This is a genomic window from Citrobacter sp. wls613, from assembly GCF_005281195.1.
GTDB lineage: Bacteria > Pseudomonadota > Gammaproteobacteria > Enterobacterales > Enterobacteriaceae > Citrobacter > Citrobacter gillenii.
The window spans coordinates 1-56,541 of the sequence record NZ_SZXN01000065.1; the positions used below are offsets into that span (position 1 = coordinate 1).

Genomic DNA, 56,541 nt, shown 5'->3' on the forward strand with positions numbered 1-56,541 from the left:
TACACTAAATCAGTAAGTTGGCAGCATCACCCGTGCCCGGTTATCAGCGTCGGACAGGGAAAGGAGGTGATTAAAAGTATTTTTAATGAACTGAGTATTATGCTGCCACGAAGCAAAAATAACCCGACCTCGACGGCTTACGCAGCTTTCGCCTATGCGTTAACCGTGCTGTATTATGAAAATTTCAAAAATGCGTACCGTTCGGAGCAGGGATATATTAAAAAAGATATCTTAATTAAAGATGTGCTGGTGTATTTAAATAACAACTTTCGGGAAAAAATTACACTTGAACAGTTGTCAAAAAAATTTCGCGCCAGCGTTAGTTACATTTGTCATGAATTTACTAAAGAGTATCGGATCTCACCGATTAATTATGTTATTCAGCGGCGAATGACGGAGGCTAAATTTTCTCTGACCAATACCGAATCATCACTGGCAGAAATTTCGTGGCGAGTGGGATATGAAAATGTCGATCACTTTGCCAAACTCTTTCAGCGCCACGTAGGCTGCTCGCCCAGCGAGTATCGCAAGCAATTTAAAAACAATCTGCTTGAGCAGGAATGCCTGATGCCGGAGATCTAATTAGCGGTTTTCTGCGTGCCCGGTAAGTTTGACGCCTACCGGGCCATTAACGCTTACTTGTTCTGGTAATCTTTCAGGATCTGACGGCCCGCAACGTAAATCATGATTTCATCCGTGCCGCCGCCAATGCGCTCACAGCGTACGTCGCGCCAGAAGCGGGACACGCGAGCCTCATCGGTATACCCCAGTCCTCCCATAATTTGAATCGCGTCGTCAATCACTTCCATCGCCGTACGCGCGCAGTACAGTTTTGCCAGCGCAGCGCTGGTCCTCAGTGATTGCTTCTGATCGGCCTGCCAGGCGACCTTCAACACCATATTGCGCATGTTTTCGATTTTAACCGCCATTAACGCCAGTTTTTCCTGGATCATCTGGTTGTGGCCGATCGGCTTGCCGAAGGCAATTCGTTGATTAGCATAACGCGCGGCATCTTCGAAGGCACACTCGGCAAAGCCGGTACTGCGTGCGGCGTTGATCAGCCGCTCCATTTCGAAGTTGTACATTACGTTGAGGAAGCCCATGCCTTCTTCACCAACCCTATCGCTTTCGTCAACTTCAACGTCGTCGAGGTAGACTTCGCAGGTGCTTAACATGTGCCAGCCGATCTTGTGCAACGGGTTCACCTTAATACCCGGTTTACTGGAATCGACCCACCACAGCGTAAAGGCTTTCTTCGGATCTTTTGGCTCCGGGTCGCGGGCCAGTACCAGCATGTACGGGTACTCTTTAGCACCGGTAATGAACGTTTTTTGCCCGTTGAGATACACTTTGCCGTTTTTTCGCGTGTAGCTGGTGGTGGCACTGTTGTTGTCAGATCCGGCACCCGGTTCGGTTAACGCCAGCGCATATGCGGGATCACCGGTTTCCATGGTGCTTTCCGCCGTTTTGCGTAACTGCTCGGCGGAACCAAAACGGAGCATGCTGTGAATACACTGCCCGTTAGTGATTAAAAATGCCGGAGCGCCGCATTTTGACACTTCCATCAGCGCCAGCATCTGGGTGACATAATCTGCCGGTATGCCGCCGAACTCTTCCGGCACGCCCAGCATCGAAATACCGTTATCCGCAAGGGCGCGCATAAACTCTTTTGGGTAGGTGGCGGTCTGATCGCAAGTGCGGAAATATTCTTCCGGAAAATGGCTGGTGATCAGTTCGCGAATGCTGGCAAGCAGCAGCTCTTGTTCTTCAGTTAACGAAAAGTCCATTAGGGTACTCCTTTTAATTGGCTGCGTCGGGCAAGACAAAACCCATGGGGGTATTGATAAATAATCTTTCGTCCATCAGTTTTAACTCAGGAGAAATAACCGGGGCGAAATCCATTTTGTCCAGAATATCGTCTTGCAAAGAAACACCAGGGGCAATTTCTACCAAATGGAGACCATCCTCTTTTAAGGTAAAGACGGCACGTTCGGTGATGTAACGCACCTCTAATCCGCGTTCGAGAGCAATTTTTCCACTGAAGGTTATTTCAGGTAATTCACTGACGAATTTTTTCACCCGACCTTCCTGGACAATATTCAGCTTGCCGTCGGCGACGTCTGTTTTCAGACTTCCGGCAGTGAGTGTGCCGCAGAAAATAATTTTCTTGGAAGTGGCGCTAATATCGATAAATCCACCGGTGCCCATAATCTTGCCATTGAATTTATGTACGCCGACGTTGCCGTGGCTGTCCACTTCAGCAAAACTCAAATAGCACACATCCAGACCGCCGCCGTGGTAGAAATCGAACTGGGTGGTCATATCCATAATGGCACGGGTGTTAACGTTGGCACCGAAGGCAATGCCTTGCGAGGTTATCCCTCCCACTGGGCCGGTTTCGACCGTCAGAATAAAGTCGTCGGCGCAGCCTTCTTCACGAGCAACCAGACCAATACCGTCAGCGATACCGACCCCAACGTTACCCACCGCGCCTTTGCGCATTTCGAACAGGGCGCGCCTGGCCACCAGTTTGCGCTGGTTGAGTGGCAGGGCGATTTGCTGGCTGTCATCAAGGACAAAGTCGCCGGAAATAAAACGGTTAACCGGCGCCCCGCCGTACAGTTGGGTCTGATCAGGGTCAACTACCACGATGTCCACCAGATAGCCCGGGATCCGCACCGCTTTGGGGTGTAAGGTGGCTTTCTTGACCATTTTTTGTACCTGCATCATGACGATGCCGCCGTGGTTATGCACGGCCTGGGCAATCACCAGCGCATCGAGGTACATCACCTCATCCTCAAAAGTGGCGTAGCCTTCGCTGTCACAGGTGGTAGCGCGAATGAAGGCGATGGTGGGCGCGATGGCCTTGTAGTAGAGGTACTCCTTGTTGTCTATCTCCACCAGTTTGATCAGATCGTCGGTGGTTACGTCATTGAGCTTGCCGCCCTGCTGGCGGGGGTCAACAAACGTGCCGATCCCAATATCACTCAGAATACCCGGCTGGTGGGCTGCGGCTGCACGCAGCGTTTGCGTCAATACGCCCTGAGGATAGTTATAGGCGGCGATTTTATTTTGTTCAGCTAAATCGGAAATGCGCGGTGATTGCCCCCAATGTCCGCATAGCGCCCATTTGACCAATCCTTCTTGTGCCAACGGGCTAATACCCCGGTCGGCGCGATCGCCCAATCCCGTCGGACTAATTAGCGATAAATTACGCGGAGTTTGGCAGGTTTTATATTTTTCGGCCAGTGCGCTAATTAATGTGGTGGCCTCCAGAATACCGCCGCCGGCGCCTAATACGCAGAGCGTGGCTTCATCAGGAATATAATCAACTGCATCCGCTGCCGATAATACCGGCACCCGACCGTTAATACGTTCAGGTCTGTTAAGTTTCATATAAACTCCAGGTTACAGGCGTGAGGCTGCCTATCGTTTTATTCGATAAAAGAAATTTATTTATTTTAAAAATAACTAACCGTCTGCCCGATATTCAAAATAATATGAATAACAGGGCAGGGGGGTATTTAAAACAGTACAGAAATATTCTGTTATTAAGCCTGATGTAAAATGGTCAGTACGCTGCGCAAATCGGAAACCGAGATCTGCCCGGGCGCTGAGGCTTTTTTCACCGCACCAAAGGTCGCCGCAGAACCAAAAACTTCACCCGCCAGTCGCGAAATTACGCCGGTTTTGGCCATCGACATAGTAATGATTGGGCGGTCGGCGTAGTGCTCCTGCATCTCAAGCGTAGCGCTAAGCAGCGTCAGGACATCCGTCTTGTTTTGTGGCATCAGCGCAATTTTCGGGATATCTGCGCCCAGTTCCTGCATTTTACGCAGCCGCTGGATAATCTCTTCTGCAGCCGGTGTTTTGTGGAAATCATGATTCGACATAATCACCAAGACCTGCTTCGCGTGCGCATGCTCGACGGTGGCTTTGACCTGTTCATCGCCGGTGAACAGCTCCAGATCGATCATATCCACCAGCCCGCTATCCACCGCCGCACGGTTAAGCGCAATATAGTCTGCAACAGACAGCGCCTGTTCACCGCCTTCTTTGGCGCTGCGGAAGGTGAAAAGTAGCGGCTTATCGCTCATCACGTCGCGGATCGTGCGGGCTGCTTCCAGCACCGCGTCAATGGAAGAGACATCGGCAAAATGGTCAACACGCCATTCCAGGATGTCGAAGTCCGCGTCGCGGTAGGCCAGCGCTTCGGTTTTTACCGTGGCGATGTCTTTACCCATTAACGAAACAATGATCTTCGGCGCACCCTCGCCAATCACGAGGTTTCTTACGGTTACGGTTTTCATTGATTACCCTTTAAAAATTCACAGATTGTTGCCCGTCAGGCGGCAAACCCCATAACCTGCTTAACGTATTCCAGCGGAAAATCTTTCCCGGTCCACAATTTGAACTGCTCAGCACCTTGCCATAACAACATGCCGTAACCATCAATGGTTTTGCAACCGGCACGCTGCGCCTGCTGCAGTAACTTGGTCATATGCGGATTGTAGACGCATTCGGTTACCAGCAGATCCGGGCGTAGGAGCGATTCATCGCTAACAATGGATTCGTTTTCCAGTGGTTTCATGCCGACTTTTGTGCCGTTGGTCAAAATGTCTGCACTGGCCAGAGCCTCGGCGAACGCCTGTTGGTCGGCCAGAACGATAACGGTCACCACACAGTCGGTGTTTTCATTCACGCGTTTGGCGAACTCAAGCGCCTTGCTAAAGAAATCATCCTGACGGTTAAACAGTTTAATCTCTTTAATGCCCTCAATGGCGGCCTGTGCGCCGATCGCGGTCGATGCACCGCCCGCGCCCAACAGTACCATGGTTTTGCCTTTTATATCGAAGCCGCTTTCCTTAATGGCGCGAATATGGCCGGTGCCGTCGGTGTTGTAGCCACGAAGATAGCCATTGTCATTGACGATGGTATTGATGGCACCGACCAGTTTAGCGGCTGGGGTTAATTCATCGACATATTCGCACGCCAGCTGTTTATTGGGCATCGAGACGCCGGTACCGCGCATCTTTAACGCTTTCAACCCTTCAATGGCACCCGCAAAGGTTGTGTTATCGACTTCAAATGCCATATAGGTAAACGGCAGTCCGGCTTTTTCCAGCGCCTTATTTTGCATTTCTGGCGACAGGCTGTGTCTGATGGGGTAGGCCATCAGGCCAATCAGTTCATATTTTGCAGTAACATCCATTTTTAACTCCTTGTGAACTCTTTATTGAAAATAACGTTCGCCCAACCGCACATCGTTTTTGGGTATATCAAATACGCGGTAGTAACGGATAAAGACGATAATGGCCGTGATAAATGCCAGCAGGGCAAAGACCAGATCGAGCAAAATAATGTATTGCAGGCCGATGTTAGACAGGTATCCGGTGATCAGCGGGATAATGAAGTTAGCAACGCCGCCCATCATCATATAAACGCTGGTGACTTTGGCTTTGCTCTTCGGGAAGAACTCCGACATCACCGAGACGCCCAGTTGTAAAATACCGCCAGCGGCAGAGAACCCGATGAGAAATGAGCCTGCGTTACAAACCAGCGGCGAGGGGTACAAATAGATAACCGCTGCTGTAATCGTTGCCAGCCCGGCGTTAAAGACGTTGGCCCAGATCGGACGGACTAATTTCTTCAGCAGTGCAGCAAAAATAAACACGCAGACCAGGGAACCCATACTGTAGTAAGAGATGGTTTTCAGCGCGTCGGCTTCGGCCATCCCGGCAAAAGCCATGGCGTATTTCGGCATCCACACCACAATGACGTAAAAGGTTGAAAATGCGGCCACGCCGAACATCACTGATGCCACACCTTCCAGCCACACCAGCGGCTTACTGTTCATCTGCGGCAGATCTTTCGCCACGCCTGCGTCCACCACTTGGCTGGGGAAGCGACTCTTGAGCAGCATTAAGGTAATCACCACGAACAGGATGCCCGGGACAATGACGGCATAGCCGTACCAGATATGATTCAATAACATGGTGCTGACAACGAGCGGGTAGATCATCTGCCCAAAAGACACCATCGCCTTCACCAGAATAACCGCCGAACCGGACGCTTTGGGGAAGCACTCCATTAACGCCGGATAGCCACCGGTATCCAGCGCGGAGTTGGCGACGCCCACACAAACCGCCAGAATAAAAGCAATCATCAGATTTGGGCTGGCGGGAATACCGAAGAAGAACAGCATATAAAGAATGACGCCTAACAGGATAATGGCCCGACGACCAAATTTATCGGAGAGTACGCCAAAGAATAAAATACTGACCAGACGGCCCAATCCGATATCGGAAATTAAATAGGCAATCCCCGCATTGTCGGTGGAAAACTTCTCTGCCAGGGAAGTCATGTTTTGTGCCAGCGTAATGACACTAATGCCATGCAGGAAATAACTGAGATAAATACAGGTTATTGCCAGAAGAAATGGCGTATTAAAAGCCTTGCTCTGAGACATTTCGCATAACTCCTTGCAGGTTTTAATAGGGTTCGTTTTCATCGTAATAATATTGATTGCGATGATGATGTCATTACTATACCGAGTGACGGATGCTGTACCTACATAGCATGACGCTTAAGTGACCAGGTATATTGCATAGCAAAGTGTGAAATTAATTCTTCCTGTTGCCGTTTTGCTGTTGTTTTAAATAGTCCGCAAATTATTTTGCAGACGGGGGGAACAATATTGCATCCGTGCTATTCGGCGAGTGGCGCCATTTTTAATGGATACTTTGTCGCCATGCGGCTGCGATAACCAATGAACAGTGCCAGCAAGAAGCCGATGGCAGCCATGCCGGTATCAAACCACATGATATGGGCAATGCTGGATTGTGAGAGTTTTGCCGTAATCAAGGGAATGGTGAAAGTGGCAATACTGCCCGCACTGTAATAGATCCCGGTGGCTTTACCCTTGGCATGCGGGAAGCGCGCCGCCATCAGCGTTAGCCCGATTTGCACCACGCCGCCAGCAGATGAAAAACCGATGACAAAAGCAAACGCGATCACCACCGTTGGTGTAGGGTGCAGGCAGACCGCCAGCAGAGCAATAAACGAGATGAAGGTGTAAAGCATTAACAGCGTCGGTGCGCGTTCGGCCTTCCTCGCCAGCGGGGCGGTGATCAGCACGCACAGTAGCGAACCGCACGTGTAAACGCTCAACAGCTTGATGGATAACGTATAGGACATGCCAGCGACAAACTGACCGTACTGAGCCAGCCACTGGCTCACCAGGTAAAAGGTGGCCATTGAGATGTAGCCGTACAGGGTGTAGCTGCCAAGATCGATCAGGGAACAACGATGCGTAGCCATCGTTGTTTCGGGTGCTTCCTTGACGGTGGGTTGGCGTCCCGGATGCGCAGGAAATCGGCAGCGAAATAAAAATATGCCGTTGGAAATCATGATGCCTGCCGCCAGCAGGAAGGACCAGCCAAACCAACATTCACCCCACACCAACAGACTGATGAACATCGGCAACAGGAACTGGCCGCTGGAGACAAAGGCTTTAATCAGAATATTCGCGGTGCTGGGTGTGCGGGGAAATGCCTCCATCAGGCTGGGGTATGTTCCCGCATCGAGAAAACTGTTCGCCATCCCGGCTAAAAAACCAAACGCGTAGGCAATGTAAATATTGTGCGTATTGATAATACCCACGAAGAAACAGAGATAGCAGGTCATGCCGAGCAGGATAAACGGCCTGCGCCCATAGCGATCGGAGAGTAAACCCGCCAGTAATAAGACGCTTAATCGACCAATGCCGAGAGAAGAAATAACAATCGACACGCCTGCCGCATTGGTTTGCCACTGTTGTTCCAGTGAGGACATATTGAGGCTCATCAAAATGACCCCCATACCATGTACCAGATAATTAAGGTACAGCCCTATCGCAGTGGAGAAATAGGTATTTTTCATAATGTGTTACTCAGCGAAGAGGCTAAAGGGTGTGGCGTCGCGGTTTCTTAGCATAAACGCTCGAGATCGTGAGCATAGAGTTCAACAGCCGTCGATTGATAAATTTTCCAGTCGAGGAAATTATCGTTGTGATACACCGCCTGAAAAGACATCAGGTCGGGGAAAAAACGCATCGTATTATTACCAATACGATTGTTGATTTTTTCGATGATGGCATTAATTCGCAATTTGCGCTTTGCTTTCATTTCTGCACAGCGCTGCACAATGATCTCTGGTATATCACGATCACCATTTTCCCATTGTTGCCAGGCGGTAACATTGCCATCACCTGCAATATAAATCGCACTTTCTTCAATCGATAGCGCAAAAAGGTGGCGGAATGCCTGCAATTCGAATGCATTCATCATATCATCACTTAATAAAAACGGTGGAGTAGTAATAACATTACTGTGGATATTTCAACTTGAAGAGAGTCACACTATCTTGTGCAATATTATTTGTTATTGATCTGTAAATACGATGGGGATTGGCCTTTCAGGTCGCGAGTAAATCACCCCTTGCGGCCGATCACATTAACTAAATAACATAATTCCACTGGCTATTTCCGCAATTGTTCACATTGTCGCGCCTCTCGATACTTGTCAGAGCAATGGTTGATGGAGAGAGGGGAGTTACAATGATGAGTATTTACAAGGATGCAAAACGGTCGGTGCACGAACGCGTGGCTGATTTGCTGGCGCGCATGACACCTGAAGAGAAGTTCGCGCAAATGCATGCTTACTGGTTGGTGCTATCTGAAAAGGGCGACCACCGGGAACGCAGCGACATGAGTGACGAGTTTGCCGGTGTGAGCGGTCAGGCGGCACTCACCGAGCGACTGAGAATGGGTGTTGGACAGATTACGCGCCCGCTGGGTACCCATATCGTTGAGGCAAAAACGGGCGTGCGGGCGGCGAATCGTTTACAAAAGATGTTAGTGGAAGAGACGCGACTGGGCATTCCCGCGCTGTTTCATGAGGAGTGCCTGGTGGGGTTGTTATGTAAAGATGCCACCCTGTTTCCCTCGTCGCTGAACTACGGTTCAACCTGGGATCCTGAACTGGTCAAGCGTGCCGCCAGGCAGATTGGCCTGGAGGCGCGTTCAACCGGATGCCGCCAGGGGCTGGCACCGGTGCTGGATGTCTCACGCGATGTCCGCTGGGGTAGGACGGAAGAAACCTTTGGTGAAGATCCATGGCTAGTGGGGGTAATGGCCTGTGCCTATGTGCAGGACTTACAGGGCGAAAAACGCGATGTGCTAGCGACGCTGAAGCATTATGTCGGGCATTCGTTCAGCGAAGGTGCGCGCAACCATGCGCCCGTGCATCTGGGATTCTGTGAGCTTAACGATACCTTCCTGCTGCCGTTCGAGATGGCGGTTAAATTGGCCAATGCCGGATCGGTAATGCCTGCCTATCATGATATTGATAACCAGCCGGGGCACAGTGACAATTATCTGTTAACCACCGTTTTGCGCGAGCAATGGGGATTTGATGGGATTATTGTGGCGGATTACGGTGGTGTGAGTTTGCTGCATCAGCATCATGGCGTGTCGCATGATGCTGCGCAATCTGCAGCGCTGGCCTTTAATGCCGGGTTGGACGTTGAGTTGCCGAAAGACGACTGCGCCCACCATTTAGCTACGGCGGTTGAGCGTCGACTGATAACCATGACCAAAGTCGATGAGATTGTCTCCCGCATCCTGACGGAGAAATTCCGTCTTGGCCTGTTCGAACAGCCGTATACCGATGTGTCCGCGATTGACCTACAGTCCGATGAGGCACGCAAGGCAGCGCGTGATGTTGCCACGTGCTCGATAACGCTACTGGAAAATAACGGTATTTTGCCGCTGCAGGGCAGACCGCGCGTTGCGGTGATCGGCCCCACAGCGGACGATCCGCTGGCGCTGCTCAGTGGTTACAGCTTCCCGGTGCATCTGATCATCAGCGATATGGCCGACAGCGCCGTGCAGGTGACGACCCCGCTGTCCGCGCTGCGCCACTATTTGGGCGATGACCATATCGACTATGCGAAGGGCTGTCATATCATAGAGAAACGGTTGGCGGGCGCACCGGTGTTTCCCGGTGACAGCAGTGGCAAACCGATGCAGTCCTCCCCGGTTTCCACTGACCAACGTTTGATTCCTGAAGCGGTTGCCGTCGCCCGTCGCAACGATGTGGTGGTGGTCTGTGTCGGCGATCTGGCCGGACTTTTCCAGTGCGGCACGGTGGGAGAAGGATCGGATACCGACAGCCTCACTCTGCCGGGCGTGCAGCAACAACTACTGGAGGCTCTGGTGGCGACGGGTAAACCGGTGGTGGTGGTGATGACAGGCGGCAGGCCATACAACCTGCAGGGGCTGGAGGACAATGTCGCCGGGCTGTTAATGGCCTGGGCACCAGGTCAGGAAGGAGGCTGGGCTATTGCCGATGTGCTGACCGGACGGGCTGAGCCGCTGGGCAGGCTGGTGGTTAGCGTGCCGAAAAGCGCAGGTGCTATGCCCTATTACTACAATCACAAACTGAAAAGCGGCGGAACGCCGTTTGCGTTCCACTTTGGATCTCGCTATCCCTTCGGCTACGGCAAAGGCTGGACCGAGTTTGCCTGTGAGGAGGTAGCACCGCTGGCGAAGGATGTCCCGGTGGAAGGCGAGATTGCTTTGCAGGTAAGGTTAAGTAACCGTGGCGAGCGCAGGGGAAGTGAAGTGGTGCAGGTGTATGTCCACGATAAAGTGGCTTCGATGGTACGCCCCGTTAAAGAGCTGAAAGCGTTTCTGCGCCTCACGCTGGAGCCCGGTGCACGCGCGACGCTGACCTTTTATGTGCCGGTGGATATGCTTAACTTCACCCGCCGGGATGGCAAACGGGTGGTTGAACCTGGCGAGTTCGACCTGATGGTCGGGAATTCATCTGCGAACATCTGGGCGAGCACGACGGTCAATGTGGTTGGTACGCTACAGATTATGCCGAAGAATTGGCAGATGATGAGCCGCTGCGTGGTGAGCTGCGAGTAAATGTTAAAAAAAAGCCCATCGTGGGAGATGGGCAAAGACTACACACAGCAATTCGTTGTTTCACTCAGGGGATTTCCATGCTTATAAATCAATGTGTTGATCTAAAGCCTTGAGACAATAGTAGGCATGTCGATTTTTCACGTCGATCAGATTCATCTCAATAGTTTAAAAACTGTAAAGAAATTGCGACACAAATGAAGGTTTTAAGGCAGGAGGCGTGGGATTGGGGCAATGAGTGCTGAAGCATCAATAAGCAGCGTTAAACAATCAGGCGGCGATGCCGCCTGATGTCAGGGTTATTTGTTGTTTTCGATTTCAGCGATTTCTTCGAGGATTTCGTCCGGATCGTTACCTGGCGCCGGGGCTTCGTTCACCCAAGCGGAGAACAGACGCCAGGATACCGCCAGGACCACTGGGCCGATAAACAAGCCAATCATGCCGAAGGCAATTAACCCGCCGATGACACCCGACAGGATGAGGATCAGCGGTAAATCGGCGCCCATACGAATCAGCATCGGGCGGATTACGTTATCCAGCGTGCCGACCACGGCACTCCAGACCAGCAGCACCGTGCCCCAGGTGGAGTCCCCCGTCCAGTACAGCCAGATAATGGCCGGGATCAGCACCGGTAGAGGACCCAACTGCACCAGGCAGGACAGGATCATCAACACCGCCAGCAGCGTGGCGTACGGCACACCCGTTACCGCCAGACCAATACCCCCGAGGACGGCCTGTACAAGTGCGGTGACGACCACACCCAATGCCACCGCGCGGATCGCTTGTGCCGCCAGCAAAATAGCAGCATCACCACGCTTAGAAGCCAGGCGACAGGCGAAGTGCCGAATCCCTAATGCCACCTGCTCGCCGCGCCAGTAGAGCAGGGCGCTGAACAGCAGCATCAGGCCACAGTGCATCATAAAGCGACCAATGTGCGCGGCCTGACCAACAAACCAGGTCGTTGTGGAACCGATATAAGGACGCACTTTGGCCATAATTGCCGCGCCGCCCATATCCAGCAGGCTGTGCCATGCGCCATAAATTTTGGCGCCCACTAATGGAATACTGTTCAGCCACTCCAGGTCCGGCAACGTCATATCGCCCGCGGTTACGGCATGGATCAACGGTCCGCTGCCATCAACAATACTGTTGACCAATAGCGCGATGGGAATGATAAACAAAAGGACCAGCAGCAGGGTCATTACCAGCACGGCCAGAGAACGGCGTCCCCATAACAATTTCTGTATGCGTAGCAAGATAGGCCAGGTCGCAATGACCACGGTTCCAGCCCACGCAAAACCAAGGATAAAGGGCTGCACTATCCACAAACAGGCCACAATCAGGATGGCTAAAAACAGCACCGAGAGCAGCACTTGTGCGATATCCCTGGGCTGACGGAAATTTACCATAAATACTTTTTCACCTTTTCTGTACGTCAGGACGTTGACGCGACGTGAACGCTATAACCCCACCCTATAATGATGAGCAATTTCAGCGGTTTTTAACAGGTAGATTCTGCCTTTAAATCTGCCGGGCGTATTAGAAAAAAATGTGATACAACAAACAAAGCAACACGCAAACGATTAAATTCACAACACAGACCGCAGGAAAGGGTCACTATAATGATTCCACAAATTTCTCAGGCACCTGGTGTCGTTCAACTGGTGCTTAATTTTTTGCAGGCGCTGGAGCAGCAAGGGTTTACGGGCGACACGGCAACGAGCTATGCCGATCGCCTGACAATGTCGACAGATAACAGCATTTATCAGCTTCTTCCTGATGCCGTGGTTTTTCCCCGTTCAACGGCGGATGTGGCGCTGATCGCCCGTCTGGCGGCAGAACCTCTCTTTTCCTCGTTGATTTTTACCCCGCGCGGCGGCGGCACGGGTACCAATGGTCAGGCGCTGAATCAGGGCATTATCGTGGATATGTCCCGTTATATGAGCCGCATTATTGAAATCAATCCGCAGGAGGGTTGGGTACGGGTCGAGGCCGGGGTGATCAAAGACCAGCTTAACCAGTATCTAAAGCCGTACGGCTATTTCTTCGCACCAGAATTGTCGACCAGTAACCGGGCAACGCTTGGCGGGATGATCAACACCGATGCGTCCGGACAGGGCTCGCTGGTATACGGTAAAACCTCCGACCACGTACTGGGCGTACGTGCGGTACTGATGGGCGGCGATATCCTTGATACGCAGCCGATGCCGGTGGAACTGGCTGAAATGCTCGGTAACACCAATACCACCATCGGGCGCATCTATAAGACCGTTTACCAGCGCTGCCGCGAAAATCGTCAGCTGATCGTGGATAAGTTTCCGAAGCTGAATCGGTTTTTAACCGGCTACGATCTGCGGCACGTCTTTAACGATGAGATGACCGAGTTTGATTTAACCCGCATCCTCACCGGTTCCGAGGGCACGCTGGCATTTATTACCGAGGCTCGCCTCGATATCACGCCATTGCCGAAAGTGCGGCGGCTGGTCAACGTCAAATATGACTCATTTGATTCCGCTTTGCGCAATGCCCCGGTAATGGTTGACGCGCGCGCGCTGTCGGTAGAAACCGTGGACTCCAGGGTGCTGAATCTGGCACGCGAAGACATTGTCTGGCATTCGGTTAGCGAACTGATTACCGATGTACCGAATAAAGAGATGTTGGGACTGAATATCGTCGAGTTTGCCGGTGACGACGAAGCATTGATTGATGAGCAGGTCAGCGCGTTGTGTGAACGCCTGGACGGTTTAATTGCCCGTCAGGAAGCTGGCGTTATTGGCTGGCAGCTGTGTACTGAGCTGGCGGGCGTGGAGCGTATCTACGCGATGCGCAAAAAAGCCGTCGGTCTGCTGGGTAATACAAAAGGGGCCGCCAAGCCGATTCCGTTCGCGGAGGATACCTGCGTACCGCCTGAGCATCTGGCGGATTATATCGCGGAGTTCCGCGCGCTGCTTGACGGCCACGGCCTGAGCTATGGCATGTTTGGTCACGTGGATGCCGGGGTGTTACACGTCAGGCCTGCGCTGGACATGTGCGATCCGCAGCAGGAAGTGCTGATGAAACGCATTTCTGATGACGTGGTGGCATTGACGGCAAAATACGGCGGCCTGCTGTGGGGCGAACACGGCAAAGGATTCCGCGCGGAGTACAGTCCGGCTTTCTTTGGCGATGAATTGTACAGTGAACTGCGCAAGGTGAAGTCGGCGTTTGATCCGCAAAACCGACTGAATCCTGGCAAAATATGCCCACCGGAAGGCGTCGATGCGCCGATGATGAAGGTCGATGCGGTTAAACGCGGTACCTACGATCGCCAGATCCCACTGGCCGTAAGGCAGGAGTGGCGTGGGGCGCTGGAGTGTAACGGCAACGGGTTATGTTTTAACTTCGATGCCAACAGCCCCATGTGCCCGTCGATGAAAATCAGCATGAACCGAATTCACTCCCCCAAAGGACGCGCAACGCTGGTACGGGAATGGTTACGCCTGCTGGCTGACCGCGGCATTGATCCGGTTCGTCTGGAAAAAGAGTTACCGGAAAAAGGTGCCAGCTTGCGCACGTTAATTGCCCGCACGCGTAACAGCTGGCATGCGCGCAAGGGGGAGTACGATTTCTCGCACGAAGTCAAAGAGGCGATGTCCGGCTGTCTGGCGTGTAAAGCGTGTTCCACGCAGTGCCCGATCAAAATTGACGTCCCGGAGTTCCGCTCTCGCTTCCTGCAACTGTACCACACGCGTTATTTACGCCCGCTGCGCGATCACATGGTGGCAACCGTCGAAAGCTATGCGCCGCTAATGGCGCGTGCGCCAAAAACATTCAACTTCTTCATTAACCAGCCGCTGGTGCGTACGCTGGCCAAAAAGCATATTGGCATGGTGGATTTGCCGCTACTGTCCGCGCCGTCGTTACAACGTCAGCTGGTCGGGCACCGCTCCGCCAATATGACGCTGGAACAGCTCGAGCTATTGAGTCAGGAACAGAAAGCCCGCACTGTGCTGGTGGTCCAGGATCCGTTCACCAGCTATTACGATGCGCAGGTGGTAGCTGATTTTATCCGCCTGGTGGAAAAACTCGGTTTACAGCCGGTCCTGCTACCGTTCTCGCCTAATGGCAAGGCGCAGCACATTAAGGGCTTCTTAAACCGTTTTGCCAAAACGGCGAAAAAGACCTCTGAATTTCTCAATCGGGTGGCGACGTTGAACATCCCAATGGTCGGCGTCGATCCGGCGCTGGTATTGTGCTATCGCGATGAATACAAGCTGGCGCTTGGCGATCAGCGTGGAGACTTCCATGTACTGTTGGTGAACGAGTGGCTGTCAACTGTCCTGGCCTCTCAGCAGCCTGCCGCTGTTGCGGGTGAGCCGTGGTATTTCTTTGGACACTGCACCGAAGTAACGGCCCTGCCGGGTGCGCCAGCGCAGTGGGCGGCCATTTTTGCCAAATTTGGCGCGCAGCTGGAAAACGTCAGTGTCGGGTGCTGCGGCATGGCGGGCACGTACGGTCATGAAGTGAAGAATCACCAGAACTCGCTGGGCATCTATGAGCTATCATGGCATCAGGCGATGCAGAGACTACCGCGCAATCGCTGTCTGGCTGCGGGATATTCTTGTCGCAGCCAGGTGAAACGCATGGAAGGCACGGGCGTTCGCCACCCATTACAGGCACTGCTGGAGATTATTGGATGATCTGGAAACGTGAAGTTTCACTCGAGGCGCTCAATGCCATGGGTGAGGGAAATATGGTTGGTCTGCTTGATATTCGGTTTGAGCACATTGGTGACGATACGCTGGAAGCCACAATGCCGGTGGATCACCGGACCAAACAGCCTTTTGGCCTGTTACACGGTGGCGCGTCGGTGGTGCTGGCCGAAAGCATTGGCTCGGTGGCCGGGTATTTATGCACTCAAGGTGATCAAAAAGTGGTGGGTCTTGAGGTCAATGCCAACCATATCCGCTCCGCGCGGGAAGGGCGAGTGAGAGGGGTGTGCAGCGCGCTGCATACCGGTTCTCGTCATCAGGTCTGGCAAATCGAAATCTTCGATGAGCAGGGACGGTTGTGTTGCACATCGCGTCTGACGACCGCTATTTTGTGACGCATGTTGCGTTTGGTCATTATCTGCGCAGGGAAAGGTGCTATACTGTGCAGGTTTTGAACACAAGCGAGGATGATATGTCTACCCAATTAGACCCGACCCAACTGGCAATAGAATTTATACGTCGTGATAACAGCGATCTTTCACCGGCTCAGTACCTGAAAAGACTGAAACAATTAGAGCTGGAGTTTGCTGATTTACTGGCGCTTTCTTCGACTGAACTCAAAGAAGAAATCTATTTTGCCTGGCGGCACGGCGTTCATTGATTCCAGTATGCTTATCGTGATGAAAACCCCGACACCTGTTCGGGGTTATTTTTTGCCTTAAATCGGGTTTACCATTTCATCTCTCCGGTATTGACCTTCGCACTCAGCTCCAGCGAGCTTTCGTCCGCAAGCCCTGGCCATGCCGCCTTCATCGTTTTAATCACATATGCAGACCCTTTTTTTGCGCCCAGCGCCTGCTCAAAAGCGTGCAAGTAATCACCGGTGAAGCGGATCGCTTGATCGCCTGCCGGGCGTTCGCCGATGTAGTGACCAGGGATCACCTCGGTTGGGCGTAAGGTTTGCATTTCGCTCAGCACGTTACGCCATGCGCGACGCTGTTCAGGAGATTGTGTGTCCGCTGTCCAGACATGAATACCGGAAGCCACGCCGGTGCCGCCGAGGATCGCCCGGTTAGCCGGGATCCAGACATAGGCCGCGTAATCATTTGAGCGGCGCAGTTCCAGCGTTTCACCATCAATGGTAAAGCGTGTCTGCGTCGTGACCTGCGGCACGATGAGCGTCGTTGGTGCGCCGTCTTTCATCTGCGGGCCCCAAAACTGCAGTTTGGCATCTTTGGTAGCACGAATGTGCTCCACGACGTGCGGTGTTGCCAAAATCTTTACCTCGGGAAAGGCGTTAACAATCGGCTGCAGACCAAAATAAAAATCCGGATCGCCAGAGGTGATCACGATGGCCTGCAGTTTTTTGCCGCTGTTGCGAATCATCTGCGCCAGCTTTTCACCGTCTTTGGTGCTGAATTGCGCATCAAATAAAATGGCCTCTTTCGGGCCGGACACCAGCGTTGAGGATACCGGGAAAATAGCTTTTTCCTGGGGATTGTAGACGTCAAGCTGGAGTGGTGCGGCGAATACCGGCGAGGCAAACAGAGGTAACAGCAGGGCCAGGGCGTTTACTTTCATGGGGGATTACCTTTTGCAGATGAAATGTCTTTTTCTTGTTCTTTATTTTACGGATATTTATATCTGTTAGAATTCCTCTATCAGGACATGCTGAGTTTCATAAAACGATCGGATGGGATGCAATGGACAGAGTCATGGCGGCAACGGTGTTTAACCACATCTGCGATTTGGGCAGCCTGAGCGCCGCGGCGCGCGCGCTGGGGCTTTCCCGTCCGATGGTCAGTCGCTACCTCGACGAGATGGAAAAATGGGCGGGTGCAAGGTTAATCCACCGTTCATCGCGTCGGCTGACTATTACGCCCGCGGGGGAAGAGGCGTTAGTGAAGACGCGCTCGCTGGCGCAGCTGTCGCTGGATATCAGCGCCGCCAGCGCAGCAGAGATTCCTTCCGGCACGCTACGTGTGGCTTGCGCGCATTTTACTGCGATGCATATTTTGGCGCCGGTACTGCCCGTTTTTCTGGCGCGTTTCCCTGAACTGCGCATTGAGGTTGAGATTAACAATCAACCGGTGAGCCTGGTCGGTGAACGTATTGATGCGGCGATCCGCATTACGGATAATCCTGAACCGGGTACTATCGCCCGTCGTCTGGGTGACTGTGAGTCGGTGTTATGCGCCTCTGCGGACTACCTGCGCCAGCATGGCATTCCGCAAACCCTGGACTGTCTCGCCCAGCATAATTGCCTTTACTACAGCGGGTTTGCCGGAAAATCATGGCACTTTGATGATGAGCAGGGCAACGCTGTATCGGTGGCGATAAAGGGAAATCTCAGCGCGGGGATCTCTGCGCTATTATGTGAGTCGGCGCTGGCTGGTATGGGTATTGCGCTGGTGCCGGAACAAGAGGCGCGTGAAGGGCTGGCACGCGGCCAGTTGATCCGGCTTTTGCCCCAACTCAAGCCGCGACGTCTGCCAATTTACGGCTTATACCTGTCTCGTGAGCATCAACCGGCAGGGCTGCGTCTGCTATTGGATGCCCTGCATGAGATTCTGGTCTGAATATGTGAGCTGCGTCTGCCTGTAAATCAGACAAACCGCAGTTTGTGTTAAAAACACGGCGTCAGGTCGTGAGACTATTCTTATCGCCCCTTCAAGAGCTAAGCCATCGTGAGTGCCGGAGATAAGCGCCGGATGGGGTCGGAACCCTTAAGCCTGCTAATAGAGCAGCCTTAAGGGTTTTTTATTGTCTGTCTGCGCCGTTTTGCACGCGGTTACCTCTATTTCTCCGTCTTTCCCCTATCTCTTAAATAGACATTTTCTATACATCTTTTTGCGTTTTACCTTGCTGAACGATTAACGGTTTGTAACCCATTATTTATCAAAGCATTGAACAAAATAATCGCTCTCTGTAAACCCTCGCCGCAGGGTCTATGCTTAATAAAAGTAACCAAAAAGGGCGGTTAACCCGAATGCCCCTGCTGATCAGGGGTTGAAGTGATAATCATTATCACTAACATGGTGTTGTAGCGTGCAGGTTAATGACTCGAGGTAACCCTATGGAATTGCATTCAGGAACATTTAATCCGAACGATTTTGCATGGCGTGGGTTGACGTTAACGTCAGCCGCAGCGGCGCATATTCGTGAGCTGGTGGCGAAACAGCCCGATATGCTGGGCGTGCGGTTAGGCGTGAAGCAAACAGGATGTGCGGGGTTTGGCTATGTGCTGGATACCGTCAGCCAACCGGAAAAAGACGATCTGGTGTTCGAAACCGATGGCGCCAGGCTGTATGTGCCGTTACAGGCGATGCCGTTTATTGACGGAACCGAAGTCGATTTTGTTCGTGAAGGATTAAATCAGTTATTTAAATTTCATAACCCGAAAGCCCAGAACGAATGCGGCTGTGGCGAAAGTTTTGGGGTATAGGCGGTACTATGTCGCGTAACACTGAAGCAACTGACGATGTCAACACCTGGGCTGGCGGACACCTCAATTATAAAGAGGGATTCTTCACCCAACTAAAAACTGATGAACTGGCGAAGGGCATCAATGAAGAGGTCGTGCGGGCGATTTCCGCGAAACGCAACGAACCGGACTGGATGCTGGCATTTCGCCTGGATGCGTTTAAGGCGTGGCTGACGATGGAGGAGCCGCACTGGTTAAAAGCGCATTACGATAAGCTGAATTATCAGGATTACAGCTATTACTCCGCACCTTCCTGCGGTAACTGCGATGAGACCTGCGCCTCCGAGCCGGGAGCGGTACAGCAAACGGGCGCGAATGCGTTTTTAAGTAAAGAGGTTGAGGACGCTTTCGAACAACTTGGCGTGCCGGTACGTGAAGGGCGAGAAGTGGCGGTCGATGCCATTTTTGACTCGGTATCGGTGGCGACCACCTATCGTGAAAAGCTGGCTGAGCAAGGCATTATTTTCTGCTCGTTCGGTGAGGCCATTCATGATCACCCGGAACTGGTGAAAAAATATCTCGGCACGGTGGTGCCGGGCAACGACAATTTCTTTGCCGCGCTGAATGCGGCGGTTGCCTCAGACGGTACGTTTATCTATGTGCCGAAAGGCGTACGCTGCCCAATGGAGCTTTCCACCTATTTTCGTATTAATGCGGAAAAAACCGGGCAATTTGAACGCACTATCCTGGTGGCGGACGAAGGCAGCTACGTCAGCTACATTGAAGGATGTTCTGCTCCGGTGCGCGACAGCTATCAGCTGCACGCGGCGGTGGTGGAAGTGATCATCCACAAAGATGCTGAAGTGAAATACTCGACGGTGCAAAACTGGTTCCCTGGCGATGGCAACACCGGCGGCATTCTGAACTTCGTGACCAAACGTGCACTGTGTGAAGGCGAAAACAGCAAAATGTCGTGGACCCAGTCGGAAACTGGCTCGGCCATCACCTGGAAATACCCCAGCTGTATTTTGCGCGGCGATAACTCCATCGGCGAATTCTACTCCGTTGCGTTGACCAGCGGTCATCAGCAGGCCGATACCGGCACCAAGATGATCCACATCGGCAAGAACACCAAATCGACCATTATCTCGAAAGGGATCTCCGCCGGGCACAGCCAGAACAGCTATCGCGGCCTGGTAAAAATCATGCCGACGGCCACCAACGCCCGTAACTATACCCAGTGTGACTCGATGCTGATTGGTGCGGACTGCGGGGCGCACACCTTCCCGTACGTAGAGTGTCGCAACAACAGCGCCCAGCTTGAACACGAAGCCACCACCTCACGTATTGGTGAAGACCAGCTGTTCTACTGTCTGCAGCGCGGTATCAGCGAAGAAGACGCCATCTCGATGATCGTCAACGGGTTCTGTAAAGACGTGTTCTCTGAACTGCCGCTGGAGTTCGCTGTTGAAGCGCAAAAACTTCTCGCCATCAGCCTTGAACACAGCGTCGGTTAAAATTTAAGGAAAGCACATGTTAAGCATTAAAGATTTACAGGTCAGCGTCGAAGAGAAGGCGATCCTGCGCGGGCTGAGCCTGGAGGTCCGCCCGGGTGAAGTTCACGCCATTATGGGACCGAACGGTTCAGGAAAAAGCACGCTGTCGGCAACATTGGCCGGGCGTGATGATTATGCCGTCACCGGGGGAACGGTGGAATTTAACGGTAAAGATTTACTGGAACTGTCGCCGGAAGACCGGGCCGGTGAAGGCATCTTTATGGCGTTTCAATACCCAGTGGAAATTCCCGGCGTCAGCAATCAGTTTTTCCTGCAAACCGCGCTTAATGCAGTGCGCGGTTACCGTGGCGAAGACGCGCTGGATCGATTCGACTTCCAGGATTTGATGGAGGAGAAAATCGCGCTGTTGAAAATGCCGGAGGATTTGCTCACCCGCTCGGTAAACGTCGGTTTCTCCGGCGGTGAGAAAAAACGCAATGATATTTTGCAGATGGCGGTGCTGGAGCCTCAGCTGTGCATTCTCGACGAGTCTGATTCGGGGTTGGATATTGATGCACTAAAAATTGTCGCTGATGGCGTCAATTCGCTGCGCGACGGCAAGCGTTCATTCATTATTGTCACCCACTATCAGCGCATCCTCGACTATATCAAACCCGATTACGTCCATGTTTTGTATCAGGGACGCATTGTTAAGTCCGGCGATTTCACGCTGGTTAAACAGCTGGAGGAGCAAGGATATGGCTGGCTTAGTGAACAGCAGTAATGTGCTGCAGCAGTGGCATCACTTGTTTGAGTCACAGGGCGAAACCCGCTCGCAGCACGCGCAGCAGCACTTACAGCAGATGCTGCGTCTTGGGCTGCCTACGCGTAAGCATGAAGACTGGAAATACACGCCGCTGGAAGGATTAACCAGTAGCCAGTTTGTTAGTCATCTTGCCGCGATAACCCCGGCGCAGTGCGAGGCGTTAGCCACTGGCATTGATGCTGTGCGTCTGGTGTTTGTCGACGGGCAATTCTGCGAAGCGCTTAGCGACAGCACGGACGGTAGCGGCTTTGACATTACTGTTGACGATGCGCACCTGTCGCTACCGGCACCGATTCAGCCAGAGGTTTTTCTGCATCTGACGGAAAGCCTGTCGCGCAGTGTGACGCATATCAAGGTGAAGCGTAATCAGCGCCCGGCGAAACCGCTACTGTTGATGCACATCACCCAGGGAGTGGCGGGCGATGACGTCAATACCGCGCATTATCGCCACCACCTTGAACTGGCGGAGGGCGCAGAAGCCACCCTCATCGAACATTTTGTCAGCCTCAATGCGCTGAAGCACTTTACCGGCGCGCGCGTTACGATGAACGTGGCGGCCAATGCCCACTTGCAGCATATCAAGCTGGCGTTTGAGAACCCGAACAGCCATCACTTCGCCCATAACGACATTCAGTTGGGCGCAGATGCTACGGCGGTAAGCCACAGCTTTTTGCTCGGCGACGCGGTGTTGCGCCATAACACCAGCACCCAACTGAACGGCGAAAACACCACGCTGCGGATTAACAGTCTGGCGATGCCGGTGAAAAACGAAGTCTGCGATACCCGCACCTGGCTTGAGCATAACAAAGGCTATTGCAACAGCCGCCAACTGCATAAAACCATCGTCAGCGATAAAGGTCGGGCGGTGTTCAATGGTCTGATCAACGTGGCGCAGCACGCGATTAAAACCGACGGACAGATGACGAACAATAATTTGCTGCTCGGTAAGCTGTCGGAAGTGGACACCAAACCGCAACTGGAAATCTATGCCGATGACGTGAAATGCAGCCACGGCGCGACGGTAGGGCGGATCGACGATGAGCAGATGTTCTATCTGCGCTCGCGTGGGATCGGCCAGCAGGATGCTCAACAGATGATTCTCTATGCGTTTGCCGCTGAGCTGACGGAAGCCCTGAGCGATGAAACGCTTAAACAACAGGTTCTGGCGCGTATAGCCCAACGTCTGCCGGGAGGCGTAGCATGACATTTCCGATTGAAAAAGTGCGGGCCGACTTTCCGGTCCTGACCCGTGAAGTGAACGGCCTGCCGCTGGCGTATCTGGACAGCGCTGCCAGCGCGCAAAAGCCGAATCAGGTGATTGATGCCGAAGCTGAGTTTTACCGCCATGGCTATGCGGCGGTTCACCGTGGTATTCATACCCTAAGCGCCCAGGCGACGGAAAAAATGGAGAATGTGCGTAAGCTGGCGTCGCTGTTTATTAATGCCCGCTCCGCTGAAGAACTGGTATTTGTGCGTGGCACGACCGAGGGCATTAATCTGGTAGCCAACAGTTGGGGCACCAGCAATGTGCGGGCGGGGGATAACATCATCATCAGTGAGATGGAACACCACGCCAACATCGTGCCATGGCAGATGCTGTGTGCCCGCGTGGGTGCTGAGCTGCGTGTCATCCCCCTGAATGCTGATGGCACCTTGCAGTTGGATACTCTGCCAACTCTGTTCGACGAACGCACCCAACTGCTGGCGATTACCCATGTATCCAACGTGCTGGGTACCGAAAACCCGTTAGCAGAGATGATTGCGCTGGCGCATCAGCACGGGGCAAAAGTGCTGGTCGATGGCGCGCAGGCGGTGATGCACCATAAAGTAGACATGCAGGCGCTGGATTGCGATTTTTATGTCTTCTCCGCCCATAAGCTGTATGGACCCACCGGCATTGGCGTGCTGTATGCCCGTGAGTCGCTGTTGCAGGAGATGCCGCCCTGGGAAGGCGGGGGCTCAATGATAGCAACGGTTAGCCTGAGCCAGGGAACCACCTGGACGAAAGCGCCGTGGCGTTTTGAAGCGGGAACGCCCAATACCGGCGGTATTATCGGCCTGGGCGCTGCCATTGAATATGTGAGTGCGCTGGGTCTGGATAACATCAGCGAGTACGAGCAGTTCATGATGTGCTACGCGCTAGAACAGCTGGCCAGTGTGCCGGATCTGACGTTGTACGGTCCGCAGGCGCGTCTGGGCGTCATCGCGTTTAACCTCGGTAAACACCACGCCTACGACGTGGGTAGTTTTCTTGATAACTACGGTATTGCCGTACGCACCGGGCACCACTGCGCCATGCCGTTGATGGCATATTATAACGTCCCTGCGATGTGCCGGTCTTCGATTGCCATGTACAACACTCAGGAAGAGGTGGATCGACTGGTAACGGGACTTAAACGTATTCATCACTTATTGGGATAACAGGGAGGGGGTATGGCTGCGCTACCGGATAAAGAAAAGTTGTTGCGTAATTTTCTGCGCTGCGCGAACTGGGAAGAGAAGTATCTGTATATCATTGAATTAGGTCAGCGTTTACCAGAATTAAATGCTGATGATCGCTGTGAGAAAAATAGTATTCAGGGCTGTCAGAGTCAGGTATGGATAACAATGCGTCAGAATGCTGACGGAATTATTGAATTACAGGGCGACAGTGATGCGGCAATTGTGAAAGGACTGATTGCTGTGGTATTCATTTTATATGATCGAATGACTGCCGAAGATATTGTGCGTTTTGATGTGCGTCCGTGGTTCGAGAAAATGGCACTGACGCAACATCTCACGCCATCGCGTTCACAGGGGCTGGAAGCGATGATTCGCGCTATTCGTACGCAAGCGGCAACTCTTAGCTAAACTGATAAAACACGTTATCCGGCAAACCTTGCAAGATAACGCTGAGCAGATTTATGCAATGACTCGTCGGCCGGATACCGCAGCAGCCGTTATCCGGCAATAACGCCAGGGGGGTGAGTGAGTATGAAACGCGCGTCTATTATTACTCTAATGCTAATTGGCGCTTACAGCGCTATACAGGCCGCCTGGGCGGTCGATTATCCTTTGCCTGCGGCGAACAGTCGTCTTGTCGGGCAGAATCAAACCTACACCGTGCAGGAAGGCGATAAAAACTTGCAGGCAATAGCCCGCCGGTTTGATACCGCCGCGATGCTGATCCTCGAAGCGAATAATACGATCGCCCCGGTACCCAGCCCCGGCACCCTGATTACGATTCCTTCGCAACTGCTGTTACCGGATGCGCCGCGCGAAGGTATTATTGTTAATCTGGCAGAATTGCGTCTGTATTATTTCCCGCCGGGAGAGAATATTGTTCAGGTATTCCCGATTGGCATTGGTTTACAGGGACTGGAGACCCCGGTGATGGAAACTCGGGTGGGACAGAAAATCCCTAACCCTACATGGACCCCAACACCAGGCATCCGTAAGCGTTCTCTGGAGCGCGGCATTACGCTACCCCCTGTAGTGCCCGCCGGGCCCAATAACCCGTTAGGACGCTTTGCGCTGCGTCTGGCGCATGGAAACGGTGAATACCTCATCCACGGCACTAGCGCACCCGACAGTGTAGGCCTGCGCGTCAGCTCTGGCTGTATCCGCATGAACGCGCCGGACATCAAAGCCCTGTTTGTTCAGGTCAGAACCGGCACGCCGGTCAGAGTGATTAATGAGCCGATAAAGTACGCCATCGAGCCTAACGGCATGCGTTATGTTGAAGTGCACCGACCATTGTCGCCAGAGGAAGAACAAAACGTACAGACCATGCCGTATGTACTGCCTGCCGGTTTTACCCAGTTTAAAGACAGTAAAGCCGTAGACCTGGGGCTGGTGGATCGGGCGCTGTATCGTCGGGCAGGTTATCCGGTTACCGTTACGGCCGGGCAGGCACCGATTGTGGCCAACGGGCCAGAGGTGAAGTCGGCACAGAATGGATTGCCAGAAGCAGGGGACGTGCGGACGATGCAGTAACAGGGAAGGAGGAATGAGGGGCAAAAAAATGGCGCACAATGTGCGCCATTTCTATTACACAGATACTATTACTTACGGTATTTAGTAGCTGCGTTGTCCAGACGCTGGTTAGCGCGTGCTGCGTCATCTTTAGCAGCCTGAACGTCGGAACGCATTGCGTTCACGTCGTTGCTCAGCTGGTCAACTTTAGCGTTCAGAGTCTGAACGTCAGAAGACAGCTGATCGATTTTAGCATTGCTGGAGCAACCTGCCAGCAGAGTAGAACCCAGGATTACCGCGCCCAGTACCAGTTTAGTACGATTCATTATTAATACCCTCTAGATTGAGTTAATCTCCATGTAGCGTTACAAGTATTACACAAAGCTTTTTAGGTTGAGAATATTTTTTTGATGCGAATGCACTTATTTTTGATCGTTCGCTCAAAGAAGCATCGAATTGTGCAAAAACGGCTAAAAACCCGAGTGAAAACAGAAAGCTTCCATCGGATTCATCTTAGATAATCTCTAATTAGATAGTGAAATCCGATTTGATTTTTTATAAATAGTAGCTATCGCGGAAATAAAAAAAGCGCCGCAAGGGCGCTTTTTAGGCAAATTAATTCCCGATGGAATTATTACAGCACGTGAACAGATGCCGTGTTGGTGGTGCCGCTCGGTACCAGCGCACCGGAAACCATCACTACAACGTCACCTTTCTGTGCCAGGCCGCGCTCAACTAACTGCAGCGCAACTTCTTTACCCAGACGGTAGAAATCATCAGTAGAAGCGATTTCTTTCACCAGGTGCGGCACCACGCCTTTGCTGAGAACCAGCTGACGCGCAGTCACTTCGTTGGTGGTCAGCGCCAGAATGGTCGCGTTCGGGAAGTATTTACGTACGGCTTTAGCGGATTTACCACCCTGGGTCGCTACGACGATCAGCGGAGCTTCCAGTTTTTCAGCGGTTTCTACAGCACCACGGCAAACGGCTTCGGTAATACGCAGTTTGCGGTTGTCATGGCTGTTGTCCAGACGGCTGGTCATCACGCGGTCGGTACGTTCACAGATGGTTGCCATGATAGAAACGGCTTCCAGCGGGTATTTACCTTTAGCGGATTCACCAGACAGCATGACTGCATCAGTACCGTCGAGGATGGCGTTTGCCACGTCACCGGCTTCAGCACGGGTCGGACGTGGGTTTTTGATCATGGAGTCCAGCATCTGAGTCGCGGTGATGACCACTTTACGTGCGCGTACGCATTTTTCGATCATCATCTTCTGCGCGAAGATAACTTCTTCAACCGGGATTTCTACGCCCAGATCGCCACGTGCAACCATGATGCCGTCAGACGCTTCGAGGATCTCGTCGAAGTTGTTCAGGCCTTCCTGGTTTTCGATTTTGGAGATGATCTGAATGTTTTCGCCGCCGTGCGCTTTCAGGTGTTCACGAATTTCAATGACGTCAGAACGTTTACGGATAAAGGACGCCGCAACGAAGTCAACGCCTTGCTCGCAACCGAAGATCAGGTCCTGTTTGTCTTTTTCAGCCAGTGCTGGCAGCGCGATAGAAACGCCCGGCAGGTTAACGCCTTTGTTTTCGCCAAGGTCGCCGTTGTTCAGCACTTTACAGATAACTTTGTTACCTTCGATTGCGGTAACTTCCATGCCGATCAGACCATCGTCAACCAGCACGGTGTTGCCAACGGACAGGTCATTGGTGAAGCCTTCATAAGTAACAGCAACGATTTCGTTGTTACCTACGACAGATTTGTCAGTGGTGAACGTGAAGGTCTGACCCGCTTTCAGAGAAACGTCGTTACCGCCTTCCAGTTTAATGGTACGGATTTCCGGACCTTTGGTGTCGAGCAGGATGGCCGCTTTCTTGCCGGTCTTGCTCATCACGTTGCGCAAGTTCTTAATGCGCTGACCGTGTTCTGCGTAATCGCCGTGGGAGAAGTTCAGACGCATGACGTTCATGCCCGCGTCCAGCATTTTGGTTAACATCTCTTCGGATTCGGTTTTCGGACCGATGGTGCAAACAATTTTCGTCTTTTTCATGACAGTCTTAGTCTTTAAGTTGAGAAGGATATGGAAATCTGGCTTCCGTCGCGCACGGATGGGAAGCTAAACCTGAGTTACGAAAGTTGTGATGCCTCGCTCTAAGGATAGGTGACATCGAAAGAGCGTGCAGAGGAATGTGTGCTTGCGTTTCAGCCCAACGGGTAGGAGAGTTTTGTAGTCGTTGAGTTTTACAGGTCAATGTGCTGAAACCATTCAAGAGACAATTGGCGCGCATTATACGCTGAAAATTATCTAAAAGGAAAATGGAAACGGTGTTTCAAAAGCGTTCTGTGCAGTTTCACGAAAAAATATTCACGAATTTGTTCATTGCTATGGATAAAGAGGTTGTCCGCAGCGGTGGTCTGTTGCGCAACAACACGACGTTCATCATTCCCGGCTCTTGCAAACGACAATAGTGCAAAACAGTTATTCCTTATAGTTATATCAAATTCTTTTTAATTCATATCAAAAGCCCATTTCCCTGATTACACTCGTTTGGACATCCATACTGCTAAACAGCCAAAAGCGTTAGCAGGATAACGATAAGCAGCAGCGGATACCCAAACGACATGATTGTCCTGAAAAATATTTCGAAAGTGTTTACGCCAGGCAGGCTTGCTATTACCGCTGTCGATAACGTCAACCTGACGGTTGAACAGGGGCAGATTTACGGAATTATTGGCTACAGCGGTGCCGGTAAGAGCACCCTGATTCGCCTGCTTAACGGCCTTGAACAGCCAACTTCCGGCAGTGTGACCGTCAATGGTCACGATATCTCCACGGCGCGCGGGGAATCGTTACGCCAGGCACGACTGAAAATCAGCATGGTGTTTCAGCACTTTAATCTGCTGTGGTCGCGGACCGTCAGCGAAAACATTGCCTTCTCAATGCAAATCGCCGGTGTACCAAAAGCAAAAATTAAAGCACGTGTGGCCGAACTGATTACATTGGTCGGGCTGGATGGTCGAGAAAACGCCTGGCCGTCGCAGCTCAGCGGTGGGCAAAAACAGCGTGTCGGGATTGCTCGTGCGCTGGCGAACAACCCGGACGTGCTGTTGTGCGACGAAGCCACTTCCGCGCTGGATCCGCAAACCACCGATCAAATCCTGGATTTGCTGCTCGATATTAACCGGCGTTTCAAATTAACCATTGTGCTGATCACCCATGAGATGCACGTGGTGCGCAAAATTTGCGATCGCGTGGCGGTGATGGAGAACGGCAAAGTGGTTGAAGAGGGCGATGTGCTCAGCGTGTTTAGCCACCCGCAGCAGCCGATCACCCGTCAGTTTGTCCGTCAGGTAAGTCAATATGCCGAGGAAGATGAGTTTAATCCGCAACTGGCAAGCGAACTCGGCGGTGCGGTGATTAAGTTAACGTTTACCGGACAGCGTACCCATCGGCCGGTGGTCGGGGAGCTGACCCTGCGCTACGGCCTGCCGTTTAACATTCTGCACGGCAAGATGACGCAAACCGCCCATGGCGCGTTTGGTCAACTGTGGGTGCATGTGGTGGCCACTGAAGAACAACTCAACAATATTCTGGCCGATCTGCGCCACAGCGACGTTGACGGCGAGGTTATCCAACATGGCTGATTCCCTGTTTCCCCATCTGAAATGGGACCAACTGTTCGCGGCAACTCAGGAAACGCTCTACATGACCGCGCTTTCCGGTGTGGCGACCTTTGTGCTGGGTATTGCGCTCGGACTGGCGCTATTTCTGACCGCGCGTGGCGGCCTGTATCAGAACCGCACGCTGTACAGCGCCATCTCGTTGATCGTGAATATTTTCCGCTCAATCCCGTTCATCATTTTGATCGTGCTGCTGATCCCGGTGACCAAAACGCTGGTTGGCACCATTCTTGGTGCCAACGCCGCGCTACCCGCGCTGATCGTGGGTGCCGCACCGTTCTATGCCCGTCTGGTCGAAATTGCCCTGCGTGAAGTAGATAAAGGCGTTATTGAAGCGAGCCGCTCCATGGGGGCACGTCTGAGTACGCTTATTTTTCGGGTTTTACTGCCGGAATCATCGCCCGCTCTGGTGTCCGGTATCACCGTGACGCTGATTGCCCTGGTTAGCTACAGCGCAATGGCTGGTGTGATTGGTGCCGGTGGTTTAGGGAATTTGGCTTATCTGGAAGGATTCCAGCGCAACCACAGCGACGTTACGCTGGTGGCGACGGTGACCATTCTGGTTATTGTCTTCATCATCCAGTTTTGCGGCGATGTGATCACCTCTCTGTTAGATAAACGCTAATAAAATACGGAAACCATTATCATGAAAAAATCACTGACATTACTCGCCGCCGCCACCTTAAGCGCCCTGAGCTTTGCGTCGTGGGCAGATACGCTGACCGTGGGCGCGTCCAACGTGCCGCACGCTGAGATCCTCGAACAGGCGAAACCGATCCTGGCAAAGCAGGGGATCGAGCTGGAGATTAAACCGTTCCAGGACTACATTCTGCCAAACACCGCGCTGGCGGGGCGTGAGATTGACGCCAACTACTTCCAGCATATTCCGTACCTGAACAGTGTACTGAAGGATCATGCGGGTGATAAGACCTATGATTTCGTCAGCGCCGGGGCGATTCACATTGAGCCGATTGGTATCTATTCTAAAAAGGTAAAGTCGCTGAAGGACCTGCCGGAGGGCGGAAAGATCATCATGCGTGATGCGGTGTCCGAAGAAGGGCGCATTCTGTCGATTTTCGAAAAAGAGGGTGTGATTAAGCTCAAGCCAGGCGTTGATAAAGTCACCGCGCGCATCAGCGACATCGTTGAGAACCCGAAAAAGCTGAAGTTCCTGCCTAACGTTGAAGCGGCACTGTTGCCACAGATGTATAACAACGATGAAGGCGATGCTGTGGTGATCAACGCCAACTACGCTATCGATGCCGGGCTGGATCCGGTGAAAGATCCGGTTGCTGTCGAAAGCGGCGAAAACAACCCGTATGCCAACATCATTACCGTGCATCGCGGCGATGAGAAGAAAAAGGATATTGTGGCGCTGGTTGACGCACTGCACTCAAAAGAAATTCAGGACTGGATCCGCACCAAATATAAAGGCGCGGTGATCCCGGTAAATAACTGATCCACTTTCTGCCGGGGGGCGGCTTCGCCTTACCCGGCCTACAACGTCTGTAGGCCGGGTAAAACGCAGTAGCGTTGCCATCCGGCGCTAGAGTTGCACTCGCTCGATTCTCGCCGGTAGCCCTTGGCGCACAGACGCTCCTGAGACCCAGTCCAGCCAGGTATTGGCCACCTGACGCGTCGGGTCGGCAAAACCCAAATCGTTAATATTAATCCCCGATTTAATCTTTTCATCAAACGCCATCGGCTCTCCGTCAAGCGTATGCTGTGCTGCCCCCATTTCTTTATGTCCGTAGCCATGTTCAATTGCGATAACGCCCGGCATAACGCCGTTGAGCAGGCTGACCTGCGCTTGTGCGTGTCCACCCGGCGTGATGATGCGCACCGTGTCGCCGTGTGACACACCATAACGCGCGCCGTCCTGCGGGTTGAGCGCCACCAGATTCACAGGCTTGAGATGGTGAAGACGTGGGATCACCGCCGAGGCGCTGGACATGGTATTGGACTTAAAGGAGATCATCTTCAGTGGCCATTCCTGCTGCGGAAACAATTCGTCCACCGAACGCCCGTCGGACAGGCGGGAAGGATACCAGGCCGGACAGCCGCTGTAGCGCTCGCCGGTGATCGCATGGCGGTGTGCGGCGACATCCGCGTTCCAGATTTGCAGAGGTTTCTCCCACGCATTACCGACGCGGTTATCGGTGCGGCCACTCTTATCTGGCGCAAAACGACCACCGCGCGAGTAGACAAACGCCACGCGACGAACTTCGTCGGCTTTTAGCGTGTCGGTGATGACCGGCAGGATCCGCGTCACGCCGGTCAGCGAGATATCTTCCGGCGCGGCTTCGGCGACCGGCGCCTTACCCATAAACGCAATGTTGGCGGCCAGTCGCAGGTAGTAATCTTCCGCGCGGTTCAGCGGATAGTGATTGCCCTGCGGATCGGTAATGGCGTTATCGCCAAAGCCCGGCAGCCCAATGCGTTTTGCCACCGCGATGCAAAATGACTCCATGGATGCTGGTTGGCCGTCGGCGGTTTTGCTGGTGGCGGGTGCAACAATCGGCCAGCGGGCGGTGGTGGCCTTGCTCGCCACGCCTGCCCACGGGGCGCTGAATCCCCAGCTTTCGAAGTTGTGGGTATCCGGGACAATATAGTCCGCCAGCGCGGTGGTTTCGTTCATAAAAGCATCAATGGCAATAAATAGCGGCAGACGCGCCGGATCTTTGAGCTTTTCTTCCGCTACGCCACGCAGCCCCGCAATGCCGTAAAACGGGTTGGTCATGTTGGAGATCCAGGCTTTTAGCGGATACGGGTAGCCTTCGAGCGCCGAGACGAGTAATTCGGTCAACTGCCCGGCGACAAACGGATACCACGGGGCTTTCGCCGGGAAGGGCGATTGTCCAGCGGCCACTTTATTACGGTACTCTTCCGAGGATTCATAGGCGGTTTTACTGCGCGCGATGCTCAGGCCTTTCGGCTTCACCTTTCCGGCGAAACTGTCCATATTGTAGCGCGGTCCGTCAGTGGCACCGTTGAATTTACCGCCGCCCACAAAGACCCCGCCTTCGAGGCTGAGGTTGCCAATCAGCGCATTCAGCATCATCACCGCCCAGGCGTTGTAAAATCCGTTGCCTGCCATCATCCCGCCGTGGGTGATCACCGCCGCTTTACGCCCGTGACGGGTAAAGGCGTCCGCCAGCGTGCCTATTTTTGCCTCCGACACGCCGCACTGCTGGCTGTATTGCGCCAGTGACAGCTTTTCGGCAGACTCTTTCAGACGCTGGAATCCGCTTTTGACCGTCACGGTTTGCCCGTCGACCAGCGTTACTTCGCGGGTCACGAACAGCTGTGCGCGTTGACAGCTGCTGGCTGCTACCATGTCACCGGTCTCGTTAACGACCAGCGGTTCGCCAGGCGCGTCGGTGTTCAGATGGGCGAGCGTGAGATGCTGTCCGGCAAGCGTTGGGATCTCATCGGTAATCACCAGATGCGTGGCGTTGGTCCAGCTTTTTTCTCCGGCCTGTTGCATGGCCTGGACACCAGGGATGGCGAGGTAATCGGCGTTGTAACGCTGCTTTTCGATGATCCAGCGGATCATTCCCATTGCCAGCGCCGAGTCGCTCCCCGGGTGCACAGGCTGCCAGTGACCGCGATCGTCAGCCAGTACCGTGGTTAATGGCAGGGCGGGTGCGACAACGACATACTCGAAATCATTGCGTAAGCGGGCGCTGGCGAGTTGGCGAGCCTGGCGCTTAAACGGGTTGCCGGACTGCGCCGGGGAGGTGCCCATAAATAACGCGAACTCAACGTTATCCCAGTCCGGTTTGACGTGGGTGTTTTTATCCAGATCGCCCATTAGCGCGCCGGAACCGGCCCGATACGCTAGCCCACAATACGCACCGTGCGCGCCGAAGTTTTTACTACCAAAACTGTTCAGTGCGAAACGGCGGATAAACGTATCGCGTCCCTCGTCGCTGGTATTGGTGACCAGCAGTTGATTGGATTTCGGGCCAAAGCCGGGGTGCTTAGCATCTAACGGGGTGATGGGGTCGTGGATGGCCCGCAGGCCGTCAACGTGACCTTCACCAAACAGGTCGCCGCCTTCCACCACCTCTTTGATGAGCTGTTCAAAGCTGATGCGCTGCCATTTACCTTCGCCACGTTTACCGACGCGCTTCATCGGCTCCAGAATTCGCAGCGGGCTGTACAGGCCTTCGAGCAGGGTTGCGCCCCGGGCGCAGGCGGTGGAACGCGCATCAAGACCGCTTTCGCCCGCCAGTTGTTCCATTGCCGTGGCAAACGGAACCGACGAATCAATGTGATGTTCATGCGACAGTGGGTGGTAGGGGTTGCCCGCAATGCGCAGAACTTTCCCCGCTTTGCTGTCGACGCGGACCCGCACACCGCACTGGGTCCAGCAGCCGAAGCACTGGGTCATTGCGATCACCTGCTGCGGATTCTGCTGCCAGCGCGGTTGGGCGTTGGCTTCGGGGATCAGCGCATTGCCGAAGATGCGATCGCGGGTGATTTTCCCCGAGGTGCCATCCAGCAAACCGTCAATCGCGCGCTTTGCCACATCCCGATAACTCAGGCCAAAGGTCACCATCCCGCCAACGGCGAGACCAACTTTAAGCCACTGACGACGGGTTAAATTAGCCATGTTGCATTCTCCTTGCGATCGCGTTGAGGCCTTCATGAACAATAATGAGTAGCGCAACCCACAGGCCAAAGGTGCCTACAATGGCCAGCCAGCCATCTGTGCCGCCGGGCAGGGAGTACGGATTGAATTGCGCGTTAAATTTGGGGATGGTCTGCACCTGAATCAGTATCGTCCAGCGCATCAGCCAGCACAGCGCCATGGCGCTGAAGGCCAGCGTAATGCGCAGCGGTAATGACGATGGGTGACGTAACACCCATCCGCAAAGTGCCAGTGAGACAGCCCACAGCACTACCCAGCCGATGGCGTAGTGCCGTGCAGACGCGGCGACATCCAGCCACTGGCGAATCGCCGACCCGGAAAGCGTATCGCCGCTCACCCACCACGCCATCACAATGGCCAGGGCGATCAACGTGACAATCTGCCCCCATGCCAGTTTGCGCGGCAGTGTGCTGTCGCGGTTTATGCTGGCGATAAGCAGGGCGAAGAAGGTTTGCAGCGCGCTGAGGAACATCGCCAGCGGGAAGGCATAGCTGAACCAGATGGGACGCGCCTGCACGACGGAGACTTCGCGGCCGGTATACACCAATAATCCAATGGCTGAGAGCGCGCTGCCCACAGCTAGCCATTTAGTGACGCTGTAACTTTTATGCGTAAACCGTTTGACCTGCTGCGCCAGAAACCACAGCCCGAGAAACCCGGTGAACAACGGTAAAAACAGTGCCCCCCACGGCATCCATGACCACGGTGTCGGCCAGGCATAGAAATGCCAGACGCGCGCGGTCTGGTGCAGATCCGCGGTCAGCGCCAGCGGGGCGGTGATGGCACAGGTCAGGGCGATCAGCAGCGTCAGGTTTTCTAGCTGCGGCTGCGCTTTTTTACGCCAGTGGAGCACGCAGGCGAACAGCGCCGCGCAGGCGGCAATGCCAATGAAAAAGAAATACTGTACCGCCCAGGGCAACCAGCTTATTTCCTGCGGATGGGCCAGCACCTCTTCGATAATCAGTGAATGGGTCATTTAAACCTCCTGCCACAGAGCGGGTTGAGCACGTCCCATCAACGGGGTGACGAAGGCGTCATCTAGCCCCAGATAGAACACGTGAGGCGAGGTGCCGCTTTCCGGTTTCAGGACTTTGATGGTGTCATGGTGTTCGTGCAGCATGCGTGAAATCCGGCTGTGCGGATCGTTGATGTCGCCAATGATGCGCGCGCCGCCCACACAGGACTCCACGCAGGCCGGGAGCAGCCCGGCTTCCAGGCGGTGCACGCAAAATGTGCATTTGTCGGCGGTCTGCGTTTCATGGTTAATAAACCGAGCATCGTATGGGCAGGCTTGCACGCAGTAGGCGCAGCCCACACAGCGCGTATTGTCGACCACTACAATGCCATCTTCGCGCTGAAAGGTGGCCTGCACGGGACAAACGGGCACACAAGGTGGGTTATCGCAATGGTTACACAGGCGCGGCAGCAGCACGTTGGTGACGCTTTGCTGACCCTCAACCTGTACCTGATACTGGTTGACGTTGGTACGAAACGCGCCCTGAGGCGTCTGGTTTTCAATGGCGCAACTGACGGTACAGGCCTGACAGCCGATACACCGCCGCAGATCAATCAACATGGCGTAGCGATGCTGGCGCGACCCCTCGTGGCGTTCTGGCGAGAAGGGAAACTCGGCCTGAGCCAGGGGAACCAGGGATGCGCCTGCGGTCAGAACGCCCAGTTGCTGGAGAAACTGCCGTTTACTGCTGTCCATATTTTCTCCCGTCACAATGCAACAACGAAACATTGGTCACGCCGTTGGTTTGCGTGTGATGAATAAAGAATCTTGATGATTTACAGTGTAAAAATCGTGGCGGGGGGTACTCTATTGTGGTTAACCACATACCCGGCTTGTTGTTGATCTAAAACAACATAAATGACAGGGATAATGGCGTGAGATGTAAAGTAGTACATTGCCTGACGGTGCTGGCAGCGTTGTGGATGCTGAGTGGAGCGGCCTGGGCGCAGACATGGAACATTGGCGTCTTAGCCATGCGTGGGGAGGTCACCACACGTAATCACTGGCAGCCGCTGGAAACCCTGCTGAATCAGCAAATCGCCGGTGAACGATTTCATATTCAACCGCTGGACCTGCACCAGATGCAAGATGCCGTGAACCGGGGAACCGTGCAGTTTGTGGTGACCAATCCGGCGCAGTTTGTGCAGTTAAACAACCGCGCAGCGCTACGCTGGCTGGCATCCTTACGCTCCACCCGCGGCGGAAAAGCGACCAGCAATGTGATTGGTAGTGCGATCCTGGTCAGGCGTGACGGAGAGATCGCGTCGGCACACGATCTGATCGGCAAAACGGTTGGGGCGATCGATGCCCAGGCATTTGGCGGCTATTTGCTGGGTTATAAAGCGCTTATCGATGCGGGATTGCGCCCGGAGCGCGATTTGCGACTGAGGTTCACGGGTTTTCCTGCCGATGCGTTAGTGTATTTATTGCGTGAGAAAGCCGTTCAGGCCGTGATTGTGCCGGTGTGTCTGCTGGAAAAAATGGATGAAGAAGGGCTGATCCATAAAGCCGATTTTAAGGTGGTGCTCAACCATCCGACGTCGATTCCCTGCCTGAGCAGCACGCCGCTTTATCCTGACTGGTCCTTCGCCGCACTGCCCGCAGTGAGTGATGAACTTGCCGATCGCGTCACCCGGGTTCTGTTTAATGCACCACAAGATGCGCCTTTTCGCTGGGGAGCTCCCGCCTCGACCCGCGAGGTCGAAACGTTACTACGTGACGTTCGTCAGCACCCGCAGCAGCGTCAACTGTGGCTGGATATCAAAAGCTGGTTTATCCAGCATCAACTGGTAATGGGGGCAGCAGCGGTGGTTCTGCTGTTGCTCACACTCAACTACATCTGGGTGATGCTGTTGGTCCGTCGTCGCGGCAGGCTGCTGGAGCGTAACAATGTGCTGTTGCGCAAGCAGGAGCAGGCACTGGAAACCGCGCGTCAGATGAGCGTCCTCGGCGAGATGACGTCCGGGTTTGCCCATGAACTTAACCAGCCGCTCTCGGCTATCCGTCACTATGCGCAAGGCTGCCTGATTCGCCTGCGCGGTCAGGATCAACAGCATCCGCTGTTACCTGCGCTTGAACAGATAGATGCTCAGGCACAGCGGGGGGCCGATACGTTGCGCAATCTGCGTCTGTGGGCCAGCCAGGCCCAGGGCAATCCAGTAATGACGGATGACTGGCAGGCGATCAACATCCGTGATGCTGTCCACCACGTGTGGCAATTATTGCGTATGACACAGCAATTCCCTGACGTCACGCTGCAAACGACGGTCAGCGCAAACTTAACGCTGACGCTGCCCAGCGTTCTGCTGGAACAAGTACTGGCAAATCTGGTGCTTAACGCCGCTCAGGCAGGGGCCAGCACGGTGTGGTTTACCGCTCAACATGAGGACGACGGTATCAGCATACAGGTACAGGATAACGCCGGGGGAATCGATGAAACTCAGCTTTATCAAGCGTTCCAACCGTTTATGACTACCCGCAAAGAAGGAATGGGGCTGGGATTGGTCATATGCCAACGCCTGGTTCGCTATGCCGGCGGCGAGATTAGCATCAACAATCAACAGGCTCCAGATGGTCGGGCGGGTGTCGCGGTAAGATTACATTTTAAGCCAACACAGAAAGGGGGCGATTGTGGCGATCATTCATCTGCTGGATGACGATGTAGCCGTCACCCAGGCCTGCGCATTTTTACTGGAAAGTCTGGGATACGAGGTCCGGTGCTGGCAGCACGGAGAAACCTTCCTGGCCGAGGTCAATCTGCATCAGGTCGGGGTTGTATTGCTGGATATGCGTATGCCGGGACTGGATGGACAAGGTGTACATGACGAGATGCTACGGCGCGGCAGCACGCTGGCGGTGGTCTTTCTTACCGGGCATGGCGATGTACCGATGGCGGTCGCGCAAATGAAACGTGGAGCGGTCGATTTTCTGCAAAAGCCGGTTTCTGCCGGACCACTTCAGGTCGCGTTGGAACATGCTCTGCAGGTTTCCATTACGGCATGCACGCGCCATGAGATTGTCGCTTGCTACCAACAGCTTACCCCAAAGGAACGCCAACTGGCCGGTCTGGTGGCACGAGGGTTGATGAACCGGGAAATCGCAGATGCAATGAATATTGCGGTCCGTACCGTTGAGGTTCACCGGGCAAGAGTGATGGAAAAAATGCAGGCGGGGAGCCTGGCTGAGCTGGTTCACCGACTCCAGCAGGTTCTGTAGATTCATGACAGTTATTTGATTTTCATTGATTTTTTGTCTAATAAGCCAGACTGATATATGCTGTTGGTTTGAGCTAATGACGAGCAGGCAAATATGGGTAATCAGACCAAAGATGACGAACTGTACCGCGAGATGTGCAGAGTTGTTGGTAAAGTAGTACTGGAAATGCGCGATCTGGGACAAGAGCCTAAGCATATCGTCATTGCCGGTGTACTGAGAACCACCCTCGCCAATCAGCGTGTGCAACGCAGTGAGTTAGAAAAACAGGCCATGGAGACGGTGATTAAAGCGTTAGCCGGTTAATCCTGAAAAGGGCGGTGGAGAAAGGCTACCGCCCTGTAATTCTGCCACGGTATTCTATCAATATATATAATTCATCTTTGAAAATAAAAAGTGCAGAAAAATGTATTTGTCGTTATGTATTATATTATATATCGATTAAAACAAACACTTATATTTGGAGGTGTAATCACAAATATTTGTAATGCAGATGAAATACTATTTCAACCTGCCTTAATGATAATAAATATCACTCCGCATTAATTATTCTCCTTCCCGTTTTTACTTGATAACGATCAAGGTTACAGGCTATGAATAACCACATTATTTATCCGCCTAACCCTAAAGGGTTATTCCTGTCTTGAGGGTAAAGATTCACTCCGTTTAACCACCGTCATTGATGCGATCAGGTTAGGGCAAAAATATCACGTGTTGTCGGCAACATCAGTGGCCCGATTTGGCCTGCCCGGCGCGTATAAACATGAGCACTGGATGTGTTGCTGCTACAGCGTTTGCGAAGAGGATGCGAAATAAATGAACCAGGTTGATCGTCCATTTTTAGATTGTGGTTTAACGCGACTTGAATTTCTACGGATATCAGGAAAAGGTCTGGCAGGGTTAACCATTGCCCCCGCACTGTTATCACTTTTTGGCTGTAAGCAGGAAGATGTCGATAGCGGCACTGTCGGGCTGATTAACACGCCGAAAGGAGTGCTGGTGACGCAACGCGCACGCTGCACAGGATGCCACCGCTGCGAAATTTCCTGTACGAATTATAACGATGGCGCCGTTGGCACCTTCTTTTCCCGTATCAAAATCCATCGCAACTTTTTCTTTGGTGACAACGGTGTCGGTTCCGGTGGCGGACTATACGGCGATTTAAACTACACCGCCGATACCTGCCGCCAGTGCAAAGATCCGCAATGTATGGCTGTCTGCCCGATAGGCGCAATTACCTGGAAACAGGAAGACGGTTGTATTGCGGTGGATCACAAGCGCTGTATTGGCTGTAGCGCGTGTACCACGGCCTGTCCCTGGATGATGGCGACCGTGAATACCGAAACTAAAAAATCCTCGAAATGTGTGTTGTGTGGGGAATGCGCCAATGCTTGTCCGACTGGAGCATTAAAAATTATCGAATGGAAAGAGATTACCGTTTGATGGATCGCAGGCTTGCCTGATACGCGTCATTAATTGCCAAAAAAATTGCCGCTATGTACGGAAATGCGGCCAGCAAAATGACGGGTATATCTATTAAACCTTCTAGCAAAGGAAAACATGATGGCTAATGGTTGGACAGGTAATATTTTACGGGTCAATCTCACGACGGGTAATATCACCGTGGAAGATTCCAGTAAATTTAAAAAATTTGTCGGTGGGATGGGCTTTGGTTATAAAATTATGTACGACGAAGTCCCGCCAGGCACAAAACCTTTTGATGAAGGGAATAAACTGGTTTTCGCCACCGGTCCCCTCACTGGCTCGGGCGCACCCTGCAGTTCACGCGTCAATATCACCTCATTATCAACCTTTACCAAAGGTAATTTAGTCGTTGATGCCCATATGGGCGGCTTCTTTGCGGCACAAATGAAATTTGCCGGCTATGACGCGATTGTGATTGAAGGTAAGGCGGCATCGCCTGTCTGGATCAATATCAAAGACGACAAAGTCAGCATCGAAAAAGCCGACTTCCTGTGGGGCAAGGGTACACGCGCTACGACCGAAGAAATTTGTCGCATCACCAGCCCGGAAACCTGCGTCACCGCCATCGGTCAGGCGGGAGAAAATCTGGTACCTCTGTCCTGTATGATCAACAGCCGCAACCACAGCGGCGGTGCTGGCACCGGTGCGGTGATGGGCTCGAAGAACCTGAAGGCCATTGCGGTTGAAGGCACAAAAGGGGTCAACATCGCCGATCGCAAAGAGATGAAGCGGCTGAACGATTACATGATGACCGAGCTTATCGGCGCTAACAACAACCATGTGGTGCCGAGCACGCCACAGGCGTGGGCTGAATATTCATCGCCAAACTCACGCTGGACGGCGCGTAAAGGGCTGTTCTGGGGCGCGGCGGAAGGCGGCCCGATTGAAACGGGGGAAATCCCGCCAGGCAACCAAAATACCGTCGGCTTTCGTACCTACAAGTCGGTGTTCGATCTCGGACCGGCCGCAGAAAAATACACGGTCAAAATGAGCGGCTGTCACTCATGCCCGATTCGCTGTATGACCCAGCTCAACGTCCCGCGTGTTAAAGATTTTGGTGTACCGAGTACCGGTGGTAACACCTGCGTGGCGAACTTCGTGCACACCACGATTTTCCCGAACGGCCCGAAAGATTTTGACGAGAAAGATGATGGCCGCGTGGTGGGGAATCTGGTTGGCCTGAACCTGTTCGACGACTACGGTATCTGGTGTAACTACGGGCAATTGCACCGTGATTTTACCTACTGCTACGCCAAAGGCGTTTTTAAACGCGTGCTGCCGGCTGAAGAGTATGCCGAGATCCGTTGGGATCAGCTGGAAGCGGGCGATCCTAATTTTATTAAAGATTTCTACTACCGCCTGGCCCATCGCGTCGGTGAACTCAGCCACCTTGCAGATGGGTCATATGCCATTGCCGAACGCTGGAATTTAGGCGACGAGTACTGGGGCTATGCCAAAAACAAACTGTGGTCGCCGTTTGGTTTTCCTGTTCACCATGCTAACGAGGCCTCGGCACAGGTGGGGGCGATCACCAACTGCATGTTTAACCGTGACTGCATGGCGCACACCCACATCAACTTTATCGGCTCTGGTTTGCCGTTGAAATTACAGCGTGAAGTGGCGGGTGAGTTGTTTGGCTCACAGGATGCCTACGACGAAACCAAAAACTACACCCCAATCAACGCCGCCAAAATTAAATATGCCAAATGGACGCTGCTGAAGGTCTGTCTGCATAACGCCGTCACGCTGTGCAACTGGGTCTGGCCGATGACGGTGTCGCCGCTGAAGAGTCGAAACTATCGTGGGGATCTGGATCTGGAAGCGAAATTCTTCCAGGCGGTAACCGGTGATGAAACAACGCAGGCAAGCCTGGATCTCGCCGCTGAGCGTATTTTTACGTTGCACCGTGCCTATACAGTGAAGCTGATGCAAACCAAAGATATGCGCAATGAGCACGATCTTATCTGCTCCTGGGTCTTCGACAAAGATCCTAAGATCCCGGTGTTTACCGAAGGGACCGACAAAATGGATCGGGAAGATATGCGCCAGTCATTGACGATGTTCTATCAGGAAATGGGCTGGGACCCGGAACTCGGCTGCCCAACGCGTGAAACCCTGAATCGCCTCGGTCTTGAGGATGTGGCAGCCGATCTGGCTGCGCAGAATCTGCTGCCGGCGTAAGGAACGCGAGATGACTAACGTGAGCGACGTTCTGGTCGCCGATGAGGAAGCGTGTATAGCGCTTCCTGATGAGGTGGATAGCCAAAAACGACAGTGGCTACAGGCGTTACACCCGGCCGTAGAGCACAGCAACACGCCGCAGGTCGAAGAGCCGGTGACGGCGGAGTCAATAATGGCGGATTTTATCCGCCAGCACTCTACGTCGGGCCAGTTGGTGGCACGCGGTGTGTTTTTGCAGCCACCTTATTCAATGCCTGAAACAGACCTTACGCTGCTGCTGGACGCCATGCATGAGCAGGCGGGAAGTGCGGATATTACCTGCGTGCAGGGTGCGGAAGATGTGTATTTCTACTCGACGCAGACCATGACGGCTAACTATGCCGACATGTGCGTGCAGGTGGTGGAAAACGATATCTGCCGGGCGATCGCCGAGGCGGTGCGCTTTGACTGCCGAACGTATCCTCGCCCGTATAAGGTCGCCATGCTCGGACAGTCGCCGTATCACTTTGCACCTCAACAGATAGCCGCGGCGCTGACCGCCATGGAAACGCACCCGGATTACGCAGATATACGCGTTGTGGAAGCGTCGAATGCGGAACCTTATCTGTTTAGCGAGCGCTTTATGCGCTACGGCAAGGCGTACGGCCTGTGTGAATGGCTTGAGGTTGAGCAGTACCAGAACCCCTGAATTGATCAGGTAAATGTCATGGAACGTGTGGACGATCACTGTCACAGCATTAGAGGATAACCCGATGTCCTTCACCCGACGAAAATTTGTCATTGGCATGGGGACGGTGATTTTTTTCACCGGCCCAGGCCAAACCTTGTTAGCAAGTACCAAAAATACGCAAGCGGTTCGTTATGTCATGATTCATGATGAGTCATTGTGCAACGGCTGTAATATTTGTGCCCGAGCGTGCAGAAAAACCAACCATGTTCCAGCCCAGGGTAGCCGTTTGTCGATTGCCCATATTCCGGTGTCGGATAACGACAACGAAACCCTGTATCACTATTTCCGCCAGTCCTGCCAGCATTGTGACGATGCGCCCTGTATTGAGGTGTGTCCGACCGGTGCTTCCTGGCGCGATGAGAATGGGATTGTGCGGGTTGACGCCGCGCGTTGCATTGGCTGTAGCTACTGCATAGGGGCTTGTCCTTATCAGGTTCGCTATCTTAATCCGCAAACCAAAGTGGCCGACAAATGTGACTTCTGCGCCGAGTCACGTCTGGCAAAAGGCTTCCCGCCTATCTGCGTGAATGCGTGCCCGGAACATGCGCTGATATTTGGGCGCGAAGATAGTCCGCAGGTTCAGGCCTGGCTGCGCGAAAACAAGTTTTACGAGTATCAGCTGGCAGGCGCCGGGAAACCCCATCTGTATCGTCGGTTCGGTCAACATTTGATTAAAAAGGATAATGTATGAACGCGTCGCAGAATGCCGAACAGTTTCATGCGCAACTGGCGCAGTACGTCCCCTTGTTTAAGCCCGACTACTGGCCCGTCTGGCTGGTGGCTGCCGGGTTAATGCTGGTGGGGATGTGGCTGGTGCTGGCGCTACACGCCATGTTGCGCTTTCGCTCTGCCAATAAAGCGTCAGCCGGGCACGGTGAGAAAGTTTATCTGTACTCTAAGGCGGTCCGCCTGTGGCACTGGTCGAATGCGCTGCTGTTTTTACTGCTGCTGGGCAGTGGCCTGGTCAACCACTTTTCTGCCGTCAGCGCCCCGGTAATGAAAAGCCTGCATGCTGTGCACGAAATCTGTGGCTTCTTGCTGCTGGCGTGCTGGATTGGCTTTGTGCTGATCAACCTGATCGGTGGCAACGGGCATCACTATATGATTAAACGCCAGGGCTGGATTGGGCGGGCGCAACGACAGACGCGGTTTTATCTGTTTGGCATTATGCAGGGTGAGGCACACCCGTTCCCGGCATCCACGCGGTCTAAGTTCAACCCGTTACAGCAGGCGGCCTATGTCGGCGTAATGTACGGACTGTTACCGCTGTTGCTGATTTCTGGTTTGCTGTCGCTGTATCCGCAAGCGGTGGGCGATCTGTTCCCGGGTGTGCGTTACTGGTTGCTGCAGGCGCACTTTGCGCTGGCGATAGTGAGTCTGTTTTTCATTTTTGGACATCTTTATCTCTGCACCACGGGACGCACGCCGGGCGAAACCTTCAGGTGCATGGTGGATGGCTATCATCGGCATTAAGCAATGATGATAACCTCTAGTGACTTACGGGCCTGGCGCGTCGGGCCCGTGTTGTACCGCTGGTTTCTGCGATCGTTTCCGGACGGTGGCAGCTATGCGGATGTTCACCGTGCGCTTGAGCGAGAGGGTTTCGGCGACTGGGCGGACAGCCTCGTGGAATATGGCTGGTCTAAATGGTTGGATGAAGCACGTTTTGTGCAGCAGGATATTTTCGCGATGGCGCGTTTAGCCAGCCCGCAAACGGCAGACGACAATGGCAGACAGCTGGCGAGTGCAACGGACAGCGACAGCCTTGGCAGTGCAGGTGATAACGTCAAAATCGCCAGCGCCGGGTACGCCACACAGATTGCCAGCGCGGGGTACAGCGCCCGCATTGGCAGCGTGGGATACAATACGCATGTCGGCAGCTCCGGCAATCGCAGCAGAATTGCGGTTGCGGGAAATTCCACGCGCGTCAGCAGCGTGGGAAACGGCACGCGCATCGCCAGTACCGGCATGCGTGTGCGTATCAGTTCGTTGGGCGAGCGCAGCCGTATTGCCAGCAGCGGCGATCTCACGCAGATCGCCAGCTTTGGCCCTGAGTCAAAGATTGCTAACTGTGCTGACAATGTGCACATTATTGCCAGCGGTGAAAATGCGGTCGTTGCCAGTACCGGCGAGGTCGATTCAATCATTCTCGGCCCCGGTGGATGTGCCGCGCTTGCCTATCACGACGGGGAGAGAATGCGGTTTGCCGTTGCCATCGAGGGTGAGAATAATATCCGTGCCGGTGTGAAATACCGGCTCAACGACGACCACCAGTTCGTGGCCTGTTGAGCCGTGGCATTATTTTAGCGCGAACCGATGCCGGGCGACTTTCTCCAGCCCAAAACACAGCAGGTAGTAAACCAGTCCGGTAAAGACAAAAATCGCAGCCGGGTAAATCTGCACGCGGCTGTTCACCTGACCGGCAACCGTCGTCAGTTCAGGGACGTTGACGATAAACGCCAGCGACGTATCTTTTAGTAACCCAATAAAAATCCCCGTCAGCGATGGCAGAATATTACGCAGCACCTGTGGCAGTAAAATCAGCCACAACGTCTGAAACGGGCGAAATCCTTGAGCCACTGACGCCTCATACTGACCGCCAGGCAGCGCGTTTAAGCCCGCATACACGGAGTGCATTACCGAGGCGGCGGTAAACCAGGCTAGCGCCAGCGTGACGGTCGCCGCCCCTGGCAGATCGCTGCCTGTCAGCATGGGCAGCAGGTACCACATCCAGAAAATGACAAAAATGAGCGGAATACCGCGAATAAACTCCGCCCAGACAAACAGTCCCTTGCGCACCACGCCCGGGAACCGCCATGCGCAGCAGGCGAGGAGAATCCCGGCGGGCAGCGCCAGCACCGCAGCGCCAATTGCCATCAGTAACGTGAGCAGAACTCCCCCCGGCTGGCCATGTGCCGCGCGTCCCCACAGGATATAGTCCAGATTGTCGGTAATCACCGAAATATTAGCGATCATGCTGTGGACTCCGGATGCTCAAAATGTGGGTTTTTACCGTAGATCGCTTTGCCGGTACGGGCCGAGGGCCAAGTCGCGTGAGCAGCATTCCCAGCACAAGCCCAGTGAGCAGATACAGCCCGGTGCCGACGGCAAACGCTTCCAGTGCGTGGGCGTTATAACTCTCGATTTGCCGAACCTGGTAGGTCAGTTCAGCGAAACCAATACCGCTGGCAAGCGATGAGAGCTTCATTAAATTGAGATACTGCCCGACGATTGGCTGCCAGGCGTTCGCCAGGCCCTGAGGCAACAGAATATGCCGAAAGGCCGCCCAGGAAGAAAAACCCTGCGCCACGGCGGCTTCCCGCTGCCCGCTGGACACCGCCTGTAAGCCGGAGGCGATTTCCTCCACCAAAAAAGCTGACGTAAATATCCCCAGCCCCCAGGCCGAACAGAGAAACTCCGGCGTTAACCACCAGACCTCTCCCGGCAGAATGGACCACGGGTGCTCAGCATTGATGAAGGTAATTACCCCCCGGGGAAGCAGATTCCATGCGGCGAAATACCAGAACATCAGTTGTACCAGTAACGGCGTGTTGCGAAAAACTGAAACCCACACGCTGACCATGCCACCGGCGATGCGATTACCCGAAAGGCGCAGGCCGAGCAGTAAGATGGCCAGCAATGTGGCGAGAACGATCCCCGCCAGTGTCACCCATAGCGTGGTCAGAAAACCTGACATTATCCATTGCAGAGGTTGCCCGCTCAGCACTCCCTGCCAGTCCATTGCGTGCATTATAACGATGACTCCTGATGTAACGGGTCGAGAACTTTTTTCAGGAAGCGTCGGGTCCTTGGGTGCTGTGGGCGGGTAAAGAACGCCTCGGGGGGCGCCACTTCGAGAATGTCGCCGCCATCAATGAAAACCACCCGATCGGCAATCTCGCGGGCGAAATGCATTTCGTGAGTGACGACAATCATCGTGATGCCACTATGGGCGAGGTTTTTCATCACCAGCAGCACTTCGCCGATCATTTCGGGATCCAACGCGGAAGTGGGTTCATCAAACAGGATGATTTGTGGAGAGGAGGCCAGGGCGCGGGCGATGGCAACGCGCTGTTGCTGACCGCCGGAAAGCTGTGCGGCGTAGGCCTCGGCTTTGTCAGCCAGCCCGACCTGTTCCAGCAGCTCAAGTGCGCGTCGTTTCGCCTCCGTTTTATTCCAGCCGTGAACATATTCCAGCGCCAACGAGATGTTCTGCTGCGCCGTCAGATGTGCGTAAAGATTGAACTGCTGGAACACAAAACCAATGCGACTGCGTAACTGACGTAAGGCCGCGCCGCGCAGCTGGCCGATCGGGTGATCATCAATGAAAATATCGCCCCCGCTAAGTGATTCAAGCTGATTGATCAGGCGAATAAGCGTAGATTTCCCTGAGCCGGAAGGGCCCAGAATGGTGACCACTTCACCGGGCTCCACGGTCAGGTTAACGTCATTTAACACCACCTGTGCGTCATACTGTTTATGCACATTGCGCAGCTCGACCCGCGCCTGACGCAACTGCGTAAAATCCGCAGCTGGCGCTGCGGAGCGAGGAAACAGACCTGAGAGCATATTACTTCGCTTCTATTTTAAAGGCGCGGGGCTGGGGATTTTTGGTTTCAGGCCCAAACCAGACATCGTAGATTTTGGCCGCCTGACCGGTCGACTCAAGTTTCAGCAGTTCGTCGTTTACCGCGTTTAACAGCGCCGTTTCGCCTTTTTTCACCCCTACGCCGATCTCTTCTTTACTCAGCAGGTCAGGTAAAATTTTGAAATCTGCTTTATCCGGTGCGCCACTTAACAGGCCCGCCAGAATAGTACTGTCCTGGGTGATGGCCTGAACATTGCCATTGCGCAGTGCGGTCAGCGCCAGCGGAATATCGTCGTAGGCCAGCACGCGTGACTGTGGGAAGCGCTGATGTAGCGCCTGTTCACCGGTAGTGCCTTTCACCGCGCCGATGCGTGCCTTGCTGTAATCATCAAGCTTGTCCGGGGATTTTGCGGGCACCAGGAACTGCTGTCCGGTGACAAAATAGGGGACCGAAAAGTCGATGACCTGCGCCCGCTCCGGCGTAATCGTAATATCCGCAACGATTAAATCGGCCTTACCGGATTGCAACAGCGGAATGCGGTTGGCCGGATTAGTTGCCACCAGTTCCAGTTTTACACCGAGTGATTTTGCCAGCGCTTCGGCAAAATCCACGTCATAGCCGACAATTTTATGTGTTTTCGCATCAACAGAGCCAAACGGTGGGTTAGCGTCGAACGTTGCGACTTTCACCACGCCTGCAGCTTTGATATCGGCCAGTTGATCGGCCTGAGCCTGCGAAGCCATCATGCCCGACGCGGACAATATGCTAAGAGCCAGGATTGATTTTTTAGCGCGCTGAATTTTCGTTGCCATCATTATATGAAATCCCTGTAGTTATTGGTTTGTGCTATTAACGCTCCCATAACTTATCGATGGCGCAAAATAAGAAAAAATTCTTATCTATATACAAAATGATATTAGTGAAATAGCTGTTAATAATGGGTAAATACAATGCAAATTATCCAGAAACGCTACTGTATTTCCATGCGGGCCTGTACCATAAACCGATAACCGATGTGGAATTGGGGGCCAGTCATGCTGCGTGATAATTTTAACGATTTCTATTATCTCAAAGAGGGCCAGGCGCTGCGTGTACGGGTTATTATTTGTATTATCCCAGTCGCAAACAGCACACCGCTGCCTTTGCACAGCTGATTGAAGCATTGCGCTATACACGCTGACTGGAGATAAAAAAAACCGGCATTACGCCGGTTCAGGGATTAGATTTTGCAGGCATCGCCGCAGTCATTATCCGCAATCATTTCCTGTGCTTTTTTGTCTGCATCTTCCAGACGTTCCGCATTGCGCTCTTGCGCTTCATCGAGCCCATCAAAGACCAGATTATCGAGATCAATTTCCATCAGTCACCTGTTCAGGTTCAGCGTTTAACATTCCCTTATTATATTGCAAAAATGTTGCTGAACAGCAGCGATTCTTGCGATTTAGAGGCGACTATCAAATCAGATGTGCGTATTTTTCCGGTAGCGTGGTCCACAGATGTCGGTTGGCGGCGCTCAGGATGAGTATTGTCGAAAACCCGGCTGGACCTTAACGGATGAGGATATAAATACGGTCGATCGCTTTATTGAACAGTTCGGTTTGTCGGTGTTGTCCGAACCGATAACCTGACATGCACGCCAACGCCGCGCCCCTGAACTGAAACACCGCTCCAGTGCGCGGCGGACCTCGCTAACCACCTCTTTTGTGTCCGTTTTTTAACCCGTCACAACTCGCAAAAATGTTAATAATATGTTTCGCAATCATGCAGCAAGCCTGTTTATTCAGGAACGTGATGCGCGATCATTTTTAACAATATCATGACAAAATCACTATACATATAACTTAATATCTTTTATACATTAATCGTTAACCCCTGTGACTATTCCACAAAAGAGAAAGAGATATGGAACAGATACCTGATAATAAAAACGATAATTTTCAAAAAGATGGCAAAGAGCAGTTCAACCGTTCGATCGGACTTATCTCTAACTTTGCGCTGGGTTTTACCTACCTGTCGCCACTCACCGCCGTGTATTCGCTGTTTGCGCTTGCCGTAACGCTGGCAGGGCCACCGGCGGTATGGTGGATTTTAATCGTCGCCTGTGGGCAGCTTCTGGTTGCGCTGGTGTTTGGCGAAGTGGCGTCTCAGTATCCGATAACCGGAGGGCTGTATCCCTGGGCCAGAAGGTTGTGGGGGAAAAAATATGCGTGGATCGCCGCCTGGATTTACCTGTGGGCGCTGGTGGTGACCATCACCTCAATCGCGGAATACACCTCAACCTTCGTCGAGTCATTATTCCACTATGGTCAGACTCCGGCGACCATGCTGCTGACATCCGTGGTGCTGCTGCTCTTGATGATGGCGGTGAATATGTCCGGGACAAAGAATCTTGCCCGGGTCGCCAAAATTGGTTTCTGGTGTGAGATCGTCAGCGTGATTGCGCTGGGGATTTACCTGCTGATATTCCACCGTTCACAGCCATTCTCGGTGATATTTGATTCAATGGGCGTGCTGGCCCAGGACGGGAGCTACTCCACCGCCTTTATGTCTGCCGCGCTGATGGGCCTGTTTATGTTCTTTGGCTTTGAAGCCTGCGGCAACGTTGCGGAAGAGGTGAAGAACCCAAGCAAAAAAATCCCGATTGCGATGATCCTGAGTATCGTGTTTGGTGCGATCTCGGCCATTATTTCCGTCATGGGGTATCTGCTGGCTTCGCCGAATCTGGTCAGTATTGTCAACGGTAAAACGGCCGATCCGATCCCGGCTATCCTCAATGAGGCTCTGGGGGAAACCGGCGCGACGATCTTTATCATCGTCGCGATTATCGCCATGCTGTCGTGTATTCTGTCTCTCCAGGCTGCGCTGAGCCGCCTTATCTTCTCTTTCTCCCGTGACAGAATGCTGCCGGGAAGCGAGTGGATGTCCAAAATCTCTAAAAATGGTGTTCCCGATAATGCCATGGTGGTCAGTTGCTTACTGCCGGTGATTATCTGTGTTTGGGTCTATTTCCAGCCCGATAATCTGTCGCGCATTACCGCGTTTGCCGTTATCGGTATCTATATTTCCTTCCAGATGGTCGTGCTGGCAGCGCTGCGCCAGCGCCTGAAAGGCTGGAAACCGGCGGGTGAGTGGACCATCGGTGGTTGGGGGACTCTGGTTAACGTGCTGGCGTTAGCTTACGGATTGTGCGGGATCTGGCTGCTGGCCCAACCCGCCGACAGCAGTGATTTCATCGACCGCTGGACGGTGCTGTTTGGCCTGGCGATTGTGGTGGGTTCGGGGCTTATCTACATGTTCCTGACGCGTCCGTTTGGTCGCTCTGCTGCGCCGGAAAATGATGCGATAGCCTACGCAAACAAGCTCAATATGGGGCAGGATAATTAAACAAAGGGCCTTCGGGCCCTTAGAGCCTATCCCCTTAGTGTTGATAGTGGTAAAGAATGAAGTAGTCGCTCTGATACACAATACGGGTATTCGTCGGTGACAGTAATTCTCCCACGCGACAGCGTGGCCAACTGGAAAAGATAATCCGGTTTTCCAGATTGGTCAGAATGACATAGTCAGGTTGGGGGCAGGAGAGCAGTTCTGCCTCGATCTGGCTAACCAGCAGATCGACAGCGGCGACGCCAAGAAACTGGTCATGGTAGTAAACGGGCACCGCCGAGGTCAGTGTGTAAGAAATGTTGCAGATATAGTCGACGTAAGGCCCGTGAATATAGGCTTCACCTGCAGGAGGAGAATGCTTAAACCACTCGAAGGTTCTGAAATCCAGCCGCTGTTGGGTAGCCTGATCTAAATCCAGATGCGCCTGACTCAGACCGTTATCTTTCTTATACCACCACTCCAGCAGCCAATACTCGTTGCGGGTTGGCGTATTCTCAATATGGCTGGCGAATCCGGCACCCGAGCAATAGTGATTGTGATTCAGCGTGTGTTTAATGTGCTGCTGAACAGTGGCTCTCACTGCCGGGTCGAGGACCACTTCTGCCGAGCCTTTTTGTACACCGGCAATCGCCTCGTGGATGCTCCTCGCCAGCGCAACGGTAGACTCTACGGTAGAGACAGTAATATCATCAATTTTACGGATTAATGCGCTAAGGGATGTCGAAGAGCTCATGGTCTTTCCTGCCTTCACTGATGGTCAGTTCGCGTTATATTTCAGCTTTTTTTCAATAAGATAATAGGTACAGGTATCGATAATCTGGGTGGCAAATTGCACCGATTCTGTCTCATTATGCGCGGCCAGCGCATCGGCCAGCGCCGAATAGAGCGCAATGATCTCGGCGTGAATAGTGCCAGAACGATAGAGTATAGCGACCAGCGAAGCCCACTCCGCCTGCACCTGCAGCTCCTGGTTCGCCAGCCGCGCTGAATGCGAACTGGCGGCGATCGCCAGCAGGCAACGCATATCGGCCTGGGTCATTAATTCGGGTGAATCAGCCTTTCTTAACACCTCAACAAACTCGCGAAATTTAGCGATATCCGCATTGGTCATGCGCCGGGAGGCCAGCCTGGCGCTGTGGCTGATAATGGCGCAATGCATTTCGCCTAAGTCGGAAAGGTAATCGGTGCCAATCGATTTAAACGGATGCAGGACGCTATTTTTGCCATCAATATTTTCGCAAACGAAGCTGCCGCCATTTCGGCCACGAACCGTATGGATAAGATTATTAGCCCGAAGCGTGTTGAGTGCTTCTCTGATGGTGATATGTGAGACGCCCATCATCTTTGCCAGGTCGGTTTCGTTGGGCAGTTGCTCTTTTGGCTCGAGCAATCCCGTAATGATGGCGTTTGAAAGGCGCTGCACAATCTGGTCGGAACGACTGACCTGCCCGATAGGCGCAAATATGACCGCATGAGTAATCATAATCTTTTCTGCACTCAATTCCCTGAAACAACGACCCTTTCTAACACAAGCCTGTCAGGCAAGGAAGGTCAGAATGGTCGCGTTATTTTACCTGCCCATGCACAAAACCGTTGCACAGGCGGATGTGTGTCCCGTTAGCGTCAAATGACGATGAATAACTTTACCGCGAAAATGTAAAATTTAAGTTAAAAATGCGACGTTTATCATACTGTCAATGTTGCGCATTTGAAAAAATTTTACAATATATATATTACATAAGATTCTTTATGTATTAACGGGCAGGAGACAGTCATGAAAACCCTGAAGCATTTTATTAACGGACACTACGTGGCGGGCAGTACCGAAGACGCGTTTGAGTTGGTCAGCCCGGTGGACGGTGAAACATACGCGTTATCGCCCAATGGTGGGGCAGCAGAAGTCGATCTGGCCTACTCGGCCGCCGCTGCCGCGTTCAGTATCTGGAAGAAATCGACGCCCGCGCAGCGGCAAAAAGCGCTTCTGGCACTGGCTGATGAAATCGAACGCAATGTAGAGCGACTGGTTAACGCCCAGAGTCAGGAAACTGGACAGCTGCGCCATTTTATTGAGAAAGAAGAGATTGCGGCCTCCTGCGACGCCATTCGATTTTTTGCCGGTGCCGCGCGCTGCCTTGAAGGGAAGGCTGCCGGTGAATATTCTGCCGGGTTCACCTCAACCATTCGTCGCGAACCGCTGGGTATTGTGGGGCAAGTCACGCCGTGGAATTACCCGTTTATGATGGCGGTGTGGAAGATAGCCCCTGCGCTGGCGGCAGGCAATACGGTGGTGCTTAAACCGAGTGACACCACGCCGGTCAGCACGCTGCTGCTGGCTGAGCTGGCCGCGCCGCTGTTCCCGAAAGGGGCGTTTAATGTGGTATTAGGGAAAGCCAAAACCGGTTCGCTGGTGGTGTCGAACCCGACGGCCTCACTGGTTTCGATTACTGGCTCGGTACGTGCGGGTCTACAGGTGGCCGCGTCGGCGGCGGCAAACCTGACCAAAGCCCATCTGGAGTTGGGTGGCAAAGCGCCCGCCGTGGTATTTACCGACGCGAATATCGACAGGGCGATTGAGACGATCGCTACCGCCGGCTTTTTCAATGCCGGGCAAGATTGTACTGCCGCCACGCGAATTCTCGTCGAGCAGTCCGTTTATGCTGAGTTTTTGGAAAAATTGATCCAGAAAACAAAAAGCATCAAATTTGGTCCCCCGCAGGATAGGGATGCGCTATATGGCGCGTTGAATAGCCGGAACCAACTGGAGCAGGTGCAAGGTTTTATTGCGCGTCTGCCTGCGCATGCAAAAATTGAAACGGGTGGCAGAGCAGGGCCCGGACCGGGCTTCTACTTTGAGCCAACCATCATCTCCGGTCTGCATCAGCACGACGAAGCCATTCAACATGAAGTGTTTGGTCCGGTAATGGCGATTCAGTCCTTTTCGACTGACGAAGACGCGTTGCACAAAGCCAATGATGTGGAATACGGCCTGGCCGCAAGCGTCTGGACCGGTAACCACGGCCGCGCACAGCGTTTTTGCATTGACCTCGATTTTGGCACGGTGTGGATCAACAACCATATTCCACTGTGTGCGGAAATGCCGCACGGCGGGTTCAAGAAATCCGGCTACGGTAAAGATCTCTCCTCTTATTCACTCGATGAGTACACCCGAGTGAAACATATCATGTGCGATATTTCTGAATAGCGGGTAATACGATGAAAACATTAAAAATAGCTGCGCTGTCGCTGGTGATGTTCTCGGGGTTTAGTCTGGCAGACAGCTCCCCGCTGAACACCGTAAAAGCGTATATGGCGGCCTGGAATGCGCATAACGCGCCGCTCGCAGCGCAGTATCTGGCCGACGACGCGGTCTATTACGATGCCGCCGCCGGGGAGCCGATAACTGGCAGGGAAAAAGCCGAGAAAGAGGTGATTGGAGCATTCATTAAGGCGGTCCCGGATCTGAACTGGAAAATGGTCGGCAAACCCGTCTATGACGAAGATACCGTGGCATTTCGTTGGGAGTTCTCGGGTAAAAATAGCGGCGAATGGGCAGGAAGTCCGCCGACAAATAATCCGATCAAATTTGAAGGCGTCAGCTATATTCATGTTAAGGCAGGAAAAATCACCTGGCAGGGTGATTATTATGATTCTAAAAAACTGGATGAAGAACTCAAGCCAGTGAAGTAGTCGGTGGTCCCCCTTGTGAGAGGGGGACCCTCTCATTTGTGCTGTGTTTAGGGCAGTGTGTGCGTGGCAAAAGGACAAGTTAATGGCAATTACCCGACGTGATTTTCTCAACGGTGTGGCGGTCACCATCGCCGCGGGGCTGACCCCTCTGGATATGGTCAGAGCGGCAGGAAAAGAACATGAATTTATCGATGGAAGTTATTACCCTCCCAGCCTGACGGGGCTGCGTGGTAACCATCCGGGCTCGTTTGAAATGGCTCACGCGCTGGGCCGGGAACAGAAAAAATTTGATTTAACGGCGCTTCCGGTCGAGGAAGAGTACGACCTGGTGGTGGTTGGTGGCGGCATTAGCGGGCTGGCGGCCGGATGTTTCTGGCGGCAACTTGTCGGGCAAAACAGCAAGGTTCTGATCCTCGACAACCATGATGATTTTGGCGGCCACGCCAAACGTAACGAATTTAGCACAGCCGGAAAAAAACTGATCGGCTATGGCGGCAGTGAGTCGTTTCAGTCGCCAGCGCATAATTTCAGCCCGGACGTACAAAAGCTGATGGAAACACTCGGCGTGAGCGCCACCAAGCTCAAAGAGAGTTTTGACGTCAACTTCTATCCAGACTGGCAGCTCAGTCGCGGTGTCTTTTTCGACAAAAAGAATTTTGGCGAGACCAAAATTGTCAGCGGCGATCCGGGACGCGCGGTTTCTGACGATATTCCACCGGACCGGCTCAACGGTCGTAAGATTGAAGACTTTATCAATGATTTTCCGTTGAGTGAGAGCGACCGAAAAGCGCTTATCGATCTGCATGTACGCCCTGGCGACTACCTTCCGGGCATGACGGTCGAGGAGAAAAGTAGCTGGCTGGATACCCACAGCTACAGTGAATTTCTGGCCACGAAAGTCGGTTTAAGCAAGATGGCACTGCTCTATTTCCAGCAGCGCTCCAACGATTTCTTTGCTATCGGCATTGAGGGCATTTCCTGTAGCGATGCCCGGGCATGCGCCTTACCGGGCATGGAAGCGTTAGGTCTGCCGCCGCTGGACGGCGAGTCACTGGCCGACCTCGAAGAGCCGTATGTTTATCACTTCCCCGATGGCAACGCGGGACTGGCGCGAATAATGGTCAGATATATGCTCCCGGATGCCTTGCCGGGGACCACCATGGAGGATTCCGTCCTCGCCAGATTACATTACGAAAAGCTGGATCTGCCGGAAAATACCACGCGTTTGCGCCTCAACAGTAGCGTGATTAATGCGGCCAACGTGCCGGGCGGCGTGGCCGTAACCTATCTGCGTGACGGCAAATTGCATCGTGTGCACGCAAAAAACGCCATCATGGCGGGTTATAATATGATGATCCCGTACCTGGTGCCGGAAATGCCGAAACAACAGCAGGCAGACCTCAAGCTGAACGTAAAGGCGCCGCTGGTGTACACCAACGTAGTGGTGAAAAACTGGCAGGCGTTTAAGCAACTCGGCGTACATGAGTTTTATTCCCCGGCTGCGCCGTACAGCCGCATTAAGCTCGACTATCCAGTCAGCATTGGCGGCTATCAGCACCCGGCGACCCCGGACGATCCGATGGTGATTCATATGGTCTATGTGCCAACCTATCCGGGCAGTAACTTACCGGCGAGAGAACAATTCCGACTGGGACGGGCCTATCTGCTGGGGACCACGTTTGCTGCGCATGAAGAGATGATCCGTGGTCAGTTGCAGGAGATGTTTGGCTCGACAGGCTTTGACAATCAACGTGATATCGCGGCTATTACGGTTAACCGCTGGGCACATGGCTATGCCTATTACGCCAACCCGCTGTTCGACGACATGGATGAAATGGAGAAGGTTGTTGAGCGGGCACGCCAACCCATCGGCCGAATTGCGATTGCTAACTCTGATGCCGACTGGAGCGCGTATGCACATGCGGCGATCGATCAGGCATTGCGGGCGGTTAACGAACTCAAGGGTATGAGGTGATCTATGCGTAATGTAACCGTTCTTGTCGCCTGTTTGTTTAGCGCGACGGTTTCCTCCGCGGACTCTCACGGCGAGTACATCGCCAGAATTTCAGACTGTGTAGCCTGTCACACCGCTGAGGGTGGGGACGCGATGGCAGGGGGCAAAAAGTTTCCCACGCCGGTCGGTGATATTTTCTCGACAAATATCACGCCGGACAAAACCCACGGCATCGGTAACTATTCCTACGAGGATTTTGAAAAAGCGGTGCGTCAGGGCATTGCCAAAGATGGCCATCCGCTTTACCCGGCCATGCCATATCCGTCTTACGCAAAGCTCTCCGACGAAGATGTCCAGGCGCTGTATCGCTACTTTATGCATGATGTCACGCCGTCTGCGACAGCAAATAAAGAGAATGAGATCCCCTGGCTGATTTCAGCCCGCTGGCCGCTGCATATCTGGAACTGGCTCTTTACCGACGCTCCTGCAACGGCTGCGGTAGGCAGCAACAGTACCGATGCCAGTGCCGCGCGGATCCAGCGCGGAGCTTATCTGGTTGAAGGACCCGGCCACTGTGGCTCCTGCCATACCCCGAGGGG

51 protein-coding genes and 1 other RNA gene are annotated in these 56,541 nt (G+C 53.3%); 30 read left to right on the forward strand and 22 right to left on the reverse strand.

Annotation, left to right across the window (positions count from 1 at the left end; translation table 11 throughout):
• On the forward strand, positions 1 to 582 hold a 582-nt coding region (locus FDX01_RS14830), incomplete at its 5' end, for an AraC family transcriptional regulator (RefSeq protein ID WP_137400035.1).
• A gap of 53 nt (positions 583 to 635) precedes the next feature.
• Here FDX01_RS14830 and FDX01_RS14835 read toward each other — a convergent pair.
• From FDX01_RS14835 to FDX01_RS14865, 7 genes are all read right to left on the reverse strand, one after another.
• Positions 636 to 1,787, reverse strand: a complete 1,152-nt coding sequence (locus FDX01_RS14835; protein ID WP_115258643.1) for an acyl-CoA dehydrogenase — start codon at positions 1,785 to 1,787, stop codon at positions 636 to 638.
• Between the two features lie 13 nt (positions 1,788 to 1,800).
• Positions 1,801 to 3,396, reverse strand: coding sequence for an acyl CoA:acetate/3-ketoacid CoA transferase (locus FDX01_RS14840; protein ID WP_137400036.1), 1,596 nt, complete (start codon positions 3,394 to 3,396; stop codon positions 1,801 to 1,803).
• Positions 3,397 to 3,551: 155 nt separating this feature from the next.
• The gene (gene aroD / locus FDX01_RS14845; protein WP_096757228.1) at positions 3,552 to 4,310 is read right to left on the reverse strand and encodes a type I 3-dehydroquinate dehydratase; all 759 of its coding nucleotides are present in this window, start codon (positions 4,308 to 4,310) and stop codon (positions 3,552 to 3,554) included.
• A 35-nt stretch (positions 4,311 to 4,345) separates the two neighbouring features.
• Complete coding sequence (ydiB, locus tag FDX01_RS14850; protein ID WP_137400037.1) at positions 4,346 to 5,212, reverse strand: quinate/shikimate dehydrogenase; 867 nt, start codon at positions 5,210 to 5,212, stop codon at positions 4,346 to 4,348.
• Between the two features lie 21 nt (positions 5,213 to 5,233).
• Positions 5,234 to 6,469, reverse strand: coding sequence for an MFS transporter (locus FDX01_RS14855; protein ID WP_137400038.1), 1,236 nt, complete (start codon positions 6,467 to 6,469; stop codon positions 5,234 to 5,236).
• A 239-nt stretch (positions 6,470 to 6,708) separates the two neighbouring features.
• Positions 6,709 to 7,920, reverse strand: coding sequence for an MFS transporter (locus FDX01_RS14860; RefSeq protein WP_137400039.1), 1,212 nt, complete (start codon positions 7,918 to 7,920; stop codon positions 6,709 to 6,711).
• Between the two features lie 47 nt (positions 7,921 to 7,967).
• The gene (locus tag FDX01_RS14865) at positions 7,968 to 8,324 is read right to left on the reverse strand and encodes a YdiL family protein (RefSeq protein WP_137400159.1); all 357 of its coding nucleotides are present in this window, start codon (positions 8,322 to 8,324) and stop codon (positions 7,968 to 7,970) included.
• Between the two features lie 272 nt (positions 8,325 to 8,596).
• Here FDX01_RS14865 and FDX01_RS14870 point away from each other — a divergent pair, with 272 nt between their 5' ends.
• Complete coding sequence (locus tag FDX01_RS14870) at positions 8,597 to 10,972, forward strand: glycoside hydrolase family 3 N-terminal domain-containing protein (protein ID WP_137400040.1); 2,376 nt, start codon at positions 8,597 to 8,599, stop codon at positions 10,970 to 10,972.
• Between the two features lie 3 nt (positions 10,973 to 10,975).
• Here the strand turns inward: FDX01_RS14870 and rprA are convergent.
• Both rprA and ydiK read right to left on the reverse strand, forming a co-directional pair.
• Positions 10,976 to 11,083: antisense sRNA RprA (rprA, locus tag FDX01_RS14875), an RNA gene on the reverse strand.
• 185 nt (positions 11,084 to 11,268) lie between these two features.
• Complete coding sequence (gene ydiK, locus FDX01_RS14880; RefSeq protein ID WP_115258636.1) at positions 11,269 to 12,378, reverse strand: AI-2E family transporter YdiK; 1,110 nt, start codon at positions 12,376 to 12,378, stop codon at positions 11,269 to 11,271.
• A gap of 213 nt (positions 12,379 to 12,591) precedes the next feature.
• On the opposite strand from ydiK, the gene FDX01_RS14885 reads away from it, so the two are divergent.
• The 3 genes from FDX01_RS14885 (at position 12,592) to FDX01_RS14895 (ending at position 16,321) form a co-directional block, all read left to right on the forward strand.
• Complete coding sequence (locus FDX01_RS14885) at positions 12,592 to 15,648, forward strand: FAD-binding and (Fe-S)-binding domain-containing protein (protein WP_137400041.1); 3,057 nt, start codon at positions 12,592 to 12,594, stop codon at positions 15,646 to 15,648.
• Positions 15,645 to 16,055, forward strand: a complete 411-nt coding sequence (menI, locus tag FDX01_RS14890) for a 1,4-dihydroxy-2-naphthoyl-CoA hydrolase (protein WP_096757221.1) — start codon at positions 15,645 to 15,647, stop codon at positions 16,053 to 16,055. Before FDX01_RS14885 ends, menI begins: the two co-directional genes overlap by 4 nt.
• Positions 16,056 to 16,132: 77 nt before the next feature.
• A complete protein-coding gene (locus FDX01_RS14895) occupies positions 16,133 to 16,321 on the forward strand; it encodes a YdiH family protein (protein ID WP_137400042.1) in 189 nt (62 codons plus the stop codon).
• A 68-nt stretch (positions 16,322 to 16,389) separates the two neighbouring features.
• On the opposite strand, the gene FDX01_RS14900 is transcribed toward FDX01_RS14895, so the two are convergent.
• Positions 16,390 to 17,241: a Vmh family MBL fold metallo-hydrolase gene (locus tag FDX01_RS14900; RefSeq protein WP_135912126.1), complete on the reverse strand. Its 852-nt coding sequence runs from the start codon at positions 17,239 to 17,241 to the stop codon at positions 16,390 to 16,392.
• Between the two features lie 122 nt (positions 17,242 to 17,363).
• On the opposite strand from FDX01_RS14900, the gene FDX01_RS14905 reads away from it, so the two are divergent.
• From FDX01_RS14905 to FDX01_RS14940, 8 genes are all read left to right on the forward strand, one after another.
• Positions 17,364 to 18,239: a LysR family transcriptional regulator gene (locus FDX01_RS14905; protein ID WP_115258632.1), complete on the forward strand. Its 876-nt coding sequence runs from the start codon at positions 17,364 to 17,366 to the stop codon at positions 18,237 to 18,239.
• Positions 18,240 to 18,736: 497 nt separating this feature from the next.
• On the forward strand, positions 18,737 to 19,105 hold the full coding sequence (sufA, locus tag FDX01_RS14910; protein WP_135912125.1) for a Fe-S cluster assembly scaffold SufA: 369 nt from the start codon (positions 18,737 to 18,739) through the stop codon (positions 19,103 to 19,105).
• 8 nt (positions 19,106 to 19,113) lie between these two features.
• Positions 19,114 to 20,601 carry a Fe-S cluster assembly protein SufB gene (gene sufB / locus FDX01_RS14915; RefSeq protein ID WP_096757217.1) on the forward strand — a complete coding sequence of 496 codons (1,488 nt, stop codon included), beginning with the start codon at positions 19,114 to 19,116 and terminating at the stop codon, positions 20,599 to 20,601.
• Between the two features lie 16 nt (positions 20,602 to 20,617).
• A complete protein-coding gene (gene sufC / locus FDX01_RS14920) occupies positions 20,618 to 21,364 on the forward strand; it encodes a Fe-S cluster assembly ATPase SufC (RefSeq protein ID WP_115258630.1) in 747 nt (248 codons plus the stop codon).
• Positions 21,339 to 22,610 (forward strand): Fe-S cluster assembly protein SufD, encoded by a 1,272-nt coding sequence (gene sufD / locus FDX01_RS14925; protein WP_137400043.1) that lies wholly within the window; start codon positions 21,339 to 21,341, stop codon positions 22,608 to 22,610. The genes sufC and sufD overlap by 26 nt, the downstream gene beginning before the upstream one ends.
• A complete protein-coding gene (sufS, locus tag FDX01_RS14930; RefSeq protein ID WP_137400044.1) occupies positions 22,607 to 23,827 on the forward strand; it encodes a cysteine desulfurase SufS in 1,221 nt (406 codons plus the stop codon). The genes sufD and sufS overlap by 4 nt, the downstream gene beginning before the upstream one ends.
• A 12-nt stretch (positions 23,828 to 23,839) precedes the next feature.
• Positions 23,840 to 24,256 carry a cysteine desulfuration protein SufE gene (sufE, locus tag FDX01_RS14935; RefSeq protein WP_115258627.1) on the forward strand — a complete coding sequence of 139 codons (417 nt, stop codon included), beginning with the start codon at positions 23,840 to 23,842 and terminating at the stop codon, positions 24,254 to 24,256.
• Positions 24,257 to 24,379: 123 nt separating this feature from the next.
• On the forward strand, positions 24,380 to 25,381 hold the full coding sequence (locus tag FDX01_RS14940) for a L,D-transpeptidase family protein (RefSeq protein ID WP_137400160.1): 1,002 nt from the start codon (positions 24,380 to 24,382) through the stop codon (positions 25,379 to 25,381).
• Between the two features lie 68 nt (positions 25,382 to 25,449).
• On the opposite strand, the gene lpp is transcribed toward FDX01_RS14940, so the two are convergent.
• Together lpp and pykF are read right to left on the reverse strand one after the other, a co-directional pair.
• Positions 25,450 to 25,686 carry a murein lipoprotein Lpp gene (lpp, locus tag FDX01_RS14945; protein ID WP_003029373.1) on the reverse strand — a complete coding sequence of 79 codons (237 nt, stop codon included), beginning with the start codon at positions 25,684 to 25,686 and terminating at the stop codon, positions 25,450 to 25,452.
• 308 nt (positions 25,687 to 25,994) lie between these two features.
• Positions 25,995 to 27,416, reverse strand: coding sequence for a pyruvate kinase PykF (gene pykF / locus FDX01_RS14950; RefSeq protein ID WP_096757211.1), 1,422 nt, complete (start codon positions 27,414 to 27,416; stop codon positions 25,995 to 25,997).
• A gap of 572 nt (positions 27,417 to 27,988) precedes the next feature.
• On the opposite strand from pykF, the gene FDX01_RS14955 reads away from it, so the two are divergent.
• From FDX01_RS14955 to FDX01_RS14965, 3 genes are read left to right on the forward strand one after another with little or no spacing between them, the layout of a single operon-like run.
• Positions 27,989 to 29,011: an ATP-binding cassette domain-containing protein gene (locus tag FDX01_RS14955; protein WP_115258625.1), complete on the forward strand. Its 1,023-nt coding sequence runs from the start codon at positions 27,989 to 27,991 to the stop codon at positions 29,009 to 29,011.
• Positions 29,004 to 29,672, forward strand: a complete 669-nt coding sequence (locus tag FDX01_RS14960; protein WP_096757209.1) for a methionine ABC transporter permease — start codon at positions 29,004 to 29,006, stop codon at positions 29,670 to 29,672. Before FDX01_RS14955 ends, FDX01_RS14960 begins: the two co-directional genes overlap by 8 nt.
• A 21-nt stretch (positions 29,673 to 29,693) precedes the next feature.
• Positions 29,694 to 30,506, forward strand: a complete 813-nt coding sequence (locus FDX01_RS14965) for a MetQ/NlpA family ABC transporter substrate-binding protein (protein ID WP_135912121.1) — start codon at positions 29,694 to 29,696, stop codon at positions 30,504 to 30,506.
• Between the two features lie 87 nt (positions 30,507 to 30,593).
• On the opposite strand, the gene ttrA is transcribed toward FDX01_RS14965, so the two are convergent.
• The 3 genes from ttrA to ttrB are packed head-to-tail and all read right to left on the reverse strand — an operon-like array spanning position 30,594 to position 35,415.
• Positions 30,594 to 33,665 (reverse strand): tetrathionate reductase subunit TtrA, encoded by a 3,072-nt coding sequence (gene ttrA / locus FDX01_RS14970; RefSeq protein WP_137400045.1) that lies wholly within the window; start codon positions 33,663 to 33,665, stop codon positions 30,594 to 30,596.
• Positions 33,658 to 34,680, reverse strand: a complete 1,023-nt coding sequence (gene ttrC / locus FDX01_RS14975) for a tetrathionate reductase subunit TtrC (RefSeq protein WP_137400046.1) — start codon at positions 34,678 to 34,680, stop codon at positions 33,658 to 33,660. Before ttrC ends, ttrA begins: the two co-directional genes overlap by 8 nt.
• Positions 34,681 to 35,415: a tetrathionate reductase subunit TtrB gene (gene ttrB / locus FDX01_RS14980; protein WP_217439024.1), complete on the reverse strand. Its 735-nt coding sequence runs from the start codon at positions 35,413 to 35,415 to the stop codon at positions 34,681 to 34,683.
• A 179-nt stretch (positions 35,416 to 35,594) separates the two neighbouring features.
• On the opposite strand from ttrB, the gene ttrS reads away from it, so the two are divergent.
• From ttrS to ydhT, 9 genes are all read left to right on the forward strand, one after another.
• Entirely contained in the window at positions 35,595 to 37,376 is a 1,782-nt protein-coding gene (gene ttrS / locus FDX01_RS14985) for a tetrathionate respiration histidine kinase TtrS (RefSeq protein WP_137400047.1), read from the forward strand.
• On the forward strand, positions 37,351 to 37,935 hold the full coding sequence (ttrR, locus tag FDX01_RS14990; RefSeq protein WP_137400048.1) for a tetrathionate respiration response regulator TtrR: 585 nt from the start codon (positions 37,351 to 37,353) through the stop codon (positions 37,933 to 37,935). Before ttrS ends, ttrR begins: the two co-directional genes overlap by 26 nt.
• Positions 37,936 to 38,028: 93 nt before the next feature.
• The gene (gene fumD, locus FDX01_RS14995; RefSeq protein WP_096757203.1) at positions 38,029 to 38,238 is read left to right on the forward strand and encodes a fumarate hydratase FumD; all 210 of its coding nucleotides are present in this window, start codon (positions 38,029 to 38,031) and stop codon (positions 38,236 to 38,238) included.
• Positions 38,239 to 38,748: 510 nt separating this feature from the next.
• Positions 38,749 to 39,375 (forward strand): ferredoxin-like protein, encoded by a 627-nt coding sequence (locus tag FDX01_RS15000; protein ID WP_096757202.1) that lies wholly within the window; start codon positions 38,749 to 38,751, stop codon positions 39,373 to 39,375.
• Positions 39,376 to 39,495: 120 nt separating this feature from the next.
• Positions 39,496 to 41,598: an aldehyde ferredoxin oxidoreductase gene (locus tag FDX01_RS15005; RefSeq protein ID WP_115258620.1), complete on the forward strand. Its 2,103-nt coding sequence runs from the start codon at positions 39,496 to 39,498 to the stop codon at positions 41,596 to 41,598.
• 10 nt (positions 41,599 to 41,608) lie between these two features.
• Positions 41,609 to 42,286, forward strand: coding sequence for a YdhW family putative oxidoreductase system protein (locus FDX01_RS15010; protein ID WP_115258619.1), 678 nt, complete (start codon positions 41,609 to 41,611; stop codon positions 42,284 to 42,286).
• 64 nt (positions 42,287 to 42,350) lie between these two features.
• Complete coding sequence (locus tag FDX01_RS15015; protein WP_096757199.1) at positions 42,351 to 43,019, forward strand: 4Fe-4S dicluster domain-containing protein; 669 nt, start codon at positions 42,351 to 42,353, stop codon at positions 43,017 to 43,019.
• Positions 43,016 to 43,801, forward strand: a complete 786-nt coding sequence (gene phsC / locus FDX01_RS15020; RefSeq protein WP_096757198.1) for a thiosulfate reductase cytochrome B subunit — start codon at positions 43,016 to 43,018, stop codon at positions 43,799 to 43,801. Before FDX01_RS15015 ends, phsC begins: the two co-directional genes overlap by 4 nt.
• Before the next feature lie 3 nt (positions 43,802 to 43,804).
• Positions 43,805 to 44,617 (forward strand): protein YdhT, encoded by an 813-nt coding sequence (gene ydhT / locus FDX01_RS15025; protein ID WP_137400049.1) that lies wholly within the window; start codon positions 43,805 to 43,807, stop codon positions 44,615 to 44,617.
• Between the two features lie 9 nt (positions 44,618 to 44,626).
• On the opposite strand, the gene FDX01_RS15030 is transcribed toward ydhT, so the two are convergent.
• The 5 genes from FDX01_RS15030 to FDX01_RS15050 all read right to left on the reverse strand — a co-directional run bounded on the left by FDX01_RS15030 (position 44,627) and on the right by FDX01_RS15050 (position 48,277).
• The gene (locus FDX01_RS15030) at positions 44,627 to 45,304 is read right to left on the reverse strand and encodes an amino acid ABC transporter permease (protein ID WP_137400050.1); all 678 of its coding nucleotides are present in this window, start codon (positions 45,302 to 45,304) and stop codon (positions 44,627 to 44,629) included.
• Entirely contained in the window at positions 45,294 to 46,079 is a 786-nt protein-coding gene (locus FDX01_RS15035; RefSeq protein ID WP_137400051.1) for an amino acid ABC transporter permease, read from the reverse strand. Before FDX01_RS15035 ends, FDX01_RS15030 begins: the two co-directional genes overlap by 11 nt.
• The gene (locus tag FDX01_RS15040) at positions 46,079 to 46,897 is read right to left on the reverse strand and encodes an amino acid ABC transporter ATP-binding protein (protein WP_117343034.1); all 819 of its coding nucleotides are present in this window, start codon (positions 46,895 to 46,897) and stop codon (positions 46,079 to 46,081) included. The genes FDX01_RS15035 and FDX01_RS15040 overlap by 1 nt, the downstream gene beginning before the upstream one ends.
• 1 nt (position 46,898) lies before the next feature.
• Entirely contained in the window at positions 46,899 to 47,732 is an 834-nt protein-coding gene (locus tag FDX01_RS15045) for an ABC transporter substrate-binding protein (protein WP_137400052.1), read from the reverse strand.
• A gap of 404 nt (positions 47,733 to 48,136) precedes the next feature.
• Positions 48,137 to 48,277, reverse strand: coding sequence for a hypothetical protein (locus FDX01_RS15050; RefSeq protein ID WP_096757192.1), 141 nt, complete (start codon positions 48,275 to 48,277; stop codon positions 48,137 to 48,139).
• Positions 48,278 to 48,819: 542 nt separating this feature from the next.
• Here FDX01_RS15050 and FDX01_RS15055 point away from each other — a divergent pair.
• Positions 48,820 to 50,301 (forward strand): APC family permease, encoded by a 1,482-nt coding sequence (locus tag FDX01_RS15055; protein ID WP_115258607.1) that lies wholly within the window; start codon positions 48,820 to 48,822, stop codon positions 50,299 to 50,301.
• A 34-nt stretch (positions 50,302 to 50,335) separates the two neighbouring features.
• On the opposite strand, the gene FDX01_RS15060 is transcribed toward FDX01_RS15055, so the two are convergent.
• A complete protein-coding gene (locus FDX01_RS15060) occupies positions 50,336 to 51,034 on the reverse strand; it encodes a cache domain-containing protein (protein WP_096757190.1) in 699 nt (232 codons plus the stop codon).
• A gap of 24 nt (positions 51,035 to 51,058) precedes the next feature.
• A complete protein-coding gene (locus FDX01_RS15065; protein WP_115258605.1) occupies positions 51,059 to 51,784 on the reverse strand; it encodes a GntR family transcriptional regulator in 726 nt (241 codons plus the stop codon).
• 291 nt (positions 51,785 to 52,075) lie between these two features.
• Between FDX01_RS15065 and FDX01_RS15070 the strand changes: the two genes are divergently transcribed.
• The 4 genes from FDX01_RS15070 to FDX01_RS23880 form a co-directional block, all read left to right on the forward strand.
• The gene (locus FDX01_RS15070) at positions 52,076 to 53,503 is read left to right on the forward strand and encodes an aminobutyraldehyde dehydrogenase (RefSeq protein ID WP_137400053.1); all 1,428 of its coding nucleotides are present in this window, start codon (positions 52,076 to 52,078) and stop codon (positions 53,501 to 53,503) included.
• Positions 53,504 to 53,514: 11 nt separating this feature from the next.
• A complete protein-coding gene (locus FDX01_RS15075; RefSeq protein ID WP_117343038.1) occupies positions 53,515 to 53,988 on the forward strand; it encodes an ester cyclase in 474 nt (157 codons plus the stop codon).
• Positions 53,989 to 54,070: 82 nt separating this feature from the next.
• On the forward strand, positions 54,071 to 55,963 hold the full coding sequence (locus tag FDX01_RS15080) for an FAD/NAD(P)-binding protein (protein WP_115258602.1): 1,893 nt from the start codon (positions 54,071 to 54,073) through the stop codon (positions 55,961 to 55,963).
• 3 nt (positions 55,964 to 55,966) lie between these two features.
• Positions 55,967 to 56,541, forward strand: a 575-nt coding sequence (locus tag FDX01_RS23880; RefSeq protein WP_249360993.1) for a cytochrome c, incomplete at its 3' end; no start/stop codon positions are given.

Bases quoted from the DNA above. Each gene is read 5' to 3' on its own strand.
- FDX01_RS14835 (WP_115258643.1), bottom strand. From the start codon at position 1,787: ATGGACTTTTCGTTAACTGAAGAACAAGAGCTGCTGCTTGCCAGCATT.
- FDX01_RS14840 (WP_137400036.1), bottom strand. From the start codon at position 3,396: ATGAAACTTAACAGACCTGAACGTATTAACGGTCGGGTGCCGGTATTA.
- aroD (WP_096757228.1), bottom strand. From the start codon at position 4,310: ATGAAAACCGTAACCGTAAGAAACCTCGTGATTGGCGAGGGTGCGCCG.
- ydiB (WP_137400037.1), bottom strand. From the start codon at position 5,212: ATGGATGTTACTGCAAAATATGAACTGATTGGCCTGATGGCCTACCCC.
- FDX01_RS14855 (WP_137400038.1), bottom strand. From the start codon at position 6,469: ATGTCTCAGAGCAAGGCTTTTAATACGCCATTTCTTCTGGCAATAACC.
- FDX01_RS14860 (WP_137400039.1), bottom strand. From the start codon at position 7,920: ATGAAAAATACCTATTTCTCCACTGCGATAGGGCTGTACCTTAATTAT.
- FDX01_RS14865 (WP_137400159.1), bottom strand. From the start codon at position 8,324: ATGAATGCATTCGAATTGCAGGCATTCCGCCACCTTTTTGCGCTATCG.
- FDX01_RS14870 (WP_137400040.1), top strand. From the start codon at position 8,597: ATGATGAGTATTTACAAGGATGCAAAACGGTCGGTGCACGAACGCGTG.
- ydiK (WP_115258636.1), bottom strand. From the start codon at position 12,378: ATGGTAAATTTCCGTCAGCCCAGGGATATCGCACAAGTGCTGCTCTCG.
- FDX01_RS14885 (WP_137400041.1), top strand. From the start codon at position 12,592: ATGATTCCACAAATTTCTCAGGCACCTGGTGTCGTTCAACTGGTGCTT.
- menI (WP_096757221.1), top strand. From the start codon at position 15,645: ATGATCTGGAAACGTGAAGTTTCACTCGAGGCGCTCAATGCCATGGGT.
- FDX01_RS14895 (WP_137400042.1), top strand. From the start codon at position 16,133: ATGTCTACCCAATTAGACCCGACCCAACTGGCAATAGAATTTATACGT.
- FDX01_RS14900 (WP_135912126.1), bottom strand. From the start codon at position 17,241: ATGAAAGTAAACGCCCTGGCCCTGCTGTTACCTCTGTTTGCCTCGCCG.
- FDX01_RS14905 (WP_115258632.1), top strand. From the start codon at position 17,364: ATGGACAGAGTCATGGCGGCAACGGTGTTTAACCACATCTGCGATTTG.
- sufA (WP_135912125.1), top strand. From the start codon at position 18,737: ATGGAATTGCATTCAGGAACATTTAATCCGAACGATTTTGCATGGCGT.
- sufB (WP_096757217.1), top strand. From the start codon at position 19,114: ATGTCGCGTAACACTGAAGCAACTGACGATGTCAACACCTGGGCTGGC.
- sufC (WP_115258630.1), top strand. From the start codon at position 20,618: ATGTTAAGCATTAAAGATTTACAGGTCAGCGTCGAAGAGAAGGCGATC.
- sufD (WP_137400043.1), top strand. From the start codon at position 21,339: ATGGCTGGCTTAGTGAACAGCAGTAATGTGCTGCAGCAGTGGCATCAC.
- sufS (WP_137400044.1), top strand. From the start codon at position 22,607: ATGACATTTCCGATTGAAAAAGTGCGGGCCGACTTTCCGGTCCTGACC.
- sufE (WP_115258627.1), top strand. From the start codon at position 23,840: ATGGCTGCGCTACCGGATAAAGAAAAGTTGTTGCGTAATTTTCTGCGC.
- FDX01_RS14940 (WP_137400160.1), top strand. From the start codon at position 24,380: ATGAAACGCGCGTCTATTATTACTCTAATGCTAATTGGCGCTTACAGC.
- lpp (WP_003029373.1), bottom strand. From the start codon at position 25,686: ATGAATCGTACTAAACTGGTACTGGGCGCGGTAATCCTGGGTTCTACT.
- pykF (WP_096757211.1), bottom strand. From the start codon at position 27,416: ATGAAAAAGACGAAAATTGTTTGCACCATCGGTCCGAAAACCGAATCC.
- FDX01_RS14955 (WP_115258625.1), top strand. From the start codon at position 27,989: ATGATTGTCCTGAAAAATATTTCGAAAGTGTTTACGCCAGGCAGGCTT.
- FDX01_RS14960 (WP_096757209.1), top strand. From the start codon at position 29,004: ATGGCTGATTCCCTGTTTCCCCATCTGAAATGGGACCAACTGTTCGCG.
- FDX01_RS14965 (WP_135912121.1), top strand. From the start codon at position 29,694: ATGAAAAAATCACTGACATTACTCGCCGCCGCCACCTTAAGCGCCCTG.
- ttrA (WP_137400045.1), bottom strand. From the start codon at position 33,665: ATGGCTAATTTAACCCGTCGTCAGTGGCTTAAAGTTGGTCTCGCCGTT.
- ttrC (WP_137400046.1), bottom strand. From the start codon at position 34,680: ATGACCCATTCACTGATTATCGAAGAGGTGCTGGCCCATCCGCAGGAA.
- ttrB (WP_217439024.1), bottom strand. From the start codon at position 35,415: ATGGACAGCAGTAAACGGCAGTTTCTCCAGCAACTGGGCGTTCTGACC.
- fumD (WP_096757203.1), top strand. From the start codon at position 38,029: ATGGGTAATCAGACCAAAGATGACGAACTGTACCGCGAGATGTGCAGA.
- FDX01_RS15000 (WP_096757202.1), top strand. From the start codon at position 38,749: ATGAACCAGGTTGATCGTCCATTTTTAGATTGTGGTTTAACGCGACTT.
- FDX01_RS15005 (WP_115258620.1), top strand. From the start codon at position 39,496: ATGGCTAATGGTTGGACAGGTAATATTTTACGGGTCAATCTCACGACG.
- FDX01_RS15010 (WP_115258619.1), top strand. From the start codon at position 41,609: ATGACTAACGTGAGCGACGTTCTGGTCGCCGATGAGGAAGCGTGTATA.
- FDX01_RS15015 (WP_096757199.1), top strand. From the start codon at position 42,351: ATGTCCTTCACCCGACGAAAATTTGTCATTGGCATGGGGACGGTGATT.
- phsC (WP_096757198.1), top strand. From the start codon at position 43,016: ATGAACGCGTCGCAGAATGCCGAACAGTTTCATGCGCAACTGGCGCAG.
- ydhT (WP_137400049.1), top strand. From the start codon at position 43,805: ATGATGATAACCTCTAGTGACTTACGGGCCTGGCGCGTCGGGCCCGTG.
- FDX01_RS15030 (WP_137400050.1), bottom strand. From the start codon at position 45,304: ATGATCGCTAATATTTCGGTGATTACCGACAATCTGGACTATATCCTG.
- FDX01_RS15035 (WP_137400051.1), bottom strand. From the start codon at position 46,079: ATGCACGCAATGGACTGGCAGGGAGTGCTGAGCGGGCAACCTCTGCAA.
- FDX01_RS15040 (WP_117343034.1), bottom strand. From the start codon at position 46,897: ATGCTCTCAGGTCTGTTTCCTCGCTCCGCAGCGCCAGCTGCGGATTTT.
- FDX01_RS15045 (WP_137400052.1), bottom strand. From the start codon at position 47,732: ATGATGGCAACGAAAATTCAGCGCGCTAAAAAATCAATCCTGGCTCTT.
- FDX01_RS15050 (WP_096757192.1), bottom strand. From the start codon at position 48,277: ATGGAAATTGATCTCGATAATCTGGTCTTTGATGGGCTCGATGAAGCG.
- FDX01_RS15055 (WP_115258607.1), top strand. From the start codon at position 48,820: ATGGAACAGATACCTGATAATAAAAACGATAATTTTCAAAAAGATGGC.
- FDX01_RS15060 (WP_096757190.1), bottom strand. From the start codon at position 51,034: ATGAGCTCTTCGACATCCCTTAGCGCATTAATCCGTAAAATTGATGAT.
- FDX01_RS15065 (WP_115258605.1), bottom strand. From the start codon at position 51,784: ATGATTACTCATGCGGTCATATTTGCGCCTATCGGGCAGGTCAGTCGT.
- FDX01_RS15070 (WP_137400053.1), top strand. From the start codon at position 52,076: ATGAAAACCCTGAAGCATTTTATTAACGGACACTACGTGGCGGGCAGT.
- FDX01_RS15075 (WP_117343038.1), top strand. From the start codon at position 53,515: ATGAAAACATTAAAAATAGCTGCGCTGTCGCTGGTGATGTTCTCGGGG.
- FDX01_RS15080 (WP_115258602.1), top strand. From the start codon at position 54,071: ATGGCAATTACCCGACGTGATTTTCTCAACGGTGTGGCGGTCACCATC.